Source organism: Limisphaera sp. VF-2, assembly GCF_049537125.1.
In the GTDB taxonomy this organism is placed as follows: domain Bacteria; phylum Verrucomicrobiota; class Verrucomicrobiia; order Limisphaerales; family Limisphaeraceae; genus Limisphaera.
Genome location: NZ_JBMVQY010000003.1, coordinates 173,014 through 230,684, shown reverse-complemented (window position 1 = coordinate 230,684; position 57,671 = coordinate 173,014). Strand labels below are relative to the sequence as shown.

The window sequence follows — 57,671 nt, the reverse complement described above, 5'->3', positions numbered from 1 at the left end:
TCGGCGTTTGCCCAGGATCGACCGGAGGTGGAACGAACCGTCGTCACGGTGGTTGCCACAGACCCCGAGGCCGTGGAAGGCACGGACAACATCGGGGTTTTCCTGATTCAGCGCCAGGGCAATCTCCATGTGCCGGTGACCGTTCAGTTGCGGATCACCGGCACCGCGCAGAACGGGGTTGACTACGCCCGGCTGCCGGAACACGTGACCATCCCCGCGGGCGAGACACAGGTGCGCCTCGTGGTGGAAGCGATCGCCGACCACTTGGAAGAGCCCGTCGAGAGCGTGGTGCTTCACATCGAGCCTCCCGTGTGCATTGCCATTTGGCCGCCCCCGCCGGAGTGTTACGTGGTCGGTCGGCCCGCCGAGGCGGTCGTACACATCCACGACCGAGCAGGAGCGTTGTCCCCCAGGATCGAAATCGTGCGGCCCGCCCCCGGCACGGTCTTTCCCGCACCGGCCACCGTGCCCATCGAAGTGGTGACCCGGGATCCCGATGGCTACGTGCCGCGCGTCGAATTCTTCGCAAACTCCGAGCGCATTGGCGTGCGCGAGGTCTATTTCATCATTCCGCCGCCACCCGGTCAGCCGCAACGCTTCGATTTGACCTGGTCCAACGTTCCACCGGGCGAGTACGCACTCACGGCGGTGGCCACGGATGACTCCGGCCTGACCCGCACCTCCGCCCCCGTGGTCATCCGCGTGCGCTCTCCGTTGCACGTGCCTGTCGTTCGCATCGAGGCCGTGGACCCCCACGCCACGGAACCGCAGCCCCTCACCCCTGCGTTCGATCCGGCCCGGTTCCGTCTGTACCGAGAGGGCGGCGACCTCTTGCGGTCATTCACGGTTCGTTACCACGTGGGCGGCACGGCCTCCAACGGTGTGGATTACGTTCGACTGACCGGAGAAGCGACCTTTGCCCCCGGCCGGCACACTGTGGAACTCGTGGTGCAACCGCTGCCTGATCAGCTCCCCGAAGAAACCGAGTCCGTGGTCATCGAACTGGTCCAGCCCGACTGCATCACCGCAGCCCAGCCCGGGCCGGATTGTTACGCCGTGGGTGAACCGTCCCGCGCCGTCGCTTGGATCCGCGACGTCACCCGGACGAACCAGCCGCCCTGGGTGAAACTGGTCCATCCCCCCAACGGCAAGGTGTACCATGTTCCCCTGGACCTGCGCCTGCTCGCCCTGGCCGGGGACCGCGACGGCTGTGTGCTGACCGTGGAATTCTTCGCAGACGAACACAGCCTCGGCCGCGTCACCAACCGGTTGACCATCCTCGAGCCACCCTCGCCTGACATCGCGCCGAACTGCACCATCATTCCCGCCCACCTCCCCGTGTTGCCATTCGCGCTCCTCTGGTCCAATGTCCCGGCCGGGGAACACGTCTTGACGGCTGTGGCCACGGACAACCTCGGCACGCAAAGCCGATCCGAGCCGATCACCATCCGCGTGCTCGCCGAACCCGAGCCCCCGGTGGTGCGAATCATCGCCGCCGACCCCGTCGCGCGCGAGGGCACCACAAATCGGGCTCGGTTCCTCATTCTCAGTTCCAAGCCCGCATCCGCCCCGCTCCCCGTGCACTACCGCATCGGCGGCACTGCTTCCAACGGTGCGGATTATGTCGAGATTCCCGCACACGCCGTCATCCCCGAGGGCGCCCGTTCAGTGGCCATCGACATTGTCCCTCAAAAAGATGAATTCCCGGAGGGCGCGGAAACGGTGGTGCTGCGCCTGATCGAATCACCCACCGTGGCCCAGGCCTATCGCATTGGCCGGCCCGCCGTGGCTGCCGCATTGATCCTGGATGGGCCGCATCCCCTCCCCGACCTGGCCCGCCTGGCCGACGGTGCTCTCCAATTGCGCCTGCCTTATGTACCCGGCCTGCCATACCGGATCGAAACTTCGACCAACCTGGTGGACTGGGAAGTCGTCGGCAGTGCCGTGTGCACCGAAGACGAAGTGAGCATTGTCGAACCGGATCCACGGGCCGCCCCCGCCCGGTTCTACCGCCTGGTCCCCGAATACGGCCCAACCGATTCCGACAACTGAGCACGAAATCGCCGCTTCCTCAGACCCGGCTTTTGACGGGACGCAGAGGGACTCGCCCTCCCGAAGCCGGGAGGTTTTTGGCGCGATTTCCCGGGAACAGACCGCCAGCTCCAAAGCTGTTGGTACGCTCCGACTTCATGCGGCGCGCAACCCAGGCAGCCCGGGCAGGCTCACTTCGGGACGCACTGCCTGCGGAGCCGAATTGGCTCTCCTCCCCGATGGCCCAGCGCCCAGGCCAAACCGTAAGCACCCCAACCCGGTTGTGCCTCGGCAATGTCGGAGCCCCGTCCGAATGCTTGCACCCGCCCATTCATCCGCGTCGCCCGCCGGACCGTGAACCGCACTACTGTTCCCGGAGCCCGGACCGCACGCTGCTACCAGGTTCCTGCGACGGGCTTTTCTCGAGAAGTGGCCGCTCTGATATCCACCAGTTGACCCGGCGCTTTTCTTGCGTTCGGTCCTCGTTCACGCCCGGCGCGAGAAAAGCCTTGCCCGGGAGGTCGATCTGCGGCAACGCTCACACCCTCGAAGCGAAAACGCCAAGTGGGAGAGAATCGCAGAATGGCCACCATCGGAATCAGAATTACCGGGCAAGGTCTTCTCGTCGGCTTGGGCCTCGTGCTCTTGCGCTCCGCAAGCATGGCGGACGAACCCACCGCCTCCCCGGCGGAGGCAGAACCGCCTCCCCCGAAACTCTGGACCAGCAGCGCCTTTTTGGGACTGACACTGACGCGCGGCAACAGCGACACGTTCCTGGGCAACCTGACCCTCGACAGCCGCCGCCAGGCGCCGCGTTGGGAATTGGCCCTCGGCCTGACCGCCGGCTACGGCGAATCCACGGTGGAGGGCGAAACCGAAAAGACCGCCGAGTACATGCGCGGTTTTGGCCAGTACGACCGGCGATTTCATCAGCGGGGCTACCTCGGGTTGCGCAACGACGCCGAATACGACGCAATCGCCGGCGTGGATTACCGCCTGCGGGTCAGCCCCCTAGTCGGTTGGTATCTCATCCAGCGCACCAACACGCACCTGCGCGTGGAGGCGGGTCCTTCGTGGGTGTTCGAAAACCTCGAGGGCAGGCCCTCGGACCAGTACACCGCCTTCCGGGCCGGCGAGCGATTCGAGCACAAGCTCAATCAAAACACCCGTTTGTGGCAAACCCTGGAATACATCCCCCAGGTCGATGACTGGAGTACGCGGTTCCTGCTCATCGCAGAAGCGGGCGTGGATGCGGCCATCACTCGAAGCCTGAGCCTCAGCCTCGTCCTTCAAAACAACTACAACAACGACCCACCCGCCGGCCGCAAGGCCAATGACCTCCGCGTCCTTGCCGGTCTGCGTTACAAATTCTGACCTCCGCCACCGCAGCCTTCGCGCTCACCCCGCCTCGTTTCGGACCAGGCCGCTGCACTCATCCTTCCGGCCACCACTCCGGGTCCTCCCGGAGTCAAACAGCAGCTTCTCTCTGCGCCTGGCCCCATGCGCCGCGGGCTGCAGGCCTTGCAAGCCCGAAACACCGCCTCGCCGCACTACCGGCCGCACAGAAACGTCGTACCGAGCACGGCAAGAAGGTTTGAATCACCCAACAAGAAGCAGCTCCCGGGAAGGCGGTGCCGCAGATCCGCAATGCGCAGAAAAGAATGCGCAGAAAAAACTGGAGCCAATGGCCGGATTCGAACCGGCGACCGACGGTTTACGAAACCGTTGCTCTACCACTGAGCTACATTGGCTCTCGAACCCCGGGGCACCCTCGGCGTGGCGACGCCCCAAGCCGGCCCGGGACCCCTAACCTAGCAGACACCCCCGGCCGCGGCAAGCTCCCCCAAGGGGTGCTGCCCTCGCTCCCCATTTTGGCGAGCCTGACACATCCGGGTGTCGTGTGCCTCCGGCTTCCTCCCTGGCCCACGGGAACTCCGGCGGCCCATCCCTTCACCGTGGGCAGAATCGCTTCCGCACATGGGCAGGCCGGGTCCGCCCCTCCCGCACGACCCCGGGGCCCGCTGGGACTCGAAATGGTTCGAGGACCCTGCACATGGCCGGTCCTCCGGCAGGACCTCTCCCGGGCTCCGAGAAGACCCCTTTTTGCAGGGTGGCACGAGGCCGCGGCGGGTTTATAGTGTTCGGCGGGACGCGGTGCGAACGCCGATGAAAGCAAGGAGCCAATCCGCAGGCAGCGCCGGGCCGCCCGGTTCCACCCCGGGGGCCTTCAGTTTGGTCGAGCTGCTGGTCGTCATCGCCATGATCGCGATCCTGGCCGGTCTGTTGTTGCCGGCCCTGAGTCGTTCGAAAGCCAAAGCCCTGACCGTGGCCTGCCTGAACAATCTGAGCCAGTTGCAGCGATGCTGGTACTTGTACGCGCTGGATCATGCCGATGTCCTGCCTCCCAACAATTCCGTGTACAACCTCAACACGGGCACGCCGTTGGCTCGCGGGGCTTCCTGGTGCCTGGGCAACGCCCGATTGGACGTCGAACCCACCAACATCCAGAACGGCCTGCTGTTCCCCTACAATCAATCCACCGCCATTTATCGGTGCCCGGCCGACCGCTCCACGGTCGAAACTCCCGAAGGCCAACCCCTGGGCCTGCCGCGGACGCGCAGCTACAACATGAGCCAGTCGGTCAATGGTTGGCCGGAATACGACCCGTTTCTGGCGCAATTCATCCCGTCCTACAAAAAGCTCACCCAAATCCAGAATCCCCCGCCCTCCCGGCTCATGGTGTTTCTGGATGTCCACGAGGACGCCATCCTCGACTCGCTCTTCGGCATGCCGACCCTCCAGTGGTGGGGCGACGCCCGTCAGTGGTGGGACATCCCCGCCAATCGCCACTCGCAAGGGTGCAACCTTTCCTTCGCCGATGGCCACGTCGAACACTGGCGGTGGCGCGTCCCGAAAACCGTTCGTGTCCGACTTGCCGCCCAACCCGTGCCCGACGAGGAACTGCCCGATTACCGTCGGGTCCAGCAGGCCGTCCGACAGAGCTGGGACGATCCCTGAACCCTTGCCGGGCCTCGCGACCTCTCAGGCCCGCGGCCGCTGGAACGTGCCCATCCACTCCGCCTCGGCCAACACGTGCCCACGCAGGGCCGCCAGCACCTTGCTGCGCACCAATCCGGGCGGTTCATCGAGAAGGCAATCCACGGCATACAGCCGAAAAAAGTACCGGTGCGGCGGCCCGGGCGGCGGCAAGGGCCCTCCATAGCCCAGCCGACGGAAATCGTTCAATCCCTGCCGCGCGCCCCCTGCCAGGTACTGCGTCTTGGGCTGGTCTTCAGCCAGACCGCTACTCTGTGGGGAAAGCCCATAAACCAGCCAGTGCGCCCACGTGCCGACCGGTGCATCCGGATCCTCCACAATCAGGGCCAGGCTCTTGGCCTCTGCCGGAATGCCGCTCCATTCCAACGGCGGGGAAATGTCCTTTCCCAAGCCGGTGTACTGAACAGGAATCGGTTCGCCATAGCCAAAGGCGGGACTTCGAATTTGCAGCTTCATCGTGAGCCTCCGCGTTGCAACCCCGGCCTCGCACGAACTCCTGGGCCGTGCCGTTCCAGGCGCGGGCCACCGACAACATAGGCCGAAGTCACCGGGGAGGCCAGTACGCACCAGGCCTTCGTTGACGACCCACGCGCAGCCGGTGCCCCCAACCCACCTGAAGAGAATCCCCCACCCCGGTCCCCTTGCCACGTCCACGTGGAAGGCGCAGCCCGGAAACTGAGGGGGCCCGGTTCGGATCGATGGCCCGACCCACAGCACGTTTACGTATCCCGGCCGCGCGCCAGTCGGGGCTTCACCAAAAAAAATGGTGCGCGGTGCAAGACTCGAACTTGCGACCCCCAGCGTGTCGAGCTGGTGCTCTACCAACTGAGCTAACCGCGCACCCGGATCCGCCGCGAACTCCAAGACCGGGCCCCGCGGCGGCATGGGCCACAGCTATCCTTGCGCCTCCGGCCCGCGGTCGCAAGCGCAAAAAGACACGGCCTCCATGAAGCGGCGACCGTGGGCTCTACCTGAGCCGATGTTCCAGGTGTTGTGCCCTCCGGCGCGGCGCCCGCCCTTTCCATCTCACAAGCCTTATCGAGGGTCGTAAACCTTTCGCGCCCTCGACGCATCCCGGGTCGACTCCACCCGGGCGGTGATGGTAACGGTCCAAGAACGCGCCCTGAGCAAGCGCAGCGCCTCGATGGGTGGTAAATGGCTCCGCTTACGTCTCGCCGCATGTCTGCCCCAACGGGGCGGCAACTCTCCAGCCCAGGGCAATGCCCTGGGTGGGCAGCCCAAACGGATTCATCCCGCCCTGAAGGGGCGAAACTCGGACTGAACATTCCCGCCCCGCATTGAGGGGCATGGAGTTGCGCCTTATGAGGACCTCACGAGGTTTGTTTGCCGAGTTTCTTTGCCGTTGCCTCGGGCGTCCCCACTGAATGCCATGGTCCCTCGGCTCTCCCGTGCCCGGAAGGCCCCAAAATGCCCCCTCTTTCGCGGTGTCCAAAAGTTAAAGCGCGGCCAGCATGATGGTGTTCGTCAATCGCCAGTTGGAGGGAACGAAGGCGCGTGGAGGTGGAGGTGACATTGGGATTTGAAGTCCCATCAGGGTGCCCCGCCGGGGGCCGGGCCAGCAGCCGTTCGAACTGCATGAGACGCTCGCCCCGGGTCGGATGCCAGCTGCGGCCCTGGCGTTTGAAGCGGCGGTTGATTTCCACTTCAATGTTCTTCCCGACGGGCCCCGAACCGGCCTTGAGAGCGGGCGGTCTGCGCCCTGGGCCGGTCAGCAAGCAGGCCGGGATCTGGCGCCTAACGTCGATGCCGTACCCGTGGGCCTGCAGGTAGCCGCACAGGACCTCAAAATCCTTGGGCCGCTGCCGGAGCCAGGAACTGGTGCACAGCGCTCCCAAGACGCTCCGACTGTCGGCGTTCCTAGTCGGGCGCAGGAGTCGGCGAAGCTCCTCCGAATCCAGACGGACCCATGCGTCCGCCATTCGGGACCATCTGCCAGCTGTGCAACACCCAACGCAGACGGAGGGAACAATTCTTCGCAGCCCTTCCAAGCCCTGCATCCCCGTCGCCGATCCAGACGTGAAAAGCCGAAGCAAAACGCTGATGGGCCGGCAGTTGGAACTGCCGACCCAACAAGGCCAGGGGCGCGGCGGAGACCAGAAGCAATCCCAGGCAACCCCAGCGCAGCAACGGGGACATCTGGGCCCCCACCTTTGCGCGCCTCCTATTCTGTGCCGGCGATCATCGCATTTCGGACCCTGCTCTTGGCGTCAACCCGCCCAGTTGAAATTGACAAACTGCTTCACCGCCCAGGCCTGAAGCGCCGCCAAGACCACCACGTAATACCAGAACACCCAGCGACTCTTCGTCCGGGCCAGCCACTGCGCCACCACCACGAACACCGGAAACAACACCACCACATAGCGCCGATACGACATGAACCAACTGGTCAGCGCCGGCACCAGCCCCGCCGGCAAGACATACCAAAACCACACCCGGTTCAGCCGCCACACCGCCGGCAACGCCACCAGCACCAAAACGAAGAACGCCCGATCCAGCAACCCGTCCGTCATCCCATCCAGACTGCCGACGTTCACCAACGCATCCCAAAAACCCGAGAGGTTGAACATGTTCCGGATCGACGGCGAATTGGGATACGCCTTTTGCGCTTCGAACCCCTCGAACGCATTCCCCGTCCATGCATACATCAACCCGAAATAGAGCGCATAGCCCAGCAGCGGCGCCGCCAGCAACAGCCACGGCGTGCCGCCCAGCGGCGCCCTTGGCGCAGCATCTTGTCCCTTGCCCCCAGCGTGACAGAAGCTGTCGGCAGGCCAGAGGAGACGCTCACTCGATGAATCCGTGGCCACCCTTTCCGTCGCAGGTGCACGTCGGCGCCAACGCCATAAACCCGCCACCGCCCGGCCCAGCCTCTCCCAACCCGCCCTCACCCCCGGCCAGCGCGGCCCACCCCGTTCCCACAAGAACCACGCCAGCGGCAACAGCACAAAGATGCCCACCGGCCGCGCCAACGGTAACAGGAACCCGGCCACCGCCGCCCATTCCCATCGCTGACGCGCCAGTCCCCAGAAGAACACCATCAGCAGGAACAAGTAGAGCGACTCGCTGTACGGGAACGAGAAGAACAACGCCCCCGGACAGGCCAGCAGCAGGACCAGCGCGTCTCGGCTGACCGCCGGTCCACAATGCCGCTCCATTAACCGGTACAGCAGCACCAACCCGACCAGCGACAGCGCATTGGCCAGCACCATGCCCGCCAGGACCGGCCGGCCTCCCGTTACCACGGTGCCCGCCCGCAGCACCATCGGCCATAGCGGATAAAAGGCGCACAAGGGGGAGCCCGCTTGGTAACCTTCTTGGCTCAGGCTCAGGTAGTGGGCCGAATCCCGCACAACCAGGTGGCTTACTTGCTGCGGCTCACCGCTCTTCGGCCACCGTGCATGGACGGAGAGAAATTGTGGGATATTGAACCCACCAGCGAGCGCACTGAGAAGTACGACACCGGCAATCATGCCCTTGGCCGCAAGAACAACACCCAATGCTTTTCGAGCATTTCCTTCCATGCCACACCTATTTGAGCCGGGCCATCCCGAGACGGCCTCCGGGGCTGACCGCGAACCGACATATGGCGCTCAACCGTTGTGTGACGTGGCCTTCCATACAAGGTCCCACGCCCTGCCCACGTCGCCCTAGAGTACATGCCATCTTCCGGACCTCCATCAAGAGCTCGATGCTCGGCCTGTTCCCTGCAGCGGTGATCGGAGAGGCACGTGCCGCGAGCCGCCATGCACCCGTTCCCGCTGTCTCATCTCGCTCTTTCAGGGTTGCTGTGTGCGGGCTACGCGCATTTGGCGGTCCTCACGTTGTTCCCATCCGCGTGTGAGCACGTCTGTGCACCCGAGTCCCAAGACCTCTCGCGCACTTCCCACGCGCGACAACATTCCATCTGACTGCGACAGGCGACCCGCCCGGATGGCCCACGCCAAGGCCCGTTACGCCCGTCAACGAACTCGGAGACTTGCGCATGGGCCTTTTATTGGTCTCGGTTCCACGTTGTGTTGCTTTGTGCTTTGTGGGGCGACTGAAAAACCACAACGCCAGAGGCAACACCAGCTCGCCCTCCATCAGTCCCCACACCATCAGGGTTTTCCTCGGAATCGGATAGCGGCCATATTTCGGCCCGTGTCGCAACCATTCCTCCTGCCGGGCCGAAAGTTCGGGATCCGCATCGGATTTCCAAGCCTGGCTGGGCATCAGCGTGTATTCGGCAGACGGGAAAATGCGTTTCCCGCGCATCTTCTTGTATCGGTAATCTCGGACCCACACTGGCGACTCCGCGTCGCTCAAGGACAGCGGGGCGACAGCCTCGACCACCCGGAAACCCTCCACCCAAAGGCGCAGCCGATACCTTTGGATTCCACCACCCCGCGGTCCCGGCGAACCAACCCCCGCAGGCTCGCGCCCCCGAGGGCACCGTCACCGCAAACACCAGGCAAAGGGCGAGGAACGAAAGCCGCCATTCTTCCCACGGACTCAGAGGCAACAGCGCACCCACGCCACCCATGCACTCGTACCGAACAACGTCAAACTCGTTCAACGCCCACTTGGAGCACACCAGCAGGTCACGGTGGTAAAGCACCAGCAGGTTGGCCATGGCGCGCTCCCAACATTGGAAGCACACCACCGCCATGGCCGCCACCATCAGCGCCGCGAGGAAATGCAGCTGCCGATGGGTATAAAGGGAAACACCGCGTTGACCTGACTCAGGGAAAAGCGGCTGAGCTGGCACGCAGCCGGGGGTGAGACACGGCAAAGCAGCCAGAAATCCACGCCGCCAAGCCGCGCAATCCCCGCTCCAACCTGTCCGTACGAAAGCTCCCTGTCCGCCAGCGCGCCGCGACTCCCATCCGCCAACCTCCGGTCGTCGGTTCCCCATTGTGTTCCTCCTATCCTGGGGAAGGGACCCCGAAAAAGCCCAAAAGGCTTGGGAATCGAGGCTTCACGCCCGACCGTCTGTCCATTGGGTGCAGCACGACAACCCACAGAGCGCCTTGCACGCCGCGCATTCCACATGAACCGAGGCCCGTCGTCGCCCTGTCCGTTCCTACGTCCCGGTCCGCCTCGCATTTGACGAACCCCAGGCCTGCCACCACGCCCAGCGTCCGCCGAATCACAGCTTCCAGCAGAGCCGCGTTCCCAAGCCCCAAAAAACTCGCTGCGCCCGACGTCCTCTCCGGCCCGGATCCGCCGCCGGAGGCGGTTTTCGACTTCCGCCCGGCCGAAGACTGGGCGGATCCGAAGCGACTATTGCTCATCAACGGCACAATAGTGCCACAGACCAAAGGGGCCAGGCCGGCATGTTCCGCTCTTCCAAGGACCGCACTCCCACTCCGTCGGCGAGCAGGACTCCTCCCCCGTATAGCACACGACCCTTGTACACGCGCCGCTGGCAAGAACTCCCGTTGTTGCTTCTCGTACACACTGGGTTCTCCTCGGTTCGCGACGATGCTGCAGGTCGTTCGTAGTACGCCGCGAATGTTACGAGCCCGGCACAAGCCAGGACCCCAACCACTCGTAGGCCAACTCTCCTTCTCCTCATGGGTTCATGCCTCCTTTCCTGGGTTCGGACCGTTACTTTGGGTCGGACCGCCCTTGCGCCACACCAGTAGCGCCGGAACCACCAAGGCGGCCGCGCAGATTACAAGAAACAACGGTCCAAGCCATCCTCTGCGCAGTGCAGCGTCGCGCGCGGCAAGCCCGCGCTGGACAAACATCGATGCCCTCATTGCCTTGTCCAGCGGATAGCTCCAGTCAACGTTCGTACATAGAAGACGCGCCCCTCCTTCAACCATCGCCGAAAGACGATTGTTGGTGTAGGTGTCGAACACGAAGCGATAGTCGTCAATGTAGAAGGGCAACTGCGGCGGGATCGGCAGGCGATCGCACATCCGAAAAGATGGGGCCCAGGTGAAAAGGACTTCCGCTGAGGATATCAACGCTTCGAGCCGCTGAGGTGTACGTCCCATCTGAACGTCACCGATGGCCTCGTCCAAGGGAACATATTTCTGGAAACGGGCCGACGCGGGCCTGCCGTCTGGAGAATATTCCACGTCCAGGGTCCACAAGGTAAAGCCGACATCGTAGGGCTTCGGGAAGAACACGATCCCTGTACTGCACAGGGCAAAGTTGGGTGCACGCGCCACCACGTGAATGCTCTGCGGCGAGCCCCGCTCCACCAAGTACGTGTTGTAGTATTCGGGGTAGGGTTCGCCCAGGGTGAGCAGGACTTTCGTCTTCCCTTGAGCCAGGTCTTCCCATCGGTCCGCGATGCCGAGCGCCAACGCGACGATCTGGTGACGCATGCTCAGGAACCTGGAGACAAAGCCTTGCTCAAGTAACGCCTGATAGGCAACCTGGGTGCCATTCGTGATTCTTTTTGTCAACGAGTACACGGTATTGCTCACGACCGCACAGGCTTCGAAATACGTTGCTCCCTCCGACTCCCCGGTGGACCACACGTGGAAACCGTCGGCAAACAGACAGCCTTCCAGCATCCTTGCCCTGGTGACACCTGGCGTGCCATCGTCCCTACAGGGCGTCAGCCGGACCGTCGCCGTGAAGTGTGCCGCCGGCGCCGCGGCGAACGCCGGCACGTTGCCCAGGCCGACCGCGAGCAGCGCAACCATTGGAAGCACACCGTGACTTTCCGGCTTTGCCATGGCGAAATGCGTCTGGCGTTGTTCAATCATGCGGCCACTCTGTGGCTCTCTTTGGCTCTCCCAAGAGATATCCAGCTACCTGAAAGGAAAACCATGCGAGCCCAAAAACAACGAAGCCGGAGAGCCACTTCTCCGCAAGGTAATGGGGGATTCCAATCGCGTCTGTGATGTAACCCAGGCAGCCACACCCGTCGGGGTCGGGAGCGCCCAGCAAGCTACGAAACAGGCGATAGGTCCCCAGCCAGGCGAAGAACGCGAATCCGGAAATGCACCTGAGGGACTTCTTCGCCGGCGCGAGCAGAATCCATCCAATCACGACTTCGACAGCCGCCGCAAGGATCAGCACCCATCGCATGCGTATCTGGAGGAGCCAGTCCAGCTGACTCAAGACTCGCTCGGGCCCGTAAGTGACTCCAACCACTTTGGCGAGCGCAGTAACAAGGAGGAGAACGCCCAAGCATGTGCTGATCTGATCTTCCAGCCGTCCCCCGACACGCTTGAGCCGCGCCGCCAGAATTCCGCGCCATCGTGACATAGGTTGCATTGGATGGTGTTTCACCCTGAAGGTTTTCTCTGGAAGGTCGCCTTCCTCGTACGGGTACACAGCGCAGCTCCAGCCAGAGCTGCGAGTCCGTCATGCAACGCTTGGGGGTCATGCCCATAGGACCCATCTGCTACCACCCTCGGCAGCCCGGTCCACCCACCCCGGAGCGCGTGAAGCAGGACCAACCGCCGCAGGGCAGTCGCGGAACGGCTCGAACAGCTTTCCATGGTTCTGAATCCTCGAAGTTCTGTTCCAAAGAGATGCAGATTGTTCGGCAGCGCCACCTGCGCCCGGCAAACCTTGGCAACCACGGTGTGGTTCCCCGACATCCGCAACCCCGCCAACGGGAGGAGGATTGCCACGTCCACGGCGGGGCCGGCGCCCGCGCGCAGGCTGAACTTCAGGCATTGCCCGGAGCGCCCGGTGCGAACACCCGACTTCCGCCGGTTTTCCGCCTTCGCGATCCTCTGGAGCGGGAACGCCAGGTTCGTCGCCAGCGGCCACAACGGAGGACCGGCCTCGCCGCAGCACCCCGTCGCCACAGGCTCACCTTGACCGCGCAGGTAGTTCATCTCTCGGACCCCTAACCGCTCGACGCGAACGGGGGCGCTCAGGCCGCCCCTCCACACCGTCGCTGACCACAGTCATTCCAGCACGCCCTCCGCTCCCTGAGAAGCCCAAAGACGTGACTTTTCGCGACAGTTCACCCGGTTTGGACAGCAGTTCCACCGCAACGCCACCAAGTCGCGCAGCCGAACTCGCACGCGTTGGGCAGCAGGGGCCCTTGCTGAAAACCGCCCAGCCCCAGCATGGCAGAGCCGCAACCAAAAGATGGTCCCAGCCCGAACCCCAGAGACACCACAGGCGGGATGGAGCCTGCCTGCGCGCTCGCGCTTGAAGCACCGTGCCGCCGCACGGGAGCGCCTTGGCAAGGCGCCTCATAATGTGCAACGCTACCGCAAGCCGGCTCTGTAGAAACGATGCGGCCAACAGGTTGCGGCCCCAGTTCACGGTGGGCCACCAAACCGACAGCGATGGATCTCTGCAGGCGTGAATCCCGTGCCGCGGCCTCCCTCCGGGTTTCAGGGCATCGCCGCAGCACGGTTTCTCACTCCGATGCCCCCAACCCGCCCCGACCGTCGGCCCCTGCATCACCCGGCGCAGCATGCCGGGAGGGGCAATGGCCGTAGTGTCGCTTGAACACCCGGGCGAAATGTTCCACGCTCTTGTAGCCCAACGCCACCGCCGTCTCTTTCACCGAAAACCCCTTCGTCAGCAGTTCATCCGCCCGGGCCATCCGCTCCTCCATCAGCCAGGCCCGCGGCGTCTTTCCCATCCGGCTCGTAAAATACCGCTCCAGGCTTCGGACCGACACCCGGCACGCTCCGGCCAGCCTCCCCAGCGACCAACGGGCCTGCCGCGCCAGCTCCCGCCAATTCGTAATGCGATCCAAGCGACTCCTCACCGTGACACACGTGCCTGGTTAGGGGTTCAACCGCCAGACGGAGATCGAAGCCGCATCTGGCGTTGCGGATCAACTCTGGGCTGGCACATAGCCGTGGCTCCCGCTGGCGGTCCGCTTGCTTTACCCGGTTCCAATCCCAGATGCTGTCAGCTACCGACAGTCACCTGCCGCCGCGAAACCTGCTTCCCATCCGGGACCCACAGCGCAGGATGCCCTCACGACGAGCCCCAGCGGGCTCGGCTTTACGGCGAACTTTGCCTCAGGACTTCGACGCGTCCGCCCCGCGCTCCGCCTCGGGCAGCAGCCATCTACGCACCAACCGTCATTCGACCGGCTCCGCACGCCAGGTACGCCCGCAGGACCCCAGGCGGTCTGCAGTCCCCTTGTCCATCCACCACCTTCACTGCCGAGCATACACACTACCGGCCTCCAAGACCCGGGTTTCAGAACACGCGCTCCCTTGTCATCTTAGAGCACCGAACAATGACATGGAACATCCGACATCGAGTCAAACACCTTACTGTACACTCACCATATCATAGCGGACCATCCTTCGCATCGCTTGCCGCACACGCGCTCTCTCGCACGCACTCTTCGGCCACCCGGGCCTTCGGGCGTCATGACACCGTCCTCGCGCGCCGCTGAAACGCCAGTCACGCACCGCACTCCCCGATGCATCCCATGACGCATCCTCGAATCCACCGCCCTACTTTTCGACGCTGCATCTTGCATCCCACAGTCCATCCCAATAGCGGGGTTCAACACGGCCCACGTCCGGTCCTTTGTCTTTCCCAGTAACGCCTACCTTACCGCGGAGGACATGGGCTATCGTTAAGCTTGTCGTAATACTTGTTAAGATTACACGTTCCGTCGTCATACACCCTACCCCCACATGCATACCTGCACCTACATGAGCACGTTACATTTGCGGTTCTGCCCCTACCGGTAGTTGCAGATTTGATCGCGTCTTTGTCAACGGTCTCGACGCACGTCCCAATGATCGGAACGCCGTCGCACGTCTTTCCCGCGACAGTTCTCGTGTCCACTCCCGCTGTCGCACAGTTAACCTATTTGGTGGATCTGACGTGTAGCAATATGAAAATGCCACACCCGTCAAGGCGAGCACTACACCCATCGCTTTGATGTAGGTCTTCATCGCTATCTCCTTGTCACTGTTGCGGTGTCCTTGCTACGCTCTCCCCGGGTTGTCTAAGACACCAGATTCCGGTTCCGCTTGGCGGTCACTCTCCAGAGCAACCAGGGGAATGCCGCTCCGACGGAAAACAAGACAATGAGTGCCGTTCGCTTGATCACGACCTCACGCCGTGTTGGCGCAGGGCGGACGTTGATCGGCACTGTCTTGCCTTTCACAACGAGAAACCTCATGTTATTCGAGTACGCGATAATGTTTGTATTCGCCAGATTCAAAAAGTCATACAGAAACATGGCGGGCGGCAGCGGGGTCGCATTCGTTTCGAGGGCATGAATGCGAAAGGACTTCATGAGCTGCCAGCCGCGCGCCGGGCCGAAATCCGTATAATGACGAATCGACGACGGTAGGCTCTGGGAATCCCGGTACCCAAGCCGTGTCTTGTGGTGATACGTCTGGCCGCTGCGAAGATCCCTGGCGGTTTGCAGGATCTCGGACACCCGTCCCTCACGATTTGTGACCAACTGTCCCTCCCACAGATAGTTCAGCGAGTTCGTGAACTTGAAGCGATGGCGCGTCCAGCGCACGGCGCCAATGTCCTCCGCGGGAACTCCGAGATTCAGGATCTCGGCAGCGATCCGGAGATGCGCCAAGTGTGTCTGGACAACACCGTTGGATGCTTCGTGAAGCACGGAAGCGTCGGTTCGTGTGTACAGGCTTATGCCTCCTTCCTCGCTATACGACCAGAAGAAGTTGCCGACGCGCCCCGAGCCCCGAACCACGGTGTTGCCCTGGTGGGCACCGTTACCACGAAGGCAGAGAAGCAGGAACGCACCCGGCTGCCACCGGACACGGTAGAACACCGACGCATCCGGTCCAAACATTGCAATCGCGCCGTCTGCATCGTTCGGCTCATCTTCGAACACCAGTTCTTCGACAATCGGGGGAGAGGATACAAACGCCTCGTAAGCGGCCACTGCGTCTTGCGAAGCCAACGCTGTGAGAGCCAGGCTGCCGCCAATGCTGACAGCGATGACATAAAGCGCCGCCCCTGCCGGCGCTGGTCGATACGCGTGATGACTGGCTGGGGGCTCAGACGCCTTCATTGGCACGCTCTCTCGCATGAATGCACGCTTTTTCCGACAATGAGCCAGTAGCTCCCCACGAGCAAATACACGAGAATTCCTTTCAAAATCTGGTCCACCGTTCGGGGCGAAAGGTACAGAACGTGCGTCAGGTTCCCCAGACACCCGCACGGCCCGGTCCAGTCCAGCCACCACTGACCCAAGCGGTAAACAACAACACTCGTGGCGAGGGATGCTACGAACACCGGTGTCATCCGTCGCGTCCTCCTGAAGAAGCAGACGCCCGCGATCACCACCTCCGCCATGCCGGCCGTTAACATCAAATACCGGAACGGGATGCCGAAGATGGGATCGGTCGAAGCCATCCGAGGTGCACTCTCGAAGGCGGTTGCGATCTTGGCCACGCCGGTAACACCGAGGATCGCACCCGCAGTTAATGCGAATGCTGTTTCAACGGACACGCGCGTTCTCGAGGGAGGCGTGTCCGCCGGAATTGCCGGCGACGTGTTCATGGCATTTCCCATCGGTGAGGGTCTGGTGGAGTCGTGGAGTGCGAATGGTTCGCGGGGTTCGAGGTGCGGCCGGGCTTGGTTCGTCGGCGGACGTCCACCATGCATCGATCCGGGGGCTCCCAGGGTTACCGCCGCCGGGGTTGGGCCATTCAGGAGATGAAGGTTGATGAAACACGTGAACGCGGAGTCCCGATACAACCGCCGACCCTGCCCAAATGCGGTTGATAATGTTGAACAAAACCAGCCGTCGCAGCACAGACTCTCCGGGGTGCCTCGCACGTTCACGGGGTCCTTTCTTCATCAGCTGGGCGAGGGCGCTGGAGTACCGGAAACTCCGGAGTTCGTCCCACGAAAACTTGTTCAAGAGCGCCGCATCCGCGGTGCAGTTCTTGCTGGCGGCGACGTTCCCGCCCAGTGCCGACATATCAACCAACGGAAGCAGGCTCGCCATGGGCACGGCGGGGCCGGCGCCCGCGCGCAGGCTGAACTTCAGGCATTGCCCGGAGCGCCCGGTGCGAACACCCGACTTCCGCCGGTTTTCCGCCTTCGCGATCCTCTGGAGCGGGAACGCCAGGTTCGTCGCCAGCGGCCACAACGGAGGACCGGCCTCGCCGCAGCACCCCGTCGCCACAGGCTCACCTTGACCGCGCAGGTAGTTCATCTCTCGGACCCCTAACCGCTCGACGCGAACGGGGGCGCTCAGGCCGCCCCTCCACACCGTCGCTGACCACAGTCATTCCAGCACGCCCTCCGCTCCCTGAGAAGCCCAAAGACGTGACTTTTCGCGACAGTTCACCCGGTTTGGACAGCAGTTCCACCGCAACGCCACCAAGTCGCGCAGCCGAACTCGCACGCGTTGGGCAGCAGGGGCCCTTGCTGAAAACCGCCCAGCCCCAGCATGGCAGAGCCGCAACCAAAAGATGGTCCCAGCCCGAACCCCAGAGACACCACAGGCGGGATGGAGCCTGCCTGCGCGCTCGCGCTTGAAGCACCGTGCCGCCGCACGGGAGCGCCTTGGCAAGGCGCATCATAATGTGCAACGCTACCGCAAGCCGGCTCTGTAGAAACGATGCGGCCAACAGGTTGCGGCCCCAGTTCACGGTGGGCCACCAAACCGACAGCGATGGATCTCTGCAGGCGTGAATCCCGCGCCGCGGCCTCCCTCCGGGTTTCAGGGCATCGCCGCAGCACGGTTTCTCACTCCGATGCCCCCAACCCGCCCCGACCGTCGGCCCCTGCATCACCCGGCGCAGCATGCCGGGAGGGGCAATGGCCGTAGTGTCGCTTGAACACCCGGGCGAAATGTTCCACGCTCTTGTAGCCCAACGCCACCGCCGTCTCTTTCACCGAAAACCCCTTCGTCAGCAGTTCATCCGCCCGGGCCATCCGCTCCTCCATCAGCCAGGCCCGCGGCGTCTTTCCCATCCGGCTCGTAAAATACCGCTCCAGGGTTCGGACCGACACCCGGCACGCTCCGGCCAGCCTCCCCAGCGACCAACGGGCCTGCCGCGCCAGCTCCCGCCAATTCGTAATGCGATCCAAGCGACTCCTCACCGTGACACACGTGCCTGGTTAGGGGTTCAACCGCCAGACGGAGATCGAAGCCGCATCTGGCGTTGCGGATCAACTCTGGGCTGGCACATAGCCGTGGCTCCCGCTGGCGGTCCGCTTGCTTCACCGAGTTATCGTCCCAGGAATTGCCTTATAGCTACAGGCGGACCTTCGGCATTGTCAAGAATGGATTCAACACAGGGCCGAGCGCCGGCAGGCTTCGTAAAGTCTGGGCTGCAGAAGGTGAAGGCGCATTGGGTTGCGGGAAATTGGGGGGTGGAGTTCCACTCTTGGGACCCGCCCTTGGGCCGGGCCGGGAGTTGTTTGAGCTGCAGGAGCCGTTCGGCTCGGATCGGATGCCCCCTGCGGCCCTGGCGTTCGAAACGGCGCCGGATACCCCCTTCAAGGTTCTTCTGCACGCCCGAATCGTTCTTGAGGGCCGGGACTCGGCGGCCCCCGCCGTGACGCAGGCGGGCCGGGACTTGCCCCAGGCGTCCATGGCGTGACGGTGGCACAAATGGAGACAGTGAAAGGCGCCGTGCCTGAAACAAGCCCAGCCATACGCAAACCGTTTGGGTGAGCCTGCCGCTTGCCTTCATAACTGACCATTAAGGAACACTAACAGGCTGATGAAAAGTGGTGTCGTCCGAGAATGACCCTCGATGGTACAAGGAGATTCAATGTTCTAACGTGCGAAGCGATGCTTTCAACAGCCCGCTCACCGAGGTTCGACGCCCACTCCTTCGTCATAAGTATCGAACAGCTCCGAGCCGCCATGCCCGGCATGGAGCCCGGAGGCCGAAAAGCCGGGAGCACATGGGAAGTTTTTGTCCGGCTTGTGCCGGGCGGGTCCGGCGCCGGTCCCGGGAGCGCGTGTTTGTCTGACTTGCGGTGTAGACGCCCCGGGGGGAAACCGTTTGCCGGCTCCTGCCTGGTTGTCCCGTGGCTGGCAAATGCAGGGCCCGAATGTGCGCCATCCGCACCACCAAATCAGCAGCCCGGGAACGTGCCCGGCTGACGCCGACTCCCTCCGCTACCGCCCCTTGCGCCTCAAGGTTTGGGTTCCTTCGCGGGCGCACCTAGGAGTTCCCGCAACGTTTGCACGGGGCGCAAGGGAATGGTGAGAACCCGCGGAATGTGAAGCGGTTCGGCCCGTGGATTCTCCAGAGTCCCGGTGATGTGGAATTCGAAAATCTTGCTGACAGGCCAAAGGGCAAGACTCAAGACCCGTCCCACCAGCCAGGCGTCTCGCAGCAGCTCGGCCTGCACCACTGCGTCCACCTCGCCTTCCAGGGAGAGACGACCGTTGTAAAGCAGGCGCATCGTCGCAGCCCGACATTCCAGGTTGTCCGAGAGGATGACACCATTGGTGAGGACGAAGGTGGCCTGGCCACTGGTGACAGGACTGCGGCCCAGCCCCGGCACCAGCGCGTCCAAGGGCTCGGACAGAATTCCGAACAGGGGAATCGACCAAATCCAACCATCCCGCAAACGAACCTCGCCCTGCCCGTTCCAGGTCCGCCAATCGCGTGTGTTCGCGCGCGTCACCTCCAGCCATCCGTCCAGGATCCCTTCCAGCGGGCGCGGGGACGGACTCAAGTCCCGCATGAGGTCCGGCATACGCACCTGCGACACCTCGACAGAAAAACGACAGTCCGTCCCCTCGGCCGGTGTGGTGTCGAACACCCCCCAGCCTGTCAACCGCCCGCCGTAGAACTCGGCGGTGACATTCGTCAGAGCCACTTGCTCGCCGAGCCAGTGCACCCGCCCCATCACCCGCGGCGATCGAAAGCGCCACCAGCGGAATGGCCCTCCTTCGATTTGCGCATGCAGATCCGCACCCGCGGTACCGCGAAACGGGATGGTCCCGTTCAGCCAGACCCGCGGCGGCTGCTCGAACCGGTACGGTGCCAGGTTCGTGGCCGTCTTGGGGCCGATGGCCCCGGCCACCGTGGCCGGATCGTCCTGGCAAACCGCATTGGTCAAATGGACGCGCGCCTGCCGAAAATCCAGGGCCACGCCTTCCGCACCCAGCGAGGCTCCTTCGCGCTCCACGCGCGGCTGCACGGCATGGAGCCACTGGTTGCTGAACGCCAGGCGCGTATCCAGGAGCCGGATCGGCACCCCGCGAAACACGAAGTTGCTCCAAATCAGACGACCGTGTCCGGCCACGGTTTCCGGCTGCAGGAACCGACCCCACACCTCGCCTTCGCACCACGGCACGTTTGTCCACCCAAACAAATCCAGAAAGGCCACCTGATTCGAACGCAGGAGCGGACGGCAAGCATCCGGTGACAACGCCGCGACAAAGCGCCAGTGATAGTCGCGGGCCCAGGGTCGTATGCGATAGTCTGCGCGGATCCGGCCGTCGGAGCGATCCACCTCCAGGTCGGGAAAATGCCAGGTCCCGTCGGAAAACGAGAAATGGGTGCGCGCGCGGTCGCCTGCGAAGCCGCGGAAACTCCCCTGCCCCAGCGCCACCTCGCCGGTCATCGTCAGCGACGTGCGAAGCGCCTCCGCCCACGCTCCGGTCCCCGCCGGCCAGGGCGGAAGCCGCAGGGTCCCCGCCGCTGACAGCCGTGGCGGTTCTTGCCACCGGAACTGGCCAAGCCACCGCCGCGCGCGGTCGGAAAGAAACGATTCAACCTCGAAAGGGTCGGCATCGGACGTGAGTTCGAACCGGGCGACCTCCGATCCAAAGTCCACGGTGCAGGCCCCGGCCACGGCTCCGGAAGCCAAACGGCCTTCGAACGTCGGCACCTGAAGCATCGGGGCCGACCATTGTCCGCGCACGCGAAGCTCCCGCGCCGAGACCGATCCCATCCTCACAGTCCGAGCCTCGAACGTTGCCCCACCCTCCCAGGGAATCCAGGCCCGCCACGGGCCCGGGCTCAGCTCCGGGACTGTCGGCTCGCTCCGCGCCTGCACCTCCGCTTCGAGGCGTGCGTCCTGGGCCGCCGCGTGCCCCGTGTCCAGGTGTACGCACGAAAAGGAGACGCGACAGCGTTGCAGCGACCGGTCGGCGAGGCCGAGCGTCGCTTCGATCTCGCCGCGGACTGCCTGTACACCGGCCCAACGCGTGTGCAGGGTCTGTGTTGCGAGCGTGCCCTTCACCCGCCACGCCGAGAGGGCTCTGGAATCGCGGACCGCTTCGAGGTCGAGGCGGAAGTCTTCCACATCGCCCCACGGGGTCCACGCCTGCCGGGCGCCAACGACCACGTGCAGAACCGGTGGCGCATTGGAATCCGGTAGGGTGCGCAAAGTCCCCTGGAGCCCCTGACAGGTGCCCCAGGGCGTCACCGCTTCCGGCACTGTGAAGCGAACCTCGGCCCGGATCGCGTCGGGTCGACGTGCATCGCCCTCGAAGCGAATGAGCACCTCGGGTTCAGCAGGGAATTGCAGTCGTTCCAGCCAACGGGTCCATGCGGGCCAATTCCAGGACGCCTGCAGGCCTGCAGCGGCAGGAGCGCGACGTTCGATGCCCGGCCATGCTCGAAGAGCGGAAGCATGAGTCAGCGTCCCAGTGAGAGAACAGCGGACGGGCCCGATCCAGGCCCGCAATCGTTCGATGTCCCAAGTGTCCTCCGGGAGGAACCGGATCCGGGCCTCGAGCTGTTCCACGGTCCACGGACCCTCATCCGGAGGCGCCGGGGACGGCACGGGAGCCAGGCGGCCCTGGAGGATTTCCAGGCCCTCGAGCTCCCATCGACCGCGCCACAGCTCGGCCGTGTGGAGGTCCAAATGAAGCCGCAGGGCCTGTAAACGCGGCGCGGTCGCGCCCGCGGTCGGCCGGATCGCCACCTCGTCCGCCACAATCCCCCGGAACAAGTGCAGTCGGATCCGGGCATATTCCAGCTCCAGGCCGTGCCGTCGGACCTGATCCACCAAGGGCTGACGGAACACCTCCGGCAATCCCACTCGATCCAGATACAGCAGGCCTCCCAACAGCAGCAGGAGCAGGCTCCAGACGAGGATTCGGCAAATGCGAAAAGCCACCCGGCAGCCGCGCCAGAACGTTCGCGAGGACGAGCGCGCCATGGCGTTCAAGGCGCCGCCTCCTGCGGCAGTCGCAGGTGGGCACTGGCCAGTTCCCCGGCCGCGGGCGGGCAGAAAAACACCCAGGGTTTTCCCTCCAGCCGCACCATGGCGCGCAGGAGCGGGTCGGGCGTTACCCCCGCGAAGGTCACGGTGAATTCCTCACCGTCCCGACGCCGCAGCGTGACCGACCAGTCGTTCTGGCCAAAGCCCAACTCGCCGAGTTTCGTTTCGCCCACGCCCAACCACGCCACGGCAACCAGGTCGCACAACGCATGCACCGCTTCGCCCACGGCCAGGCTGTTGATGATGCCCTGCGAGCCCGGTGCCAGGGTCCAGGAGTAATCTCCGAGTCGGACCAGTTCCCGGTGCCGCGGGCCCTGTCGCACGATGACGCGCTCGATCTGGGATTCTTCCAGGCGCCAGATGCGCCGGTCTCGCAACTCATGGGCCGCCGGGGGCAAGCCTCCCAGATCCTCGGTGCGAACCGCATAAACGGCGGATTCATCCGGCCGACGCACGAAGGTTTTGCCCTCCTGGCTGAGCCCGAAATGCAGTTCACCCAGCAGGGAGTGGCTGCGGCCGCTGCTCTCGGGTGCCTTGCGCAGCACGATCTGCCAGGCCGGCGGTGCCAACCCGTAACGGGCCAGGTCCGGCTCGATCACCACGTCCTTGACGAACTCCACCACTTCCAGCTGCTGCAACAACCGAAGCAGGTTGTCCACCAGGGTTTCGTCAGCAGGAAGATCCAGCGGCAGGAGCCGCCATCCGGACGGCAGCCGGTGGACAGCGAAACTGTCGGGCCCCAGCAGTTCCACCGCTGTGACGGGCCCGTTCCACCGCAGCAGCCGTCGGTCGCGATACTCCGAATACGCGACCTTCCATGCCGCCAGAGGCCCCGCGGGTACGGTGACCACGACCGATCGACCTCTCTGGCGCGCGAACACCACCGCGGGGTCGTTGGTGGGCGAGTGACCAAAGTCAAACCGTTCCACCTGGTTGGTGCCATCCAGCAGCGTCACGGACAGGACAGGAGGTTGTAACCCGAACATTTCCAGATCCACCCCCGGCTCGTCCCCCACGAAGCGCGTCACCTGCAATTGGGCCAGCGCATCCCAGGCGGCCTGCACCTTCTCGGGATCGGCGCGGGCGCGCAGGGGCTCGACCAGCCTCCACTCCGGGCTGCCCGCGGCATGTTCCAGGGCAAACTGTCCCCATTGGTTGCTGACCACCAGACGATCGAAGTGCCGATTCGCGAGCCGGATCCATTCCCGGTTCCGCCAATCGTCGGCCTGACGCGGCAAATGCGACAACACCTCCGAACTGACCACCCACAACTCTCCCTGCCCGACAACCTGGACAAACACCTGATCGCCCGGTGCGGTTGGTTTTCCGAACTGGATTTGCACCCTGCGGTCCGGGGCGTACAGCCAGAGGGTGGCCCTGGGCTCTGCCAATCCAAAATCCTCCAACACCGTGGGCCGCTGGAGGAGCTCGCCGGTGGTCAACACCGTTTGCACCGGCTCGGTGGTCAGAGCCTGAAACAGGGCCCGGATGCGGGCGCTGTCGGCAGAATCCCGAACCGGCTGCACCAGCCACCATTGGTCCTTGTCCTTTTCGACCCGCAGCGGCGTACTGCCCGGCCATCGGACTTCGAGGGCGTGGATCGACGGCAGGTCCATCCCGGAAAGCAAGAACCGGGGCCCCCGTGCCGGTTCCTCCCAGTGGCGTTCGACGAGGAGGATGAAGGCGAACAGGGCCGCCGCCAGCAGCGCCCACAATGGGGTGAACCGTGCGCTCATGCCCGGACTGTTCGGTTTGTGCGCCGCATGCGGACCCGGTCTTCCGCCCGGAGGGGCGGGCCGGGAGCGCCTTGCGCCGGTGCGCTCCTTGCTGCGTGTTGCGAAACCCGCGTCATCGTGAACCTGCCCGCCGGTTCAATTCCGGCGCCGCCACCAAATCAATCCGCCCACCAGCAACAGGCCGCCCGGCATGCCCGCCAACAGAATCCATTGCAGCACGCGCATTTGCTGGGCACTCAACGTCACCCGAAACTCGCGCACCGGCCGCGGCCCCACCTGGTGCAGCAAAAAACCGCGATCCAGCAACCAGTTTACGGCGTGGGCACCGAAATCGGCATTGTGCACCGATTCAATCAACTGGTTGGCCAGAAAAAACGAGTCGCCCACCACCACCATCCGTGTCGTGCCGCGCTCGGTCACCACCCCGGGCACCGCCCCTTTCTCCACCGCCACCGCCAAGGGGAATGCGCTCGGAGTGCCCGCACCGGCCCCCAACAAAGTGCTGCGCTCGCCGCTGTAGAACAATTCGGACACGGTCACCGATCCGGCGGTGGCCACGGCCGCCGCCAGACGTCCCACCGCGCGCGGCCGCCACAGATGCAGCGCGGCCGGGGTCCCGCCCTCGGTCAAGGGCCGCACCACCGGGTGCTGCCCAAACCGGAGCACCTTGATGTCCTGACCGGTCACGGTGTTGGCGCGGTCCACCACCGGCCAGAGGCTCACCTCCACGCCCCAGCGCGCCAACAGCGATTCCAGGCCCGAGGACCGCGACAGGCCGTAGCTGTTCAAAAGCACCAGCAGGCGTCCTCCCTGTTGCAGGTAGTGCTCCAGCTTCTCCAGGGTCTCCGCCGGGATCGGCCGCAAGGGGCCGGCCACGATCAAGAGGTGACAATCGTCCGGCACCGTGTTGGTCCCCTCCAGGGAAAGGGTTGCCGGCACGATGCAGTTCTGCCGCAGCAGGCCGGCGAATTTCTGGTATCCGACCGTCTCGTGATTGCTTTCCGGGTCGTGTTCCTCGTGTCCGGCGAGAAAATAGGCGCGCAGCGGCCGGGTTTGCGTGACGGCCAGCAGTGCGGCCGTAAACGCCCGTTCTCCGTAAAACGCCACCGGCCGGCGCACGAATTCCGGTTCGGCGCCGCCCTTGACCTGATCGAACGTGTACTGCGTCAGCGCGCGCCCGTCCACGCGCATGACACGGCCCTGGCAATCGAACAGGATCAGGTTCTTGTTGGTCGCCCCGGCCAGCTGGTACTCGGCGAACACCTGCTGGGCCGCCCCCGCCTCCCGCAGGTAGTCCACGCTCCGGACCTGAATGCGGGGATTGGCCAGTTGATACTCCCGCAGCAGGGCGGTGACCGTCGGATAGAAGGGATCCTCCCGGTCATAGAAGACGGTCACGCGCACCTCGTTCGTGATGGTCTCCAGCACCGCCCGGGTTTGCGGGGACAGTCGTGTCTCGGCTTCCGGGCTTACGAACCATCGCACCGGATGCCGCTGCGCCAGATAGTTGACCATGACCACCAGCGCCAGCACCGACAGACCCCCGACGGCCACGCGCGTCCAGTGCGCCCACCGACGCCGCGCCGAGAAACTGGGTCGGATCGATGCGTTGGCTTCCATGGCGCTCCTCATTTCCAGTGGCGGCTCTCCACCACGCGCATCGTCAGATACAAAAAGGCCCCGCTCAAACTCCCGTACAACACCACCGGCCGCAGGTCCACGATCCCCCGTGTGAAATCCCGCATGTGTTCCACCAGGGTGAAAAGGCCGAGCACGCGCGCCCACCACGGGGCCTCGGTTCCCCCTGTGGGCACGGCAAATCCCAGAAGGAACAGGCTCACGCCCAGCAACCCCGTCACCATGGCTGCCACCGTCTGCGACCGCGTCAGGGCCGAGGCAAAACATCCCATGCTCACGAACAACAGCCCCAGCAGGGCGATGCCCAGGTATGTGCTGGCCAAAACCGGCCATTCCAGTGCCCGTGCCTCGCCGGTCCAGGACCGAATCAGCACCACACTGCCCAGCAAGGGCAACCACACGATCAGATAAAACACCATCGCCGCTGTGAACTTCGCCAGGACCACCGTCCCGTCCCGCACCGGGCTGGTCATCAGGGTCTCATAGGTGCCCGCCGCCTTTTCCTGCGCAAACAGGCGCATCGTAATCACCGGCCCGCTCAGGAGCAGGATCATCCAGAAGTACGGCGTCTGATAAAAGACCTCCGTGACATGCATCGGCAGGGGCGCCTGTTGCACGGCCACCAGCAAATCCACGAAGCTCAGGCCGATCAAAAACGCGACGGCCGCCAGGACCACCCATCCGGTGATCGACCACAGATAGACGGCCAGCTCGCGCCGCAACAACGTGCCAAACGCACCCATTTAACCCTCGTCCCCTGCTTCGGTTTCCTCGGCCGGCTCGGGCTCCGTCAGCTGCACATAGATGTCTTCCAGCGAATAGCGATGCCGCGTCAGCTCCCGCAACGTCCACCCCTGCTCGCGGGCCCAGGCAAAGACCTGCGGCCGCAGGTCCGTGGGCTCGCGCGGCGACAGGACGCACCGGCAGAATCCACCTTCCATCGGGGTGACCTCCCACGCGGCCAGCTCGGGGCGCTGCGCCCAGAAGGCCCGCAGGGTTTCTTCCGGCGCGGCGATCTCCGCCACCACCTGGTGATTGCGCGCCAGTCGCTGCTCCAGATCCTCCGGAGTGCCCGAGGCCAGCACGCGGCCATCGCACAGGATCAACATCCGATGGCACGTCATTTCCGCCTCGGGCAGGATGTGCGTGGACAACAGAACGGTATGCCGACCGGCCAGGCTCTTGATCAGCCGTCGCACCGACCGGATTTGATGCGGGTCCAGTCCGATGGTGGGCTCGTCCAGGATCACAAGGTCCGGCTCGTGGACCAACGCGTCGGCCAGCCCCACCCGCTGCCGATACCCCTTGGACAAATGACCGATGAGCCGACGGTGCACCTCGGTCAGGCCGCATTGTTCCAGCACCACGTCCACCCGCTCCCGGACACGGCGGCGGCTGAGGCCCTTGAGCCGGGCCCGGAAGCGCAAATACTCCCGCACCCGCATGTCCGGATAGAGCGGGTTGTTTTCCGGCATGTACCCGATGCGTCGTCGCACCTCCAGGGATTCCAGGGCCACATCATACCCTGCCACCCGGGCCGTGCCGTGCGTGGCCGCCAGGTACCCGGCCAGGATCCGCATGGTGGTGCTTTTCCCGGCGCCGTTCGGCCCCAGCAACCCCACGATTTCGCCCCGGGCGACCGTGAACGAGAGCCCCTGAATGGCCACGCGCGTGCCGTAGCGCTTGGTGAGGTCGGACACTTCGATCATCACTGCATCGCTCATCGGTCGGACCGTGTCCACCATAGTCGAAACGGGGACGTGCAGGCGACGAAAAAGCAAGGTCAGCGCACTCGCGCCTCCATTCGGACCTGCCGGTACTCCACATAGGCAGCGCCCAGGCGGCGCGGCACCACCAGCGTCAGAATCACCGGGTCCCCGGATTCTTTCCGCATCAGCACATCGGCCACCTGATACAGACTGCCCACGGCCTGGTCGTCCAGCCCCACCAACAGGCTGCCCGCGGGCATGCGCACCCGGGCGGCCGGACTGCCCGGTTCGACCGACTCGATGTAGAGGCCCTCTCCGGGGTTCACCTGAAAACTGGCCGCCACCTGGGGCGTCGGATGCAACAACCGCAACCCGAGCTTTTGCCGGATCAGATCCTCGAACGAAATCAACTGCACGCGGGCCGTCCGCCGCGTCGTCCCGTCGCGCAGCTCCAAGGTCACCGGTCGATCCGTCGCCGCGGTCAGCCGACGATTCAACTCCACCAACCCGCGCACCGGGCGCCCGTCCACACCCTCGATCTGCCAGCCCTCGCGCAGACCCGCCCGCGCCGCGGGACTGCCGGATTGCACGCTGACCACCGTCAGCGGCGGACGCAGGCCCTTGACTTTGGCCCCGAACCACAGGGCCGCGGTGACTTCCGGCGAAAAGAACTCGCTCAAGGCCTCATTGATCTGTTTGACCGGAATGGCGAATCCCACCCCCATGCCCTGGGCTTCCCGATACACCGCCACATTGATTCCAATGAGCTCACCCCGCAGGTTGATCAACGGCCCGCCGCTGTTGCCCGGGTTGATGCCGGCATCGGTCTGCAACCAATCCTGCGTGCCCAGCGGTTCCCCTTCCACGGGGGGACGCCGGGCCTTCGAACTCAGGATCCCCCGGCTGGCCGAAGTCCCCAACCCGTACGGATTTCCCAGCGCGATGACCGTCTCGCCCAAAATCAGGTCGTCCTCCTCCGCAAACACGATCGCCGGAAAACGCTCTCCCTCCGGCGCGCGCACTTTCAGCAGGGCCACGTCCTTGTGCGGGGTGTACACGAGTGGCTCGGCTTCCAGGACGCGCCCGTCCTGCAACTTCACATACACCCGCGAGGCCCGACGCAGGACATGAAAGTTGGTGAGGATGTAGCCCTCCTCGTCAATGATCACGCCGGAGCCGATGCTGCTGGGTTCTTCCCGACGCTCCACTGGGGCCCGCCGACCGTAAAACTGGTAGAACAAATCCTGGTAAGGATCCCGATACTCCACAATCCGCGTAGTGGCGATGTTCACCACCGTCGGCAGGACGCGCTCGATGGCCAGCACCGTGGCGTCCCGTCGGACATCTGCCACCTCCGCCGGGGCCGCCGCCAGGGCCGTTGCCGCCGCGCACATCGTCCATCCGGCCACCCGGGCCGCCCAGCCGGTGCACCAACCGCCCCGGGATCCGCACCACGCGGATCGCTCTCTGGAGGCTCGAGCGGCCGCCGTTCCGCTTGCGATTGTCCCATGCACACTCACGCTCTTAACAAACCCGGCCCACCCCGCGAAGTTGCGGCCGATGCCCCGACCGCCCGGCCCCGGCCCCGCCGCTGCCCGCATCCGCAACGGCCCGGCGTCGCGCCGGACCGTTGGATCTTCTCGTCTTCTCCAGCCGCTCGCAGCGATGGCTCCGCGCCCAGGGGCACAGAATCCCCGGCCGGTTTTCAGCCCCTTGCGGAGCGTGACCCCGGGTTTGGACGCTGCGACTGCCCGCTCTGTTCATTGGTTGGACGCCTGAGGCGGTCAGCCGAGCCGGTTCAAGCCGCTGTCCAGCTCGTTGCCCCTGGATCTGAAAGCCGCGTGGGCCGTTTCGTGTTCCCCAATCCTCAAGCAAGAAACGACCGCACATCCGGGCCCCCGGGCCGCTCCCTCGGCGCAAGACGCGTTCCAATTCTTCCAGTCGCCCATGGCTCCACCCGTTGCGGGTCCCACGCTTCGACATACGAGCGACCGACCCACCCAGCCCCGGCCGCGAATCCACGGTTCGCCCCGCAGGCGGCGCGGAACTGGACTTGGCGATTCAGGCCGGCAGTCCGGGCTGTGCTTCCCTTCGATCGAGGTTCGAGTCGAGCCGGACTCGGGTCGATGGGCAATGCCGGACCGCACCCGGGGCCGGTACTTTCCGTATCCGTCGCCACTTGACGGAAGTGTGCGCTGCTGGAGTACAAGCTCGGCACCGGTTCGAAGCCACCAAACCGTCCCCGGCCATCAAGCAGGGCTTGACACACCAGCACAGTGCGCCCCAGAAGCAAGGACGTGTCGATCCACCCGCCCACGTGGTATTTCCGCGCTCGCGAACAAGTGGGGCGCGCCTGGTGCCTGCACGACCAGGACGGCGCCCCTGCGGAGCGTCTCCTGCAGGCCATCTGGTTTCACCAACGATTGTTGCGCGACCGATTGCAAACCACCGACGGCCGAAAAGTGCAGGTTGTACACCCGGGATTCCCGAATCCCGAAGGCGGCCCCGATTTCCGCGATGCACTCGTTCGGCTCGGAGACGGACCCGTCTGCCGCGGCGATGTCGAAGTGGATGTTCGACCCCGCAGTTGGTGGGAGCACGGGCATGATCAAAACCCCCGGTATGCACGGGTCCTCCTGCACGTGGTTTGGGAAGCGGCCACGCTCGCACCGGACGCCCCCGCACGCGGGAATCGAGCGGAGAATCCGCCTCCGCCGATCTTGCCCCTGTGCGAGGTGTTGGACGCACCCTTGCCGGAACTGGCGTTGTGGCTGGACCGGGGGGAAAACGTCGCTTGGCCGGAGGCCCTGCGCGGCGCCTGTTGTGCGCCCCTCCGCCAATTGGATCCGGGCCAACTGGAAGAGCTGTTGGAGCAGGCGGCGGCCGCCCGTTTGGAGGGCAAGATTCTCTGGTTCCAGGCGCGCGCCCGGGCGGTGGGTTGGGAACAGGCCCTGTGGGAAGGCCTGTTTCGCGGCCTTGGCTACAAGCACAACACCTGGCCCATGCAATGGCTGGCCGAGCACCGCTGCCGTTGGGCCGAGGGAGCCCGCAGCGTGACCCTGTTGCAAGCGCGGTTGCTGGGATTGGGCGGTCTCCTGCCCGACGAGATCCGCCATCTGCCTGCCGATTCGGATCAACTCCTGCGCCGGCTCTGGGATCTGTGGTGGCGCGACCGCGCGACTCTCGAAGATTGCTGTCTGCCACGGAATGCCTGGCGCCTGCACGGGGTGCGCCCCGCCAATCATCCCCAACGCCGCCTCGCCCTGGTGGCGCACTGGCTGGCCCGGCCGGACTGGGTCCGATCGCTCGAAATCTGGTGCACGACGGAGCACGCGGAATCCGACCTGGCGCCAAGCCTCCTGCGATTGTTGCAGCCACCGTCCGACCCGTTTTGGTCCTGGCATTGGACGGTCCAATCCACACGACTGCCGCAGCCCCAGCCCCTGATCGGCGAAGCCCGCGTGACCGACCTGGCGGTCAACGTCATTCTCCCGTGGTTGGCGGCCCGGGCCCGCACGGTCGAGCCGCCCCTCCTCTGGGAACGGCTTCAAAGGTGGTACTTCGCCTGGCCGACGGGCGAGGACAACGCACTTTTGCGACTGGCTCGCCAACGACTGCTGGCCGGGCGCGTACCCAGAGGGCTGTTGCGCCGCGCAGCCACGCAGCAGGGCTTGCTGCAGATCGTGCGCGACTTTTGTGATCACGCCAACGCCGCTTGCGAAGGCTGTCCCTTCCCCGCCCGGGTGCGCCAATGGGCCGCAGCGGCCCAGGGGGCCGGGAAAGAAGACTAGGCGCGGCTCAGATCGAGGTCCGAGAACGGGTTGTTGGCAAACCCGCCGGCCGGGTTGGTCCCCTCGGCGGAAGCACCGGTGGAGGTCGTCGTGCCCGACGATCCCTGCGGAGACGAGGAGGCAGCTTCAGGTTTGGACCCGTTACCGGGCCCCGCCGAAGCCGCAGCGGGCGCCGGGCTTGGCTTGGCCGAGGCTGGCGGTGGCGGGGGCGCCTGCGCTTCACGCGGGTGCTTGGCCCGCTTGTGCCGCGGCAGCGGGCTGACCATGACCACGATGTTCCGCCCGTTCAGCTTCGGCTCGAAGTCCGGATGCCCCCACGGCGCAATCTTCTCCAGGAACTTTTGCACCACTTGGAAGCCCAGCTCCGTGTGGGCCATTTCCCGGCCCCGGAAACGCAACGCCACCTTCACCTTCATCTCGTCGCAGAGGAAGTCGATCGCATGCTGAGCCTTCACGCCGAGATCGTGCGGGTCGATCTTCGGGCTCAACTGCACCTCCTTGACTTTGTTGGCGTGCTGATGCTTCCGGGCCTCTTTTTCCTTTTTGGCCTGCTCGTAGCGGAACTTGCCGTAGTCGATCAGCCGACAGACCGGTGGATTGGCGTTGGGCGCCACCTCCACCAGATCCACCCCGTGCTGGCGGGCCAAAGTCAAAGCCTCGCCCAACGGCAGGATCCCGATTTGTTTACCATCCATCCCTATCACGCGCACTTCGCGGGCACGGATCTTGCCGTTGACCCGAACGAAGTTGCCGTGACCCGAATTGCTGCTGGAAGAAAAAGGGCGGCTCAAGACACCCTCTTCAGTTGAAGCTTCGTCATTTCGATGTTGTGTCGCTGTACCATGCACTGGCCGCCGGAGCGGCCCCAAACACTATCGCCTAACTAATCCGCCAAACGATGCAACGCAACAACTTTTTTCGCCCGCAGCCCGCCCCGGGCCCGGGAGGACGGCGCGCCCTGCGCGGACACGCCCACCCCGGCTGCATGGGAACGGCCCTCTCGGCTGGCGGCACGCTGTCTGGATGCTTCCGCCTCCGACCAGGCGACCGGGCGGGCACCCCTCGAGGACAGCGGTTCTTCAGGAGGTTCTCGGGAGCACACGCCCCTGCATTGATCCCTCCCGAAGAGCGGGCGTTTGCAGAGCCTTCCCGAAAAGCGGCCGTGGCCGCCGCGTCCAGCGGGATTGCAGGCCCCGAAGCCCGTCTGAAATTGTTCACACCTCTTTCCCCAGCGGGCACAAACGGAGCTCGAACCTTGCCAACCACAGGGAAGACCTGGCCCATCAAATTCGACTTGGGTGGCTGCCGGCACCGCCGGCGCCTCTGCCCTCCAGCCGATCCATGGGTTGCCTCGGGCGGGTGAATTCGCGCCCCTTCGGAGTGAACGCACGGCGCGCTGAAAACGTATCGGTTCGTCAGCCCGGTTTTCCCGCTTGTGGGAAGAACCGCCCCGGCGGTTCAATCCCCGGGCGATGGAGACCGTCACCTCCCAAGGGTCGGCAGGGCCCCGAGCGGGATTGAGAACTGCGTTGTGGTACCAGCGTTGCGACCGGGTATCGGGAGTCGTGCTGGGGGCCAGCCTGGTGTTTGCGCCCTGGGCCTTTGGTGGCACGCCGCCCTGGGCGATTTGGACCCTGAACGGAGCCGGCTACCTCCTGGGTTTGCTGTTGGGAGTCAAATTGATCATCCGAGGGATCACGGGCTTCCAACCCGTCCGATGGGACACCCGCAACTCGGATGACGCCCGGTCGGCACGGTGGGATCGCGCGTGGGTATGCTCGATGGCGGCTCTCACGGTGCTCATCCTGCTTTACTGCGGTGTGGCAGCCTGGAATGCACGGGCCGAGTACGATCCGGACCTGGGAGTTTTTCACTACCGCGACTACATCCGCTGGTTGCCTCACAGTTATGATGCGAGTCGGTCCTGGCAGATGTTTGCCACCGCAGTGGCCCTGGCCTGCTACTTCTGGGCCGCACGGGATTGGTTGCTGGGCAAAACGATGGCCGACCGCCGCGATCTGCACCGGGACGGGGCGGCAGACCGGCCGGGCCTGCTGTTGCCCCAGCGGTTCCGCATTCTCCTGGGACTGCTGAGTATCAACGGCGCCCTCCTGGCCACGGAAGCCGTCGCCCAGCGCCTCAGCGGCACGGACAAGTTGTTATGGCTGGTTCGCCCCCGCCTCAACGCCATCCCCGAAGCACAATTGGGGCCCTTCAATTATCGCTCCAATGGAGCTCAGTATCTGAACCTGGTGTGGCCGGTGACCCTGGGTCTGTGGTGGCGGTTGCATCGGATGCGCAGTTTGCGGAGTGCGGCCCCGGACCGCCGGCCCGCTCGATGGAAGCGTCGCGCCCATCATCTCCTGCTTCCGGCAGCGGGGTGGATGGCAGCCACGAGCGTCTTCTCGCTGAGCCGCGGTGGGGCCGTGGTGGCCCTGGGTAGCATGCTGGCTTTGATAGGCGTCTTTTGGACCGCGTGGCGCGAGCGCCGGGCGTGGGTTCGCCTCTCCTTTCTTGCCTTCCTGGCGCTCTTCGGGGCATTGGGCCTGTGGCTGGGCGGAGAACAGCTGGGCAAAAGGTTCGAGGAGTTCGACCTTGGGCTCGTGCAGCGGGAGACGATGTATCAAACGGCCCGCCAAATCGCCTCGGATTACCCCTGGTACGGCACGGGCCCGGGCACGTTGGGCCCGGTGTTTCAGCTTTATCGGAAGGGCACGGAGGAGTACTGGCCCGCCCAACTGCACAACGACTGGTTGGAAATCCGCGTGACCTGGGGCCGGATCGGAATGGCACTGCTGCTGCTGGCCTTCGGGCTGGCGGCTGGCCGTGTGTTTCTCCCCGGTGGTGTCCCGACCAGTTGGCGGCTGCCGTGGGTGTTTTGGATCGCCCTGGGAGGATGTTTGTTGCATGCCCGCTGGGACTTTCCCTTGCAGGTTTACTCGCTTCAGCACCTCACCATGGTGTATTGCGCCGCCCTGGCGTGCCTGTCTCACCGGCGGTGGGCAATTTGATCCGATCCGGCGCCCGGGTTTGTCCGATACGAGACCCGACCCGAAGCGGGTGGCAGACCGGGTCCCCGGAACGGAAGTCGAGGACGGGCGGAGGGGTGCCGATTCTCAGGTGCGAAGTTCTTTCGGTTGGCACGGTTCTGGCTGTGACAGGACTTCGTAAGGAGCAGGCCTATGTCGTTGCCGCAGTTGCCGTTCAACTGGTTCGACCTGGCCGTGGTCACTGTCCTGCTTTTGGGCATTTGGCGCGGCCAGAAGAACGGGATGTCAGGCGAACTCATCCCGCTGTTGAAGTGGCTGGTGATCGTGTTGGTGGCCGGCCACGGGTACGAGCCATTGGGGCGCTGGCTGATGGCCAACAGCCCGTTTGGGCTGCTGACCTGTTACATTTTGGCCTATCTTTTGGCCGCTTTGGGCGTCATGGCGGTGTTCTCGCTGGGGAAACGCCTGGTCGGGGGCAAGCTGGTGGGCAGCGACGTGTTTGGCCGGGCGGAATATTACCTGGGCATGGGCGCCGGGATGTTGCGGTTTGCCTGCGTACTGCTGGCGGCACTGGCGCTGCTGAATGCGCGCCTTTACACGGACGCGGAGATTCGAGCCATGCAGCGTTTTCAGAGGGAGATATACGGCAGCAATTTCTTCCCCACGCTGCAGACGCTGCAGCAGGAGGTGTTTGCAGCGTCCTTCGTGGGCCCGAAGGTCAAACAGTACTGCAGCTCGTTGCTCATTCGGCCCACGCCGCCGGGGGGCAAGGATCTTCGCAAGGCGCGGCGGGAACTGCCGGAGATTTGAACCCGACGGGCGCTGACCCGCGGTGCGGGGTGCGGATCGCGCATTTCCCGACCGTGTCGAGGCACGCCCAAGCCCCGGGCAAAGTCACATGCGTCCGATCGTTTCCCGATCCGGCAGCCACCGGAGCAGCGGGTCCGCTTTTCTCGAAGCCCCTGTCATCCGGCCACGGATCGCTCCACTTGAGACGGTTTTCCGGATCGGGGAGGGGGCGCCTCGGGTTAGTGATGGCTCAGCGCCCGTTTGAGGGCTGCCAACACGCGGCGTCGGACCGACAACGGCGTGCCCTGGATTCGCGCGCCGGCGGCGGCCGGGTGCCCACCTCCGCCAAACTGCGCGGCCACCTTGCCCACGTCCACTTGATCGGACTTCGATCGCAGACTGACCCGTACCATGCCGGGTTCGACCTCTTCGAACACACAAGCCACCACGACGGGCTCGATGGCCCGCAGATGATCGATGAGTCCCTCGGTGTCGGAAGGGTCGGCCCCCGTCCGGGCAAAGTCGGCGCGGCTGAGCCAGCAGTAGGCGATGCGGTCATTCGCGGTCAGACGAAACCGGCTGTAGATGCGTTTGAGCAGCCGCACCCGGGGCAGGGGGAAACTTTGATACACCTCGTCGCAGATGCGCGCCAGGTTCGCCCCTCGCGCGACCAGTTCACCGGCCACGTGATAGGTGGACGGGAGCGTCGTGGGGTATTGGAAAGAGCCGGTGTCGGTCGAGATCGCGGTGAAGAGGCAATCGGCGATGGCGGGCGTGATCGGCCACCGGGCGGCCTTCAGGAGCCGGTAAATGAGCTCGCCCGTGGAGGGTTGCCGGGGGACCACCCAGTTGAGATCTCCGTAGCGCGTGTTGCTGACGTGGTGATCCACATTGATCAGGCACTGGCGCTGTGCGATGGCGGCGGCCATGTTGGGCCCGAGGCGCTCGAAGCTGGCCGCATCCGTGGCCACGACACAGTCGAATTGGCAACCCGGCTGCGGCTTCTGCATCCGACCCTCCGGATCCAGGAAGCGGTACTTTTGGGGAACGGCATCCTCGTTCCAGCAATGGACGGTTTTCCCCTGGGCCTCCAGGGCCAGGGTCAGCGCCAGTTGGGAACCGATGCAATCACCGTCCGGCCGCACGTGTCCGACCACGCAGACCCGCTGGGCGCCCCGCAGGACCTCCAGAATCCGTGCCAGCGTCCGGGGTAGGGCCTTCACGAGTTACTCCGCACCTTCGGGACTGGGCGACTGCCCCCGTTCCAGCTCTTCGAGAATCTGCAGCACGCGATTGCCGCGGGCGATGGAATCGTCCACCACAAAACGCAGCACGGGGATGTATTTCAGGACCACCGAGCGCGCCACCAGATCCTGAATCCGCCAGCGCTGTTCCTGAAGCCGTTGCACACTCTTCCGCTGCTGCTCGGCACTGCCCAGGATGCTGACGAACACCACCGCCCGGCGCAAATCACCCGACACCTCCACATCGTTGACGCTGACCAGCCCGACCTCCTCCACCGGGAATTCCCGGCGGATCACCGAGCCGATCTCGCGCTTGAGCAGCTCCCGAACGCGTTCGATCCGATGCGAGCCCATGTTGCGTAGACTTGCTGCGCCGGTGGCGGCAGGGCAGGAGAACCGCCGGGCCACCGGACCCTGCGCGCCACCCGCCCTACAGGGTCTGCGCCACCTTCTCCACAGTATAGCACTCAATGAGATCGCCCACCTGGTAGTCTCCGAAACCGTCCAGGCGAACCCCGCACTCCAGACCGGCGCGCACCTCGGTCACCTCGTCCTGGAACCGCCGCAGCGACTGCACATTGCCCTCGAAAATGATCTCCTTGCGCCGCCGGACCCGCACCCGGCCCTTGGTGATGCGTCCCTGCGTGACCACGCAGCCCGCCACCGCCGGCCCTTTCGACAACTGGAAAATCTGCTTCACCTCGGCCGTGCCCAGGACCACCTCGCGCGTCACCGGCTCCAGCAACCCCGCCATGGCCTCTCGCACCTGGTCGATCAACTCGTAGATGATCGTGTAGAGCTTGATCTGGACCCCTTCACGCTTGGCAATCTCCTGCACGCCCGTGTCCACCCGCGTGTGGAATCCGATCACCACCGCCTTGGAAGCCGACGCCAGCAGGATGTCCGACTCGCTGATCGTGCCGACGGCACTGTGAATGATCTCCAGGCTCACCTTGTCGGATTCGATCTTCTTCAAGGCATCCACAATCGCCTCGACCGATCCCTGCGTGTCGGCCTTGACCACCAGTTTCAGCACTTTGGCCTGCTGCGCGTCCAGCGCCTGGAACAGGTTCTCCAGCGTGATCTTGGCCTTGCCTTCCGCACTGCGCGCCCGCAATTCCTCCTGCCGCTGCTCGGCCAGCTCCCGGGCTTTCTTCTCGTTCTCCACCACCATGAATTCCGCGCCCGGCTCGGGCACCCCGTTCAATCCCAACACCTTCACCGCCACCGACGGCCCGGCCTCTTTCAACCGCTGCCCCTCTTCGTTGATCAGGGCGCGCACTCGACCGTAGTAGGGGCCACACAACAGCGCATCCCCCACCCGCAACGTGCCCTTGCGCACCAAAGCGGTCGCGGTCGGGCCCCCGGGAGAGATGCCGGATTCGATGATGTTGCCCTTGGCCGGCCGGTTCGGATTGGCCTTCAGCTCCAAAAGATCCGCCTGGAGCAGGATCATCTCCAGCAGCTTGTCCACGCCCTTCTTGGTCAGGGCCGACACATCCACGAAGACGGTGTCGCCCCCCCAGTCATCCGGCACCAGTCCCAGTTCCTGCAGCTGCTGCCGCACCCGCAGCGGGTTGGCCGAGGGATGATCGATTTTGTTGACCGCGACAATGATGGGCACGTGAGCCGCCCGCGCGTGGTTCAAAGCCTCGATGGTCTGCGGCATCACACCGTCGTTGGCCGCCACCACCAAAACCACAATGTCGGTCACATTGGCACCGCGGGCCCGCATGGCGCTGAAGGCTGCATGGCCCGGCGTGTCCAAAAACGTAATCTGGGCCAGCTGCCCTTTCCGTTCCGGATGCGGAAAGGAGATCGTGTAGGCGCCGATGTGCTGGGTGATCCCCCCGGCCTCCTTGGCCGCCACGTTGGACTTCCGAATGGCGTCCAACAAGGTTGTCTTGCCGTGGTCCACATGCCCCATCACCGTCACCACGGGCGGGCGCGGCCGCAGGTCCTCCGGTCGATCCTCTGCGTCCAGGTCCGGCGCCTTGCGGGTGACCACCACGGGGGCGGGCCCGTGCCGTTCCCGCTTCTCCACTTCGAACCGGTAACCGTACTTGGCGCAGATGGCCCGGGCCAGGTCGGCGTCGATCGTCTGGTTGACGTTGGCAAACACGCCCAGCTCCATCAGATCGGCAATGATCTTGAAGGCCTTCTGATTGAGCTTCTCTGCCAACGCCCGCACCGAAATGGGCGGTTTCAAACTGACCACGGGTGCATTGGGGGACAGCTCGATCTTGGGGATCTTCGGCCCCGGGGGTGTCGTCGTGGGTTTCGGCGCAGCCTTGGTTTTGTCGTCCCGGGCCGCGGGAGCGGTGACCTTGATGGCCAGGGTCCCCAGCCCTTTCTCAGGGGTCTTGGCCTTGACCGGCTCGGCCTTGGTCGGGGTAACCGGCGCGGCCTTGGAGACTGCGGGCTTTGTCGGTGCCGGCGGCGGCTTGGGCGCGCTCTTCGTTTGAGGTCGCGGGGGCAGGGGGATAAACCCCACCTTTTCACCAATCCGCGGTTTGGGAGGCGTGGCGGCCGTGGCGGGTTGCGCCGGCGCGCCGGCCTGAACGGCAGTGGTGGATGACAAAGGAGCTGACGCTGGTGCCGCAGCGGGTTCGTCGGCAGAAGGCGTGGCGGCAACGGCCGGGGATGCCGTCGCTCCGCCGGAGGGGCCTGCCACGGCGGGCGCCGTCGCCGCTGGAGGGGCCTCCGGCGTGGTCCCACGGGGGGTTTCTGTTGCCGTGGGCGCCGGGGCTGTGGGGGCGCGAGGTTCCTGACGAGGAGCGGCCACGGGCACCTCTCCCGGCGCTGGGGCCGGCGCGGGCGGTGTCTCCGGGACGGCTGGCGTCGCGGCTCTGGTGTCCTTGGACGGAAGCTCCTGAACTGCGGCGGGGGCCAGGACTTCCGAGACCACGGCGGGCTCCACGGAGGCAGCTCCCGCCGACACCACGCTTTGCTTGTCGGCCGAGACCGGTTCCGCCACCGGTACCTGAGTCTGCGCCGCCGGAGCCGCAGGAGTCACGGCAGCGGGGGTGACAGTTTCGGGTGCCGGGGGGGCGGCCTCTGCCGGAGGAACCGATGGCGCGGCCGGAGCCGCGGCCTCCGGAGGGGGCGCCGGGACCGGTTCCTCCACGGTTTCCACCGCCACAGCCTCCTGCTTCTCCTCGACGGCCTCCGGGGCCGCGCCTGCGGCCGCTGCCGCCGCCGCTCGGGCGGCAGCCTCCGCTTCCTGCAATTGGCGCGCAGCGATTTTATCCGCGAAGATCTTCCTCAGTTCGGCCTCGAAGTACTCCGCCGTAATCTTGTCGAGCGTGCTGCTGGCCGCGCGGACGCCCTGAATGCCCAACTCCTTGGCCTTGGCCAGAACCTCTTTGTTCTCCAGGCCGAGTCGGCGCGAGATGTCGTAAATGCGAACGGGCATAAAAGCTTGCTGTCCTCAGGCCGATGCACCGTCTGGGCATCAGGCGGCGAAGGTATCAAAAGCGCCGGCCATGGCCAACACGAAAGCAGGGGCGGTCAGGACTGCTTGGGCAATGCGTCCTGACCGAGCGGAATGGTGCGACGCTGCGCCTCGGCCCGGGCCGCTTCGAGAATCGCGGCCGCTTGATCGGCAAGCTCCGGAATCTCCTGCAAATCGCTTTCTTCCGCCTGCAACAGGTCTTCCAACCGGGTCAGTCCATGATGCACCAGCACGTCGGCCTGCTCGCGCGTGATGCCGGGAATGGCCGCCAAGGCCTCCACCGCCTCGGCCACTTTTTCCTCGAATCCCTTGACCACGGTCACCTCGGCCTCGATGTCCACCTCCCACCCGGTCAGCTTCGCCGTCAAACGAGCATTTTGACCCCGCTTTCCGATGGCCAACGACAACTGATCCTCGGTGGTGATCACCTTGACCCGCTTCCGGGCCTCGTCCACTTCGATCGACTTGATCTTGGCCGGTGCCAGCGCATTGCTCACAAACACACGAATGTCGGGCGACCACCGAATGATGTCCACCCGTTCGTTGTTGAGCTCGCGCACGATGTTCTTCACCCGCTGACCGCGCAAGCCCACGCAGGCCCCCACCGGATCCACCTTCTCGTCCCGGCTGTGCACGGCCAGCTTGGTGCGAAAGCCGGGTTCGCGCGCGATGCCCTTGATCTCGACCGTGTGGTCACGGATCTCGGACACCTCATACTCGAAAAGTTTCATGACAAAGCGCTCGTCGGACCGCGACAGGATGATCTCCGGGCCCTGGGGCCCCAGCTCGACCCGTTTCACATAGGCGCGAATATGGTCGCCGATCTGGTATTCCTCGGTGGGGACCCGCTCCTTGTTGGGCAGCACGGCCTGACACTTGCCAAGGTCCAGGATCACATCCGACCGCTCGAATCGGCGGACGGTGCCGCTCACGATGTCGCCCACCCGATCCTTGAACTCGGCATACATGATCTCTTTTTCGATGCGCCGAATGTTCTGCAGGATGTGCTGCTTGGCGAGCTGAGCGGCAATCCGGCCAAAGTTGGCCGGCGTCACCTCCACCTCCAGCTCCTCGCCGATCTGGACATCGGGTTTGATGCGCTGCGCTTCCGCCAAAGAGATCTGATCGTGCTTGGAGACCACGCGCTGCACCACGATCAGGCGCGCAAAAGCGCGAATGTCGCCTGTCTTTGGGTGAATCTCCACCCGAAGCTGGCGGGCTGGCCCCACTGCCTTCTTGGCCGCAGACAAGATCGTCTCTTGCACGACCGAAAGCAGTCTCTCGCGCGGAATCTCCTTCTCGCGCTCGAAGTACTCCAGTACCGGCATCAAATCCATGTTCATAGCGCCCAATCCTCGCGGCCAGCCGCCTTGGGAGAATAAAAAAGTCGGCAGATGCGAATCTTCCGACTTCCACCCGCTGGTCTCCCAGCACGCTGTTAACCGCACTACGAATCTACGCCATGGGGGTCTACAACGTCAAGGGCAGGAGCCGATCCCGTTTTGCCACGGCAACTTTCGCCGCACCCTGTTCCCGGAGCAACCGAACAGCAGAGCGCGGGTCCGGGGGCCGTCAGCTCCCGTTCCCAACCCGGATGCGGCTGGGGGGACGATGTTTCGCCGGATCGCCCACTCCCCGGACCTGTCCACGCGCTCGCCCGGCCCGGCGCGCAAGCCACGCTGAACCCGACCGGGCCCGGAGCCAACCGCGCTGCCACTTCCGATGGACAAATCCTCCTGCAGCGACGCCGCGGAGGTCCAAACGGGCTCCACCGCGGGTTCAACAAACGCCGGTCGTGTCCCGGGGAAGTCAGCCGGTCGTCATTGAAAAACGGCCGTTCACCCTGGCCGGGCCTGTGGGGCGTGGTTGCGCCACGTGATTTGCGAGTGCACATGGCCGAAGGAGGGCCGTAAGCGGTTGGCGATCTTGATGATGTGAGTCAAGCCGGTCCCCGGGTCGCCCTCGCGGACCGTCCATCCTGTCGCAAAGACGGGCAGAATCGTTGCCTTCGTCCCGGATCGCGCGGCCATCATGGGGCTCGGGTTCAACGAGAGCCCGCCGGGGTTGAAACAGGTCCCTGAGTCGCGCCGCATGGGCCGGGAAACGCCCGGCAATGGGAAGAAAACGCACCGCCCCACGCCTGTGCGGCCGCTTGTCATTTTCCATCGCCTGTCCAATCTGATTGCCATGACCGCGATGCCAACCAACCAGACCCGCAAAAGCTCAAGCCCACAGGTCAGCCGTTCACCGACCCGCCTCCGGCGAATCGCAGGTTTGCTGGCAGCGGGAATCGGGCTGGCCGCAATCCTTTCAATCCCTCAGGCGGCCCTGGCCCAATCGGCACAAACCGCCACCGATCCGGAGATGTCCTGGCAAAGCCTTTTCGACGGTCACAGCCCCAGGGGTTGGCGCGCCTGGCAGGGGGCGGACTTCCCCAAACGGGGCTGGGTCATCACCAACCAATGCCTCGTGCGGTGGCCGGGGGGCCGGGCCGGGGACCTTGTGACCGTGGCCGAATTTGTCGATTTCGAGTTCGAATGGGAATGGAAGATCGTGCCCGGAGGCAACAACGGGGTGAAATACCTCGTACTGGAGTCCCGGCCCTCCGCCCCGGGTCACGAATACCAAATGGTGGACGACCGCACCGTGACGGATCCGCGGCATCGCACCGCCGCCTTTTACGACGTCCTGGCACCCGAGGCGGGCGTACTGTCGCGTCCGCCCGGCCAGTGGAATCTTTCGCGCATCATCGTCCGGGGCCACACCGTGGAGCACTGGCTCAATGGGCAGCTGGCGTTGCGCTACGAACTGGGGAGTCCGGCCCTGCGGGAGGCCATCCGTGCCAGCAAGTTCCGAAACAGCCCGGGCTTCGGAGAAAAATGCCGGGGCCGGATCATGCTCACCGACCACGGCACGGAGACCTGGTTTCGAAATCTGCGGATCCGCGTGCTGAACGATCATTGACGGCCGCCGCAGGTCCGCGCCTCAAAACCGGCCCGAATCCCCGGTGGTCCCGCCCCGGCCTGCCCGCGCCTCCCGCACCAGCATCGCCACCCGGTCCGCGGCCTGTCCCACGGGCACGGTTTCCAACCCGCCTGCGCGTCGCTTGATTTCCACCTCGCCCCGCGCCAGAGATTTCTCGCCGATGTTGACCCGGAACGGGAACCCCACCAGATCCGCGTCCTTGAACTTGACCCCCGGTCGCTCCTCACGGTCGTCCAGAATCACCTCGATCCCGGCCTCCACCAACGCTGCATACAGCTGCTGTGCCGCCCGCCACACGGGCGAGTCCTCCGCCACTTGCAAGGGGGTCAAACAGACCTCGTACGGAGCCACGCTCACCGGCCAAATGATGCCGTCCGCGTCATGACACTGCTCGATCACCGCCTGCAGGGTGCGGGTAACGCCAATTCCATAACAACCCATCACGCAGGGACGGCGCACCCCCGATTCGTCGATGAACGTCGCCCCCAGTTTCTCGCTGTATTTGGTACCCAGCTTGAAGACGTGACCCACCTCGATCGCCCGGCGGATTCGGAGCGGTTGGCCGCAGCGTGCGCACGGTTCGCCCGCCCGAACGGTGCGCAGATCCGCCCACTGATCCACGCGCAGATCCCGCGCCACGTTCACATGCCGCAGGTGATATCCGTCCTCATTCGCACCGGTGGTCATGTCCGTGGCTCCGCGCAACCGCTCGTCGGCCCACACCGGCACGGCCCGGTCTGCCAGCGTGGTGGCCACGGCACCCAGACTCCCAGGATGCGCCCCCAGCGTGGCATACACCTCTTCCGGTGTAGCCGGACGGAACACGGTGGTGCCCAGCCGCGCGGCCAGTTTGGCTTCATTCAACTGGTCGTCCCCGCGCAACAGCACCAGCACCGGCCGACTCTCCACGATGTACACCAGGGTCTTGATCTGTCGCGCCGCCGGGATGCCGTAGGGCGGCCGGGTCAAATCCTCGATAGTTTGCACGCCCGGCGTGGGGAATTTTTCCGGGGCCGGCGTGCTGCCGCCGGATGTTTCCGGGGCTGCCGCCGGCGCCGCGCTCACGGCTTTTTCCACGTTGGCGGCGTATCCGCAGCCCTCGCAGTAGGCCACCTCGTTCTCCCCGGTCTCGGCGGGCACCATGAACTCGTGCGACAAACTGCCGCCGATCACGCCCGTGTCGGCTTCCACCGGAAACGTGCGCAGACCGCACCGCGCAAAGATCCGGGTATAGGCCTCGTACATGCGCCGGTAACTTTCCTGCGCCGCCTCGTCGCTCACGTCGAAGCTGTAGGCGTCTTTCATGATGAACTCGCGCGCCCGCATCAACCCGAAGCGGGGCCGGATCTCATCGCGGAACTTGACGCTGATCTGATAAAAGTTCTTGGGCAGCTGCCGATAGGACTGGATCTCGGCGGCGGCCAGCAAGGTGATGACCTCCTCGGCCGTGGGGCTGAGCACCCATTCCCGACGCGCGCTGTCGTACACCTTGTACAAGACATGGCGCGCCGTCTCGTACCGGCCGGATTGCTGCCAGATCTCGGGCGGCTGCAGTGCCGGCAACAACACCTCCACGGCCCCCGCACGGTCCATTTCCTCCCGCACAATCCGTTCCACCTTGTGCAGCGCCCGCAAGCCCAGCGGCAGAAAACTGTACACCCCGCCGGCCAGCTTGCGCACCAGACCCGCCCGCAGGAGCAGCTGATGCGACACGATCTCCGCTTCGGCCGGCGCCTCGCGCAATGTGGGAATGAGTGTGTGGGTCCAACGCATGATGAAAACCTCCTCGCCCCGAACGAGCCGCGCCCGTGGCTTCGGGCCGTCGACTCACTTCACGGTGTTGATCAACGGGGCCAGCCCCTGAATCCGAACCTCCAAACGGTCGCCGGACTGAATCGGCCCGATGCCGCTGGGGGTCCCCGTCAGGATCACATCGCCCGGCAACAGGGTCAGATTCGTGGAAATGAAACTCACCAGTTCGTAGCAGTTGAACACCATCTGACTGGTGTGCGAGTTCTGCCGCAACTGACCGTTTTGGAACAACTGAATGGTCAAATCGTGCGGGTCCAGCTTCGTCTCGATGTAGGGTCCCAACGGGGTGAATGTGTCGAACGACTTGCACCGACCCCACTGGCCATCGGCCGCCTGCAACGTTCGGTCCGTAATGTCCTGCGCCGCGGTGTACCCAAAGATGTATCGGGAGGCCGCGTTGGGCGTCACATTGCGCACCCGGCGCCCGATGATGATGGCCAGTTCCGCCTCGTAATCCGTGCGATGATCGGGAAACGGGATCTCGATCTTTCCTCCATCGGGCAACAGGGAACTGGGCGCCTTGAACCAGAACAACGGTTCTTTCGGAAGCGCCTTGCCGGTCTCGCGCGCGTGGTCGGCGTAATTCAACCCGACCGCGATCACTTTGCTGGGCGTGACCGGCACCAGGGTCCGCACGCCCTTCATCGGGATCGGCTTCTTCTCGAACGTGGACGACCCAAACAAATCCCCTTGGAGGCGGTAGAGCTCCCCCTCCACCACCTTGGCGTAAAAGACCTCGTCACCTCGTTGAAATCGCCCAATGGCCGCCATAAGGATGCGGCCGTGCTAACAAATCCCCGCCGTAACCTGCAAGCCTAAAGCCGGATCGCCCGGAGCCGTCTGGCCGGCAGAAGCCCCGTTCCCGGCGGTTCCGCGGTCAGGGTTCCGCGTCAGGTCCCTCGTGCAGCCTGCGGCCCATGCCCGCCTGGTCCCGCCAAAGCCGCCGCAGCCAGGCGTCCACCTCCCGGACCGTCTGCGGCGTCGGATTCAACTCGCCCAGGGCTTCCCAATCCCGGCGCGCCAATTCCCGCAACAACGCTCGGGCCGCGTCGCTCAACCCCTGGCCCGGCACCTCGGGCGGCCAACCCAGCAACGCAAGCAACTTCACCTCGTACGCCAGTCGCACCCGGCCCTGCGCCGGATGTGTATTCAGATGCCGCACCAGGCCCAGGAGCAGTTCAAACAGGGCGGGAATCGGCGTTTCCGTCTCCGTGCTGGCCTCGAGCAGCTGCACGGCGTATCCGGCCAGACGCACCCGCTCCCAATCCGTCCGCAGGTCCGCATGCGCATCCAGGACGGTGACCTCCCGCAGCAGGTGCAGTTCCGACCGTCGGCTCCGCTGCCACACCAGCTCCGCCCAGAAAAACAGGTCCAGTCGCCCCTGAAACGCCGATTTTGGCCGACGCGCCCCTTTGGCCACCGTGGCCAGCCGGCCGTGCGCCCGGGTCACCCAATGGACGATCAAACTGGTTTCCGTCAGCGGCCGTACCCGGACGATCAAGCCGTCGGTTCGTTCCAACATGTCAGCCCGGCCCCGGTCCCGGGGCTGTGCCGGTCGGTTGCGCCCCTTCGGAGATCCCTGCAACCGTTGCGTTCCCCGGGGCCGGGGAGCCCGGGGTGATGGCGCCCACGCTGACGATGAATCGAACCGCATCGCCCACGGGCATTCGCAGGCGACGGAGCTGCGTTTCCGGGACGACCAGCAGAAACCCGGAAGTGGGATTCGGGGTCGTCGGCACGAACACCGTCACGGCCCGCTCGCCCACCACCTCCTCAACTTCGTTTTCGTGCTCGCCCGTCACAAACCCCAGGGCATACATCCCGGGTCGCGGAAACTCCACCAGGACCACCGTCTGGAAGGCCCCCTTTTTGCCCAGGGAGAACGCCTCGTTCACCTGCTTGAGGACCGAGTAAATCTTGTTCAGCAACGGAACACTCAGGATCACCTGATCCACCCAGCTGATCAGGCGCCGGCCCAGATAATGCCGGGTGATCCGCCCCACCCCGGCAATGAGCACCACCGCCAGCCCCAGGGCGATCAGCTTCCAGTACCAAAACATCGGCCCTGTGCCACCCTGGGCATGCGTCAGGCGCCGCGGCAGGAAGAACAACAACGTGTCGGTGAAGTTGGACACCGTGCCGAACAGCCACACCACCACCGCCACGGACAGGGCCGCCGGCATCACCACCGCCAGCCCGGCCAGAAAATTCGCCTGCCACCGCGCCAAAAGAGTCTTTTTCACAAGCCCGATCCAGGTCGTCCGTTTCTCGCGCCTCGGGGCGCGGTCCGCCTTGTTCGGCCCGCGCCCCGGCGGAGGTTCTCCCAGGCGAACCGTCGCCGCAACTGCCGCAACAACCGGTCTTCCTCCCGTTTCATGCGAAGCCGGGCGGCCGGCCGTTGATCGTCGTATCCGAGCAGATGCAACACCCCGTGCACCAGGTACCGTGCCACCTCCGCCGGCCAACGCGTGCCGTAACGCCGCGCCTGCCGTTGCGCCTCCTCCACCCCCACGCAAATCTCGCCCCACAGATCGTCCCGCCCGATCGGCGGGCCGCCTTCGCGGTAGTCGAACGTGATGACATCCGTCGGGCCCTCGTGGTGCACGTAGGTCTCGTTCAACCGCGCCATCGCTGCGTCGTCCAGCAAACAGACGCTGAGGTGGGCTCGCTTCAACCCGAGCGCCTCGCCCAGCAGCAACCGCAGCAGTCGACCCACCTGGCGGCCGTCCACGGGCACTTTTCGCTGCCGATTGCTGACCTCCACGCGAAGTCCCCCGGGAGAATCCTCAATCTCCGGCGTCTCTGCAGGGGTGTCCCCGCACGAACCGGCCCCTGCGGCGGACGATCTCCGGCCGGGATCAACGCGAAGCCTTCTGCCGCCCCCGGTGTTGCTCATACGCGGTAATGATCCGCTGGACCAGTGGATGCCGAACCACGTCCGCCTTGCCCAGTTCCACGATCGCAATCCCCGGCACGCCCTCCAACGCCCGATGCGCCTCCAACAACCCCGACTGTTTGTGCGGCGGCAGATCGATCTGGGTTTCGTCGCCCGTGATCACCGCCTTGGCTCCGTGTCCCAGGCGGGTCAGGAACATGAACATCTGCTCCGTCGTGGCGTTCTGGGCTTCGTCCAAGATGATGAAGGCATTGTTCAGGGTGCGCCCCCGCATGTACGCCAACGGCGCCACCTCGATGACGCCCCGCTGCATGTGCCGCTCGATCTCCTCCGCCGGCAGCATGTCGTGCAGGGCATCATGCAGCGGCCGCAAATACGGCAGGATCTTCTCGTACAGGTCGCCCGGCAGAAAGCCCAGCGCCTCGCCCGCCTCCACCGCGGGCCGGGTCAGGACGATCCGCGAAACCTGGTTTTCCCGCAACGCAGCCAGGGCCAGCGCCACGGCCAGATAGGTCTTGCCGGTGCCCGCGGGCCCGATGCCGAACGTCACGTCGTGGGCCCGGATGGCCTCCACATACCGTTTCTGCCCCGGCGTGCGCGCCGTCACGGGCGGTTTCTTGTCCGAGGTGACGATCCGATCGCTCATCAGCGCCCGGAGCGTGTCCACCCCCTCCCGCTGCACCACGTTCAGCGCATGCGCAAAATCGCGACTGCGCACCGGTGCACCGCTGCGCAGGCTGCTTTCCAACATCAGGAACAGTTGCCGCGCCCGTTCCAGGGCCTCGGGCGGGCCCTCCAGACGAATCCAGTTGTCGCGGCAAACGGCCTTGACCCCCAGCTGATCGCTCAGCGCCTGGAGATTGCGCGGGTCGTTGCTGTAGAGATGCTGGACAATCCGGGCGCTCTCGAAATGCAGGGTCTCCACCGGCATAGCCCAGATCCCTCAACGCGGAAGCATTTGCAGGGCCGCCCGCAGCCGCGCCGCGGTCTCCTGCAACGCCTCGGGCAACACCTTCGTGTCCGCCAGCACCGGCATGAAATTCGTGTCCCCGTACCACCGCGGCACCACGTGCAGGTGCAGGTGTTCCTCGATCCCCGCCCCGGCGGCGCGTCCGAGGTTCAGCCCGATATTGAAGCCGTCCGGGTTCATGACCCGTTTGAGGGCCGTGACACAGCGCTGCGTCAACTGCATCAACTCCGTCAGTTCTTCCAACGTCAAATCCCCCAGCTCCGCCACCTGCCGATACGGCACCACCATCAAGTGGCCGCCGTTGTACGGATAGCGGTTTAACAGGGCAAAACACGACCGCTCTCGTGCCACCACCAGGTTCGCCTCGTCATCGTTCGACTGGGCAATTCGGGTAAACAGCGACCCGTCCCCCGGCGGTGGTTTGGGCGCCAAAATGTACTGGATGCGCCAGGGGGCATGCAGCCATTCCATGCCCCCACACTAACCACCCGCCTCCCCGCCTGTCAAAACGCCTCCCTGCGGACTTCATGCCCGCACCGCCGCGGCCCACCGCCCCAAACGAAAAGCGGGATCCGGCATGCACCAGACCCCGCTCTCGGAAAACCTTCGACCGCGGTTAGTAGCGATTCCGACCGCCCGAGTAGGGCCGTCGGCCGCCGCCGCCGGAGCGTTCCTCACGCGGCCGCGCCACGTTGACCGTCAACGGGCGACCGTCGAGCGAAGCCCCGTGCAGCGCCTCGATGGCCGCCTGCGCTTCGGCATCGGTGCTCATGGTCACAAAGGCAAATCCCCGCGACCGCCCCGTGGAGCGGTCCGTCATCAGATTCACCTCCACCACGTGCCCGTGCGCCCCAAACGCATCCTGCAAATCGTTTTCTGTGGTTTGAAAGGAGAGGTTCCCGACAAACAGTTTGTTGTTCATGTGATGTTTCTGTCCGCGATTTCCCGTAACTTCACCAAGACCGTTCCCGAACCGCCGGGTTTCGAATCATCACCGAACAACCGTTCACCTGAAGATTCACCAAGTCCTGGAAAGTGGCCGGTCCACCGTCCAGACGCCCGCTACTTTGCCCCATTGCCGGGGAAACGCAAGCCGTTTTTAGAATTTTTTTTCATTTTTTTCAGGCCCCCTGAAAAAACTCCTCCGGTCACCGGGCGCCCGTCTCTTCGCCGGCTCCACCCCCGTGCGCCTCTCGCTGCGGGCTGCTCACGGCCGTGCTTTGTTTGCCCAATTGCAGGAAATTCCGCAGCAACTCGTGCCCGTGCTCGGTCAAAATGCTCTCCGGATGGAATTGCACGCCCCAGATCGGGTACTGCCGATGCCGCACTCCCATGATCTCGCCCTCTTCGCTCTCGGCGGTGATCTCCAGACACGCCGGCAGACTGGAGCGCTCGATGACCAGCGAGTGATAGCGCGTGGCCCGAAACGGATTCGGCAACCCGGCAAACAAGTCCTGACCGTTGTGCCGGATCATTGAGGTCTTGCCGTGCATCATCCGATAGTTCACCACCACCCGAGCCCCGAACACATGTCCGATGCATTGATGCCCGAGACAGACCCCCAGGGTGGGAATCCGCGGCCCGAGCCGGCGCAGCACCTCGCACGAGACCCCCGCTTCCCGGGGCGAGCACGGCCCCGGTGAGATCAACAACCGCTCCGGCTGCCATGCCTCCACCTGTTCCGGAGTCACCTCGTCGTTGCGCACCACCCGCATCTCCACCCCCATCTCACCGAGGTACTGGACGAGGTTGTACGTGAACGAATCGTAATTATCGATGACCAGCAACATAGTGCTCCCGCTCACTCTAGCCCGGCTGAAGGGGAAAGCCAAACTCGAGACTTTGCAGGTACGTCTGCCGGGATCGGGGGTGAGTCGGAACCTGCGACCGCATGCATGGCCCCTTGGACATCCCGGCGGCCGGATCGTCGCCACAGGGAGTTCTGCCGCCGGGTGCGCCGGGAACACCCTTGCGGTTCTCAAGAAAGCTTGTGCGTGTCCTCTTCGCTGCTTTCTCCCGTCGCCCGCCCCTCGGCCGCCGGATCGTTCACCGCATTCAAAGCCGCCGCAAAGGGATTGGCCGGACTTGCAACTGTGCGCGCCCGACGGGGCAGGCTCAGCACCAGGCCCGCCAGAACGCCCCAGGTAAGAATCCAATGCAGCCCAAAGGCCACCAGCAAGCGCAACAGATTCAACCAGCCACTCCCAAAACCAAACAAAGAGGCGATCATGAACCACGCGCCCGGCAGCTGCGCCAACAGTCCGATCCGCCACAGCACACGGCCCTGCGCCTGCTTGCCCAGCAGCCGCGCCACGAGGCTCAAGCCCGGCCAATACACCGTCGCCAGCACCGGCCAGGCCAGCAGCAACGACACTGCCGCGGTCAGGGCAAGGCCGACCAACAGCACCCCTTCCCACGCTTCCCAAGTCGCCCGGGCCGAGGCGGGATCCCGTTCAAACGTCCAGCCTCGCGGGAATCTCGCCTCCCACTCTCCCAAGGGACCGCGCAGGCGGAGGGTGGAGATTCCCCATTGCACCTGCACCCAGGCGGGTGTGCGGATCGTGCCGTCGTGCCGCGGATCCAGTATCAGCGCCAGATCATGGCCCTCGGCCAAAAGCCGCGGCTGGTCCGTGGGAAACTCGAAATGTCCCTGCTGGCATCGCACCAGGCCCGGCCAGTTCGACACCGCCACGCGCACCACCGGCAGCCAGGTCCGTTGCAGGGCCCAGGCGAAGGCCACGCCCGCAATCAATGCCGTTGCGACCCCCAGAATCCACAATCCGGCTGCCCATCGCTCAAGGATCCACACCAGAGGAGAAGGACCGGCCGGCCCTGACGAGCCGGCCTTTCGTTCCACTGGTGATTCGTGGTGCGCCTCACGCGACATCGCCACCCGTAGGGAAAGCCATTTACCCGACGGGAGCAAGGCCCGCAGGACCGATCGGGCCCTTGATCGGCGCGGTTCACGCCTCCTTCACGCCCGGCTCGAGGCTGTACCCCCGGCATCGCTCAAAACGGCCGGAACTGCGTGGGTGCGTCTCGGCACCCGTTTCGGATGGGAACTTGCGAAGGGTTCCCCACGAACCGGCCGATGCCAAACCATTCCGGGGCCGAAGCACACATCACCCGGGCACGGCCCGCAGTGGCCAAGCAAACAAAAGGGCCGGCGCAGGCGTTGGCCTTTTGGGCTCAGCACTGCTCAGCCCCGATCGTTTTGCCGAGAGGCCGGGTTCATCCCCGGGCTCCCGGCACGAGGACGAACAGAACAGACCTAACGATTTGCCGGCCGATTCGGTCGCGGACCCGGTCCGGCGTCCGCGGGCCGATTGGGCCGCGGGCCCGGTCCGGCACCCGGGCCGCGGGACGCCCGCAGCTGCTGCCATTTCTCGTACTGCTCGGGGGTGAGGATTTCCTTCATTTTTTGCTGATGCTCCTCGCGCAGCGCGCGAACTTTCTCGCGACGCTGTTCGGGCGTCAGGCTGGTGTCGTTTCGCAGGGCCAGCATCTTGTCCCGCTGCTCTTGCAGCAGGGCCTGGATTTTCTGGCGTTGCTCCTGGGTCAGGTGCAGCTCCTCGCCCAGCCGGTCCGGGCGCATCAGGCCGGCACCCCGTCCGCCGGTGCCCGGCTGCGTCGCCGGAGCCGCATCCGGTCCCCGGGCCGGCCTGTCGGCTCTGGCCCGGCCCTCTCCGGCACCGGCCGTCCAGGCAAGGTTGATCGCAGCCAACAAAGCCGCAATCCCAAGAATGTTGACTCGACTCCGTTTCATGGTCACCTCCGCTGTTTCATTCGTTGTTCTCGTGCCAGCAGGTCTCCGTAACCCGCGTTTGCTTATCCAGACGGCCTCGCGGCCCGATCGGTTACAGCCTCCATGGACCTCGGAACGCTCGCATGCGGAGCAAACCGTGCCCGGAAGCTTCTGTGCGTGCACCCGTCCGTCGTTCTGCAAATGCCACGGCCGTCGCCCACCAATTCTCTGTTTGCGCCCCGAGACGGGCTCGAGTAGCTTGAGTACGGATGGACCGGGTGGCCGCGGCAGAGCAAGGGCGGTGCGCCCTGTGGCCGGGCCGCGGAAGGAATGGGCGCGTGGAACCAGCCCCGGGAACGCAGGTAGAAATCCGACCTCCCGGGCAAACCGAGGGCGCTATGAGCGACGAACTTCGACCCGAAGCCCGCACGAAATGGGCCTGGTTCCAGATCGAACGGGCGCGGCCCCGCCAACGACCCGCCTGGGAACGCATCGCGGATTTTCTGGAGATCACCGCCGGTTTGGACGAGCAAACCGCCCGGGAACAGGCCAGCCGCTGCATCCAGTGCCCGGAGCCCGCCTGCCGCGAGGGTTGTCCCCTGGCCAACCGCATCCCTGAATGGCTGGCGCTGACCGCCGAGGGCCATTTCCTGGAGGCGGCGGAGATTTCGATGTCCACCAGCAACATGCCCGAGATCTGTTCCCGGGTCTGTCCGCAGGAGCGGCTCTGCGAAGGTTCCTGCATTCTCAACGGCCGTGCCGAACCGGTTTCCATCGGGGCCATCGAAAGATTCATCAACGAGTACGCCATCTCGCACGGTTTGCTCAATGCCGCGCCCGTCCGTCCCAACGGTTATCGCGTCGCAGTCGTGGGCTCCGGCCCCGGCGGTCTGAGCTGTGCCGACGAGCTGGCCCGACGCGGGTACTGGGTCACCGTGTTCGAATCCAGGCTCGTCCCCGGGGGCCTGTTGATCAACGGCATCCCCGCCTTCAAACTGGACAAGCACATCGTCTGGCGCCGGCTGGAATTGCTGAAAAAGCGGGGCGTGGAATTCCGTTTGGGCGTGTCCGTGGGCCGCGACATCGATCTGGATGATTTGCTGCGCGATTACGACGCGGTCTTTCTCGGCTTTGGGGCCTGGCAGGCCAAACCGCTGGACGTCCCGGGCGCCGATCTCAAAGGCGTGTACCAGGCGCTGCCGTTCCTCATCCAAAAAAACGCCCCGGGCACGCTGGAGGGACCCGACATCGAAGTGCGGGGCAAGCGCGTCACCGTTCTGGGCGGCGGGGACTCGGCCATGGATTGCCTCCGCACCGCCCTGCGATGCGGCGCTGCCGAGGCCATTTGCCTGTATCGCCGGGACTTCGCCAACATGCCCGGCAGCCGCAAGGAGTACTATGCGGCGTTGGAAGAGGGCGCCCGGTTCCAATTCCTGACTGCCCCCCTCAAAGTCCTGGGCAATGAGCTCGGTCAGGTCGTCGGCATCCTCTGCCAGCGAATGGAACTGGGACCTCCGGACGCCAGCGGCCGGCGCCGTCCCCTCCCGGTGCCGGGCTCCGAGTTCCTGCATCCCACCGACGTCGTCCTGGTGGCCTATGGTTTCGATCCGACGCCCTTCCCGCCGGACAGCGACCTCCGTCGCATCCGCACCAACGACTGGGGCGGAGTCATTGTGGACGAAAACCAAATGACCAACATTCCCGGCGTGTTCGCCGGCGGAGACCTGGTCCGCGGTCCGAGCCTGGTGGTCCACGCCGTGCGCGATGCGCGGAAAGCCGCCCGCGCCATCGATGCCTGGTGCCAGGGTCGGCCGCCCAAGCGTCCCGTGCGCGTGGAACCCCTGCCGGAGCCCTCCGCCGAGGTCGTCGCCGCGCCGCCCTCCTCCTAAACCGGGCACGGGGATCTTTTTTCGCTGCGGCGCCCCCCGTTCCTCGCGCGCGTCCGGGAGAAGCTTGCTGGATGGCAGCCCTGTCTTTGCCAACGTGTAAGCTGGACAACGGACCCCGGCTGTCTCTACATGCTCCCCACCGATGAGTGCGACGCGACCTTTTACCGAACGATTGGCCGTCTGCAGCTGGTCCCTCCTGCCGGAAAGCCCGGAACACTTGGTGCGTCTGCTCGAGGCGGTGGAGCTGCCCCGGGTGCAACTGGCCCTGGACCCTCTTCACGAACAACCCGTGGCCTGGCGGTTGACACGCGAAACCTTCGCCGTGCACGGCATCGAAGTTGTCTCCGGCATGTTCACCACCGTCGGGGAAGACTATTCGACCCTGGAAAGCATCCGCCAGACCGGGGGGCTGGTGCCGGACCAGCATTGGCCGGAGAACTGGCGCCGCATCCAGGTCGTTCGGGACATCGCCCGCAGTCTGCGCATCAAGCTGGTCACCTTCCACGCCGGGTTCCTCCCCGAAGACCCTTCGGAACCTCTCTACGGGCGGATGCTGGACCGGCTCGGCCGGGTGGCGGATTTGTTTGCGGCCGCCGGGATCGACCTGGCGCTGGAGACGGGACAGGAAACGGCCCAGACCCTGGCGGACTTCCTGACGCGATTGAATCGTCCCAACGTGGGCGTCAACTTCGACCCGGCCAACATGATCCTCTACGACAAGGGCGACCCCATCGCCGCGGTCCGGGTTCTGGCCCCCTGGTTGCGGCAGTGCCACCTCAAAGACGCCAAGCGCACCCGCGTGCCCGGCACGTGGGGGGAGGAAGTCGTCCTCGGCACCGGCGAAGTGGAATGGCCGGAGTTTTTCCGGACCCTGGCAGGGATTGGCTTCGCAGGTTCGCTGTGCATCGAGCGCGAGGCCGGTCGGCAGCGCGTCGAGGACATCCGAACCGCGCGACAATTTGTGGAGCGCCTCCTGCAGCAACAGGCCGCGTCCGCAACGTAACCACTCCACCAACTGCCTCCGAATCGCCATGAGCACGACTCCCCGCTCCCACTCCCGCCCGGTCCGCGTCGGCGTTGTCGGACTCGGTTTCATGGGCCTCGTCCATCTGCGCGCCCATGCCCGCATCCCCGGCGTCCGGATTGTCGCCGTGGCGGACACCTTCAAGCGCCCTGTGGACGGGGTGATCCCCGGCGTGGGGGGCAATCTGACCGCCGCAGATGCCTACCGCCTGGGCCCCGACACAAAGTTCTACGATGACCCACAGGCGCTGCTGGCCGATCCCAACGTGGACCTGGTGGATTTGTGCGTGCCCACGCCGCAGCACGTGCCCCTTTCCCTGGCCGCTCTGGCGGCCGGCAAACACGTGATCTGCGAAAAACCCCTGGCCCGCACCGTCGCGGAAGCGCGCAGGCTCGTCCGGGCCACCCGGACCGCAAAGACCTGGTTCATGCCCGCCATGTGCATGCGATTCTGGCCCGGCTGGGACTGGTTGGCTGCCACCATCCGCCGCGGCACCTACGGACGCGTGTTGGCGGCGCGATTTCGCCGCGTCAGCGGGCCCCCGGGCTGGAGCCGCGCCAGCTACTTCAAGGGCGAGGAATCCGGAGGAGCCCTGCTTGATCTGCACATCCACGACACGGATTTCGTTCAGTATTGTTTCGGCCGACCCCGTGCGGTGTTTTCCCGGGGACTGAGCCGGTTCAGTGGCGCGGTGGATCACGTCGTGACCCAGTACCTTGTCGAAGGCGGGGCCGTCGTCAGTGCCGAGGGCAGCTGGATCATGAGCGGCGATTATCCCTTCCAGATGAGTTACACGGTCAACTTCGAACGGGCCACCGCCGAGTACGATTCCTCCCGCGGCCGGGAAGCGCTGCGGCTGTACCGCGACAAAAAGCCCGCCGAGACCGTCCCTCTGCCCGAAACGGACGGGTACGTGGAGGAACTTCGGCACATGATCGAGGCGATCCGCCGGGGCCGCCCTCCGAGCGTGGTCACTGCGGCTGACGCCCTCAGCGCCGTGGAGATCTGCGCCGCGGAAGAACAGTCCGTTCGCACCGGAAGAATCGTCGCACTGCGCAACGCCTGAAGACGCGCGGCCCGCTGTCTCCGTTCCCGGGCCGCGGGCGCGTCCGGTGCCTGTGGCACCCCGGGAAGGGACCCGTGCCTCGCGCTTACTGGGAAGGTACCGGGATGAGAATCGTGTCCCCGGGTTTCAGCCGCTGAAAATCCAGGCCCGGGTTGGCCCGGAGGATGGCGCTCAGCGGCACATCATATTCCACGGCCAGGCTGATGAGGGTTTCCCCGGCCCGATACGTGTGCGCCCGCATGGGCGGGGGCGGCGGGGCGGGCTCGGGCAGCGGGGGCTCGCCCAGCGCTTCCGCTCGTGCCTTCAAGGCCTCCAACTCCAGCCGCTTCCACTCGATCGCCTTTTGGAGCGCCGTGAGCGCGGTGTTGGTCTCGAGTCGGACCTGCTCCTCGGCCAGCGCACGCCGAATGGCATACAGCGTGTCCGCCAACTCCGGCTGGCCCGCCTGCCGCGCCTCGTCCACCGCCTCGCGATAGTCCGGATCCTGGAGGCGCTGGTATTGCCGAAATAGTTCCTCTCCGAGGGCCAGGCGCAGGGCCTGCTCATATTGCTGCTCCAGCTGCTGGCGCTGGAGAGCGGAGGCCGGACTGTCCGCTTGGGCCAGATCCGCCAGACCCTGCTCGAATCGCCGGCGCGCGTGAAACAGGGCACGGAACTGGTCCGGTGTCAGCTCCAGCCATCGAAGCTCCGCCAGCTCCCGCCGCAGGGCTTCGGCGGTGTCCGAGTACCGCAACAAAAACTCCTCCAGCTGCGCGGGCGCCAGCACGCGGGCCAGCTCCTGTTCCATCTGCCGCTGCAAACGGAGCAACTCGGCCGGGTCCGGTGCCCGCTGTTCGGCGGCCAATCTTTCCCGGTACGCAGCCAACTGATCCTGGTAATGGGTGTAGATCTCTTGGACCTGCTGCTTGGTTTCGGGCGGCAAGAGGCCGAGGATCGGCCCGTCCAGAGCCACGCCGGGCCGGCTGGGGCGGGGCAGGCTGATCTGGTCGCCCGTTTCCCACTGCGGCCCCAACAAACGCGTCAGCAGCTCGCGTCGTTCGGCTTCCAACGCCTCCAGGCGGGCCTGGGCCCGGGCTTCCAGTTCCGGGTCCGGGACGGCCCGCCACCATTGTTGCTGGCTTGTCTGCACTTCGGTGGCGCGCCGTCGCGCGTAGAGGGCGTTCACATCGGCAATGATGATGTCCCGAATGGTTTGCTCCGGACAACCGATGGCCCGCAGGTTGGCCACGTAGGTGGCGTAATCGTCCGACTCGATCTCGCTCCAGTGGAAGAACTGGCGACGCGGCAGAATGTTCGTGCGCGTGAGCGTGGGCGCAGTCACGGCAGTTGCCGCAGAATGGGACACCGCTTCGGCGGGCCGCACCTGGCGCCACGTCCACCACCAACCCGCCGCCAGCAGACCGTTGGCGACCAGCGACACATACAACAGCACGCGCCCACGCATAGTCGGCCGTCCTCTGCCATGCCTGCCACAAACCCGGGGGGAAAGCAACGTCCGTCTCGCCGCCTCTGGTGCCCTCGCGGCAGCCGGGGGACCGGCACCCCGGCCCCGGGTTGTCCGTGCGCGGATCGCCCGCCTCTCGGAGCCCGCCTATCGGGAAGCCCCGGCGGCCTGGTCCGCCACGTCGTCCTCCTGCGCCTCGCTGATGACCGGCGCGACGGCCTGGAGCCGGTCGCCCTCCTCCAGGTCGATCAGTTTCACCCCCTGGGTGTTCCGGCCGGCCACGCGCACGTCCTTG

The 57,671-nt window shown here is 65.1% G+C and carries 42 protein-coding genes and 2 tRNA genes (2 of these 44 only partly in view); 10 read left to right on the top strand and 34 right to left on the bottom strand.

The window, feature by feature from the left end; genetic code table 11:
* A protein-coding gene (locus ACPDIT_RS11030; protein ID WP_423443451.1) for a Calx-beta domain-containing protein crosses the window boundary here: on the top strand, positions 1-2,052 show its 3' portion. The gene continues 63 nt to the left of window position 1, outside the view; the window shows 2,052 of its 2,115 coding nt (coding positions 64-2,115); the start codon falls outside the window, past its left edge; it ends in the stop codon at positions 2,050-2,052.
* Positions 2,053-2,691: 639 nt separating this feature from the next.
* Positions 2,692-3,405, top strand: a complete 714-nt coding sequence (locus tag ACPDIT_RS11025; RefSeq protein WP_423443449.1) for a DUF481 domain-containing protein — start codon at positions 2,692-2,694, stop codon at positions 3,403-3,405.
* 302 nt (positions 3,406-3,707) lie between these two features.
* On the opposite strand, the gene ACPDIT_RS11020 is transcribed toward ACPDIT_RS11025, so the two are convergent.
* A tRNA-Thr gene (locus ACPDIT_RS11020) sits at positions 3,708-3,782 on the bottom strand.
* Between the two features lie 415 nt (positions 3,783-4,197).
* On the opposite strand from ACPDIT_RS11020, the gene ACPDIT_RS11015 reads away from it, so the two are divergent.
* Entirely contained in the window at positions 4,198-5,049 is an 852-nt protein-coding gene (locus tag ACPDIT_RS11015) for a prepilin-type N-terminal cleavage/methylation domain-containing protein (protein ID WP_423443447.1), read from the top strand.
* 24 nt (positions 5,050-5,073) lie between these two features.
* On the opposite strand, the gene ACPDIT_RS11010 is transcribed toward ACPDIT_RS11015, so the two are convergent.
* From ACPDIT_RS11010 to ACPDIT_RS10940, 15 genes are all read right to left on the bottom strand, one after another.
* Positions 5,074-5,544, bottom strand: coding sequence for a YbhB/YbcL family Raf kinase inhibitor-like protein (locus tag ACPDIT_RS11010; protein ID WP_423443445.1), 471 nt, complete (start codon positions 5,542-5,544; stop codon positions 5,074-5,076).
* A 308-nt stretch (positions 5,545-5,852) separates the two neighbouring features.
* Positions 5,853-5,928 (bottom strand) — tRNA-Val (locus ACPDIT_RS11005).
* A gap of 1,388 nt (positions 5,929-7,316) precedes the next feature.
* Positions 7,317-8,372, bottom strand: a complete 1,056-nt coding sequence (locus ACPDIT_RS11000; RefSeq protein WP_423443443.1) for a hypothetical protein — start codon at positions 8,370-8,372, stop codon at positions 7,317-7,319.
* Positions 8,373-10,670: 2,298 nt separating this feature from the next.
* Positions 10,671-11,816: a hypothetical protein gene (locus ACPDIT_RS10995; protein WP_423443441.1), complete on the bottom strand. Its 1,146-nt coding sequence runs from the start codon at positions 11,814-11,816 to the stop codon at positions 10,671-10,673.
* Positions 11,809-12,390, bottom strand: a complete 582-nt coding sequence (locus ACPDIT_RS10990) for a hypothetical protein (protein ID WP_423443439.1) — start codon at positions 12,388-12,390, stop codon at positions 11,809-11,811. Before ACPDIT_RS10990 ends, ACPDIT_RS10995 begins: the two co-directional genes overlap by 8 nt.
* A 1,048-nt stretch (positions 12,391-13,438) precedes the next feature.
* Positions 13,439-13,795: a helix-turn-helix transcriptional regulator gene (locus ACPDIT_RS10985; RefSeq protein ID WP_423443437.1), complete on the bottom strand. Its 357-nt coding sequence runs from the start codon at positions 13,793-13,795 to the stop codon at positions 13,439-13,441.
* Positions 13,796-15,004: 1,209 nt separating this feature from the next.
* Positions 15,005-16,051: a hypothetical protein gene (locus ACPDIT_RS10980; RefSeq protein ID WP_423443436.1), complete on the bottom strand. Its 1,047-nt coding sequence runs from the start codon at positions 16,049-16,051 to the stop codon at positions 15,005-15,007.
* Entirely contained in the window at positions 16,048-16,542 is a 495-nt protein-coding gene (locus tag ACPDIT_RS10975; protein ID WP_423443434.1) for a hypothetical protein, read from the bottom strand. The genes ACPDIT_RS10980 and ACPDIT_RS10975 overlap by 4 nt, the downstream gene beginning before the upstream one ends.
* A gap of 1,197 nt (positions 16,543-17,739) precedes the next feature.
* Positions 17,740-18,096: a helix-turn-helix transcriptional regulator gene (locus ACPDIT_RS10970; protein ID WP_423443432.1), complete on the bottom strand. Its 357-nt coding sequence runs from the start codon at positions 18,094-18,096 to the stop codon at positions 17,740-17,742.
* A 1,047-nt stretch (positions 18,097-19,143) separates the two neighbouring features.
* Positions 19,144-22,131, bottom strand: coding sequence for a hypothetical protein (locus tag ACPDIT_RS10965; RefSeq protein ID WP_423443430.1), 2,988 nt, complete (start codon positions 22,129-22,131; stop codon positions 19,144-19,146).
* Between the two features lie 5 nt (positions 22,132-22,136).
* The gene (locus ACPDIT_RS10960; RefSeq protein ID WP_423443429.1) at positions 22,137-23,930 is read right to left on the bottom strand and encodes a DUF4340 domain-containing protein; all 1,794 of its coding nucleotides are present in this window, start codon (positions 23,928-23,930) and stop codon (positions 22,137-22,139) included.
* 135 nt (positions 23,931-24,065) lie between these two features.
* Complete coding sequence (locus ACPDIT_RS10955; protein WP_423443428.1) at positions 24,066-25,550, bottom strand: Gldg family protein; 1,485 nt, start codon at positions 25,548-25,550, stop codon at positions 24,066-24,068.
* A gap of 8 nt (positions 25,551-25,558) precedes the next feature.
* Positions 25,559-26,311, bottom strand: coding sequence for an ABC transporter permease (locus ACPDIT_RS10950; protein WP_423443427.1), 753 nt, complete (start codon positions 26,309-26,311; stop codon positions 25,559-25,561).
* Complete coding sequence (locus ACPDIT_RS10945) at positions 26,312-27,292, bottom strand: ABC transporter ATP-binding protein (protein WP_423443425.1); 981 nt, start codon at positions 27,290-27,292, stop codon at positions 26,312-26,314.
* Positions 27,293-27,351: 59 nt separating this feature from the next.
* A complete protein-coding gene (locus tag ACPDIT_RS10940) occupies positions 27,352-28,671 on the bottom strand; it encodes a trypsin-like peptidase domain-containing protein (RefSeq protein ID WP_423443423.1) in 1,320 nt (439 codons plus the stop codon).
* Positions 28,672-29,574: 903 nt separating this feature from the next.
* On the opposite strand from ACPDIT_RS10940, the gene ACPDIT_RS10935 reads away from it, so the two are divergent.
* Entirely contained in the window at positions 29,575-31,068 is a 1,494-nt protein-coding gene (locus tag ACPDIT_RS10935; protein ID WP_423443421.1) for a DUF2851 family protein, read from the top strand.
* Here ACPDIT_RS10935 and infC read toward each other — a convergent pair.
* A complete protein-coding gene (gene infC / locus ACPDIT_RS10930) occupies positions 31,065-31,859 on the bottom strand; it encodes a translation initiation factor IF-3 (RefSeq protein WP_423443420.1) in 795 nt (264 codons plus the stop codon). The genes ACPDIT_RS10935 and infC overlap by 4 nt on opposite strands.
* 726 nt (positions 31,860-32,585) lie before the next feature.
* Between infC and ACPDIT_RS10925 the strand changes: the two genes are divergently transcribed.
* Positions 32,586-34,079, top strand: a complete 1,494-nt coding sequence (locus ACPDIT_RS10925) for an O-antigen ligase family protein (RefSeq protein ID WP_423443418.1) — start codon at positions 32,586-32,588, stop codon at positions 34,077-34,079.
* Positions 34,080-34,250: 171 nt separating this feature from the next.
* Complete coding sequence (locus tag ACPDIT_RS10920) at positions 34,251-34,868, top strand: CvpA family protein (RefSeq protein ID WP_423443416.1); 618 nt, start codon at positions 34,251-34,253, stop codon at positions 34,866-34,868.
* Between the two features lie 218 nt (positions 34,869-35,086).
* Here ACPDIT_RS10920 and ACPDIT_RS10915 read toward each other — a convergent pair whose 3' ends face one another.
* The 4 genes from ACPDIT_RS10915 to nusA all read right to left on the bottom strand — a co-directional run bounded on the left by ACPDIT_RS10915 (position 35,087) and on the right by nusA (position 40,888).
* Positions 35,087-36,070, bottom strand: coding sequence for a DHH family phosphoesterase (locus ACPDIT_RS10915; protein ID WP_423443414.1), 984 nt, complete (start codon positions 36,068-36,070; stop codon positions 35,087-35,089).
* A gap of 3 nt (positions 36,071-36,073) precedes the next feature.
* A complete protein-coding gene (gene rbfA / locus ACPDIT_RS10910; RefSeq protein WP_423443412.1) occupies positions 36,074-36,445 on the bottom strand; it encodes a 30S ribosome-binding factor RbfA in 372 nt (123 codons plus the stop codon).
* Between the two features lie 76 nt (positions 36,446-36,521).
* Positions 36,522-39,506, bottom strand: a complete 2,985-nt coding sequence (gene infB / locus ACPDIT_RS10905; protein ID WP_423443410.1) for a translation initiation factor IF-2 — start codon at positions 39,504-39,506, stop codon at positions 36,522-36,524.
* A gap of 95 nt (positions 39,507-39,601) precedes the next feature.
* A complete protein-coding gene (gene nusA / locus ACPDIT_RS10900; protein WP_423443408.1) occupies positions 39,602-40,888 on the bottom strand; it encodes a transcription termination factor NusA in 1,287 nt (428 codons plus the stop codon).
* 844 nt (positions 40,889-41,732) lie between these two features.
* Here nusA and ACPDIT_RS10895 point away from each other — a divergent pair.
* Positions 41,733-42,509 (top strand): 3-keto-disaccharide hydrolase, encoded by a 777-nt coding sequence (locus tag ACPDIT_RS10895; RefSeq protein WP_423443406.1) that lies wholly within the window; start codon positions 41,733-41,735, stop codon positions 42,507-42,509.
* 21 nt (positions 42,510-42,530) lie between these two features.
* Here ACPDIT_RS10895 and ACPDIT_RS10890 read toward each other — a convergent pair whose 3' ends face one another.
* From ACPDIT_RS10890 to ACPDIT_RS10840, 11 genes are all read right to left on the bottom strand, one after another.
* Complete coding sequence (locus ACPDIT_RS10890; protein WP_423443404.1) at positions 42,531-44,303, bottom strand: proline--tRNA ligase; 1,773 nt, start codon at positions 44,301-44,303, stop codon at positions 42,531-42,533.
* 54 nt (positions 44,304-44,357) lie between these two features.
* The gene (locus ACPDIT_RS10885; RefSeq protein ID WP_423443402.1) at positions 44,358-45,113 is read right to left on the bottom strand and encodes a fumarylacetoacetate hydrolase family protein; all 756 of its coding nucleotides are present in this window, start codon (positions 45,111-45,113) and stop codon (positions 44,358-44,360) included.
* Between the two features lie 106 nt (positions 45,114-45,219).
* Complete coding sequence (gene recO, locus ACPDIT_RS10880; RefSeq protein WP_423443400.1) at positions 45,220-45,864, bottom strand: DNA repair protein RecO; 645 nt, start codon at positions 45,862-45,864, stop codon at positions 45,220-45,222.
* Between the two features lies 1 nt (position 45,865).
* Complete coding sequence (locus ACPDIT_RS10875) at positions 45,866-46,585, bottom strand: DUF502 domain-containing protein (RefSeq protein WP_423443399.1); 720 nt, start codon at positions 46,583-46,585, stop codon at positions 45,866-45,868.
* Positions 46,582-47,106, bottom strand: coding sequence for an rRNA maturation RNase YbeY (ybeY, locus tag ACPDIT_RS10870; RefSeq protein WP_423443397.1), 525 nt, complete (start codon positions 47,104-47,106; stop codon positions 46,582-46,584). The genes ACPDIT_RS10875 and ybeY overlap by 4 nt, the downstream gene beginning before the upstream one ends.
* A gap of 94 nt (positions 47,107-47,200) precedes the next feature.
* Complete coding sequence (locus tag ACPDIT_RS10865; protein WP_423443395.1) at positions 47,201-48,169, bottom strand: PhoH family protein; 969 nt, start codon at positions 48,167-48,169, stop codon at positions 47,201-47,203.
* A gap of 12 nt (positions 48,170-48,181) precedes the next feature.
* Positions 48,182-48,679 carry an HIT family protein gene (locus ACPDIT_RS10860; protein ID WP_423443393.1) on the bottom strand — a complete coding sequence of 166 codons (498 nt, stop codon included), beginning with the start codon at positions 48,677-48,679 and terminating at the stop codon, positions 48,182-48,184.
* 145 nt (positions 48,680-48,824) lie between these two features.
* Positions 48,825-49,130, bottom strand: coding sequence for an RNA recognition motif domain-containing protein (locus tag ACPDIT_RS10855; RefSeq protein WP_423443391.1), 306 nt, complete (start codon positions 49,128-49,130; stop codon positions 48,825-48,827).
* Between the two features lie 226 nt (positions 49,131-49,356).
* A complete protein-coding gene (locus tag ACPDIT_RS10850; RefSeq protein WP_423443389.1) occupies positions 49,357-49,998 on the bottom strand; it encodes an anthranilate synthase component II in 642 nt (213 codons plus the stop codon).
* 188 nt (positions 49,999-50,186) lie between these two features.
* The gene (locus tag ACPDIT_RS10845) at positions 50,187-51,065 is read right to left on the bottom strand and encodes a hypothetical protein (protein WP_423443388.1); all 879 of its coding nucleotides are present in this window, start codon (positions 51,063-51,065) and stop codon (positions 50,187-50,189) included.
* Between the two features lie 414 nt (positions 51,066-51,479).
* Complete coding sequence (locus ACPDIT_RS10840; RefSeq protein WP_423443387.1) at positions 51,480-51,974, bottom strand: Spy/CpxP family protein refolding chaperone; 495 nt, start codon at positions 51,972-51,974, stop codon at positions 51,480-51,482.
* Positions 51,975-52,351: 377 nt separating this feature from the next.
* On the opposite strand from ACPDIT_RS10840, the gene ACPDIT_RS10835 reads away from it, so the two are divergent.
* The 3 genes from ACPDIT_RS10835 to ACPDIT_RS10825 all read left to right on the top strand — a co-directional run bounded on the left by ACPDIT_RS10835 (position 52,352) and on the right by ACPDIT_RS10825 (position 55,932).
* Positions 52,352-53,842 carry an NAD(P)-dependent oxidoreductase gene (locus ACPDIT_RS10835; RefSeq protein ID WP_423443386.1) on the top strand — a complete coding sequence of 497 codons (1,491 nt, stop codon included), beginning with the start codon at positions 52,352-52,354 and terminating at the stop codon, positions 53,840-53,842.
* Positions 53,843-53,984: 142 nt separating this feature from the next.
* Positions 53,985-54,845 carry a sugar phosphate isomerase/epimerase family protein gene (locus ACPDIT_RS10830; protein ID WP_423443384.1) on the top strand — a complete coding sequence of 287 codons (861 nt, stop codon included), beginning with the start codon at positions 53,985-53,987 and terminating at the stop codon, positions 54,843-54,845.
* A gap of 28 nt (positions 54,846-54,873) precedes the next feature.
* On the top strand, positions 54,874-55,932 hold the full coding sequence (locus ACPDIT_RS10825) for a Gfo/Idh/MocA family protein (protein WP_423443382.1): 1,059 nt from the start codon (positions 54,874-54,876) through the stop codon (positions 55,930-55,932).
* A gap of 85 nt (positions 55,933-56,017) precedes the next feature.
* On the opposite strand, the gene ACPDIT_RS10820 is transcribed toward ACPDIT_RS10825, so the two are convergent.
* On the bottom strand, positions 56,018-57,376 hold the full coding sequence (locus ACPDIT_RS10820; protein ID WP_423443381.1) for a LysM peptidoglycan-binding domain-containing protein: 1,359 nt from the start codon (positions 57,374-57,376) through the stop codon (positions 56,018-56,020).
* A gap of 147 nt (positions 57,377-57,523) precedes the next feature.
* On the bottom strand, positions 57,524-57,671 hold the end of the coding sequence (gene gyrA / locus ACPDIT_RS10815) for a DNA gyrase subunit A (protein ID WP_423443379.1). Its footprint extends 2,483 nt past the window's final position; only the last 148 of its 2,631 coding nucleotides appear in the window; its start codon lies off the right edge, out of view; its stop codon occupies positions 57,524-57,526.

Coding starts and splice junctions, on each gene's coding strand:
- ACPDIT_RS10835 (WP_423443386.1), top strand. CDS start 52,352: ATGAGCGACGAACTTCGACCCGAAGCCCGCACGAAATGGGCCTGGTTC.
- rbfA (WP_423443412.1), bottom strand. CDS start 36,445: ATGGGCTCGCATCGGATCGAACGCGTTCGGGAGCTGCTCAAGCGCGAG.
- ACPDIT_RS10895 (WP_423443406.1), top strand. CDS start 41,733: ATGACCGCGATGCCAACCAACCAGACCCGCAAAAGCTCAAGCCCACAG.
- recO (WP_423443400.1), bottom strand. CDS start 45,864: ATGTTGGAACGAACCGACGGCTTGATCGTCCGGGTACGGCCGCTGACG.
- ACPDIT_RS10995 (WP_423443441.1), bottom strand. CDS start 11,816: ATGATTGAACAACGCCAGACGCATTTCGCCATGGCAAAGCCGGAAAGT.
- ACPDIT_RS10965 (WP_423443430.1), bottom strand. CDS start 22,131: ATGGCGCGCTCGTCCTCGCGAACGTTCTGGCGCGGCTGCCGGGTGGCT.
- ACPDIT_RS10940 (WP_423443423.1), bottom strand. CDS start 28,671: ATGTGCGCGGCGGCAACGGCCCTGGCGGCGGCCCCGGCGGAGGTGGCA.
- ACPDIT_RS10945 (WP_423443425.1), bottom strand. CDS start 27,292: ATGAGCGATGCAGTGATGATCGAAGTGTCCGACCTCACCAAGCGCTAC.
- ACPDIT_RS10855 (WP_423443391.1), bottom strand. CDS start 49,130: ATGAACAACAAACTGTTTGTCGGGAACCTCTCCTTTCAAACCACAGAA.
- ACPDIT_RS10860 (WP_423443393.1), bottom strand. CDS start 48,679: ATGGAATGGCTGCATGCCCCCTGGCGCATCCAGTACATTTTGGCGCCC.
- ACPDIT_RS10885 (WP_423443402.1), bottom strand. CDS start 45,113: ATGGCGGCCATTGGGCGATTTCAACGAGGTGACGAGGTCTTTTACGCC.
- ACPDIT_RS10955 (WP_423443428.1), bottom strand. CDS start 25,550: ATGGAAGCCAACGCATCGATCCGACCCAGTTTCTCGGCGCGGCGTCGG.
- ACPDIT_RS10850 (WP_423443389.1), bottom strand. CDS start 49,998: ATGTTGCTGGTCATCGATAATTACGATTCGTTCACGTACAACCTCGTC.
- ACPDIT_RS10840 (WP_423443387.1), bottom strand. CDS start 51,974: ATGAAACGGAGTCGAGTCAACATTCTTGGGATTGCGGCTTTGTTGGCT.
- nusA (WP_423443408.1), bottom strand. CDS start 40,888: ATGAACATGGATTTGATGCCGGTACTGGAGTACTTCGAGCGCGAGAAG.
- ACPDIT_RS11025 (WP_423443449.1), top strand. CDS start 2,692: ATGGCGGACGAACCCACCGCCTCCCCGGCGGAGGCAGAACCGCCTCCC.
- ACPDIT_RS10865 (WP_423443395.1), bottom strand. CDS start 48,169: ATGCCGGTGGAGACCCTGCATTTCGAGAGCGCCCGGATTGTCCAGCAT.
- ACPDIT_RS10830 (WP_423443384.1), top strand. CDS start 53,985: ATGAGTGCGACGCGACCTTTTACCGAACGATTGGCCGTCTGCAGCTGG.
- ACPDIT_RS10920 (WP_423443416.1), top strand. CDS start 34,251: ATGTCGTTGCCGCAGTTGCCGTTCAACTGGTTCGACCTGGCCGTGGTC.
- ACPDIT_RS10980 (WP_423443436.1), bottom strand. CDS start 16,051: ATGAAGGCGTCTGAGCCCCCAGCCAGTCATCACGCGTATCGACCAGCG.
- ACPDIT_RS11010 (WP_423443445.1), bottom strand. CDS start 5,544: ATGAAGCTGCAAATTCGAAGTCCCGCCTTTGGCTATGGCGAACCGATT.
- ACPDIT_RS10960 (WP_423443429.1), bottom strand. CDS start 23,930: ATGAGCGCACGGTTCACCCCATTGTGGGCGCTGCTGGCGGCGGCCCTG.
- infB (WP_423443410.1), bottom strand. CDS start 39,506: ATGCCCGTTCGCATTTACGACATCTCGCGCCGACTCGGCCTGGAGAAC.
- ACPDIT_RS11015 (WP_423443447.1), top strand. CDS start 4,198: ATGAAAGCAAGGAGCCAATCCGCAGGCAGCGCCGGGCCGCCCGGTTCC.
- ACPDIT_RS10975 (WP_423443434.1), bottom strand. CDS start 16,542: ATGAACACGTCGCCGGCAATTCCGGCGGACACGCCTCCCTCGAGAACG.
- ACPDIT_RS10825 (WP_423443382.1), top strand. CDS start 54,874: ATGAGCACGACTCCCCGCTCCCACTCCCGCCCGGTCCGCGTCGGCGTT.
- ACPDIT_RS10950 (WP_423443427.1), bottom strand. CDS start 26,311: ATGGGTGCGTTTGGCACGTTGTTGCGGCGCGAGCTGGCCGTCTATCTG.
- ACPDIT_RS10820 (WP_423443381.1), bottom strand. CDS start 57,376: ATGCGTGGGCGCGTGCTGTTGTATGTGTCGCTGGTCGCCAACGGTCTG.
- ACPDIT_RS10890 (WP_423443404.1), bottom strand. CDS start 44,303: ATGCGTTGGACCCACACACTCATTCCCACATTGCGCGAGGCGCCGGCC.
- ACPDIT_RS11000 (WP_423443443.1), bottom strand. CDS start 8,372: ATGGTGCTGCGGGCGGGCACCGTGGTAACGGGAGGCCGGCCGGTCCTG.